Source organism: Micromonospora sp. WMMC250 (assembly GCF_027460215.1).
GTDB lineage: Bacteria > Actinomycetota > Actinomycetes > Mycobacteriales > Micromonosporaceae > Micromonospora > Micromonospora taraxaci.
This window is the reverse complement of the sequence record NZ_JAPZBJ010000002.1, coordinates 1314386-1370935: the sequence shown is the minus strand read 5'-3', so window position 1 is coordinate 1370935 and position 56550 is coordinate 1314386. Positions and strand designations below refer to the sequence as shown.

The 56550-nt window shown below is 71.3% G+C and carries 57 protein-coding genes, 1 tRNA gene and 1 riboswitch (1 of these 59 running past the window's edge); of the genes, 44 read left to right on the top strand and 14 right to left on the bottom strand.

Translation table 11 applies throughout. From position 1 onward, the window contains the following. Positions 1 to 1262: the 5' portion of a Na+/H+ antiporter NhaA gene (nhaA, locus tag O3438_RS05870; protein WP_269678952.1), read on the bottom strand. It extends 91 nt beyond the left edge of the window; 1262 of the gene's 1353 nt are visible here — the first part of the coding sequence; the start codon lies at positions 1260 to 1262; the stop codon falls past the left edge of the window. Between the two features lie 334 nt (positions 1263 to 1596). Between nhaA and O3438_RS05865 the strand changes: the two genes are divergently transcribed. Then, positions 1597 to 3060: a polysaccharide biosynthesis tyrosine autokinase gene (locus tag O3438_RS05865; protein ID WP_269678951.1), complete on the top strand. Its 1464-nt coding sequence runs from the start codon at positions 1597 to 1599 to the stop codon at positions 3058 to 3060. Here the strand turns inward: O3438_RS05865 and O3438_RS05860 are convergent. Further along, a complete protein-coding gene (locus O3438_RS05860) occupies positions 3041 to 3595 on the bottom strand; it encodes an arsenate reductase/protein-tyrosine-phosphatase family protein (RefSeq protein WP_269678950.1) in 555 nt (184 codons plus the stop codon). The two genes, O3438_RS05865 and O3438_RS05860, sit on opposite strands and share 20 nt — an antisense overlap. Positions 3596 to 3763: 168 nt before the next feature. On the opposite strand from O3438_RS05860, the gene O3438_RS05855 reads away from it, so the two are divergent. The 4 genes from O3438_RS05855 (at position 3764) to O3438_RS05840 (ending at position 8915) form a co-directional block, all read left to right on the top strand. Then, on the top strand, positions 3764 to 5011 hold the full coding sequence (locus O3438_RS05855) for a glycosyltransferase family 4 protein (protein ID WP_269678949.1): 1248 nt from the start codon (positions 3764 to 3766) through the stop codon (positions 5009 to 5011). A gap of 97 nt (positions 5012 to 5108) precedes the next feature. After that, on the top strand, positions 5109 to 6893 hold the full coding sequence (locus O3438_RS05850; protein ID WP_269678948.1) for a DUF4012 domain-containing protein: 1785 nt from the start codon (positions 5109 to 5111) through the stop codon (positions 6891 to 6893). Positions 6894 to 6906: 13 nt separating this feature from the next. Further along, a complete protein-coding gene (locus O3438_RS05845) occupies positions 6907 to 7536 on the top strand; it encodes a hypothetical protein (protein ID WP_269678947.1) in 630 nt (209 codons plus the stop codon). Between the two features lie 812 nt (positions 7537 to 8348). Next, positions 8349 to 8915, top strand: a complete 567-nt coding sequence (locus O3438_RS05840) for a hypothetical protein (protein ID WP_269678946.1) — start codon at positions 8349 to 8351, stop codon at positions 8913 to 8915. Positions 8916 to 8981: 66 nt separating this feature from the next. Here the strand turns inward: O3438_RS05840 and O3438_RS05835 are convergent, their stop codons facing one another. Both O3438_RS05835 and O3438_RS05830 read right to left on the bottom strand, forming a co-directional pair. Then, positions 8982 to 10406, bottom strand: a complete 1425-nt coding sequence (locus O3438_RS05835) for an MFS transporter (protein WP_442929562.1) — start codon at positions 10404 to 10406, stop codon at positions 8982 to 8984. 85 nt (positions 10407 to 10491) lie between these two features. Further along, positions 10492 to 10728 carry a hypothetical protein gene (locus O3438_RS05830; RefSeq protein WP_030491902.1) on the bottom strand — a complete coding sequence of 79 codons (237 nt, stop codon included), beginning with the start codon at positions 10726 to 10728 and terminating at the stop codon, positions 10492 to 10494. 137 nt (positions 10729 to 10865) lie between these two features. Between O3438_RS05830 and O3438_RS05825 the strand changes: the two genes are divergently transcribed. Continuing rightward, on the top strand, positions 10866 to 12023 hold the full coding sequence (locus tag O3438_RS05825; RefSeq protein WP_269678944.1) for a geranylgeranyl reductase family protein: 1158 nt from the start codon (positions 10866 to 10868) through the stop codon (positions 12021 to 12023). Positions 12024 to 12102: 79 nt separating this feature from the next. Then, positions 12103 to 12276: a hypothetical protein gene (locus tag O3438_RS05820; protein WP_269678943.1), complete on the top strand. Its 174-nt coding sequence runs from the start codon at positions 12103 to 12105 to the stop codon at positions 12274 to 12276. A 54-nt stretch (positions 12277 to 12330) separates the two neighbouring features. On the opposite strand, the gene O3438_RS05815 is transcribed toward O3438_RS05820, so the two are convergent. Continuing rightward, the gene (locus tag O3438_RS05815; protein ID WP_269678942.1) at positions 12331 to 14121 is read right to left on the bottom strand and encodes a bifunctional metallophosphatase/5'-nucleotidase; all 1791 of its coding nucleotides are present in this window, start codon (positions 14119 to 14121) and stop codon (positions 12331 to 12333) included. A gap of 197 nt (positions 14122 to 14318) precedes the next feature. Between O3438_RS05815 and O3438_RS05810 the strand changes: the two genes are divergently transcribed. Next, positions 14319 to 15221: an SDR family oxidoreductase gene (locus O3438_RS05810; protein WP_269678941.1), complete on the top strand. Its 903-nt coding sequence runs from the start codon at positions 14319 to 14321 to the stop codon at positions 15219 to 15221. A gap of 70 nt (positions 15222 to 15291) precedes the next feature. Here the strand turns inward: O3438_RS05810 and O3438_RS05805 are convergent, their stop codons facing one another. Beyond that, on the bottom strand, positions 15292 to 15951 hold the full coding sequence (locus tag O3438_RS05805; protein WP_269678940.1) for a nucleotidyl transferase AbiEii/AbiGii toxin family protein: 660 nt from the start codon (positions 15949 to 15951) through the stop codon (positions 15292 to 15294). Continuing rightward, the gene (locus O3438_RS05800; RefSeq protein ID WP_269678939.1) at positions 15948 to 16289 is read right to left on the bottom strand and encodes a hypothetical protein; all 342 of its coding nucleotides are present in this window, start codon (positions 16287 to 16289) and stop codon (positions 15948 to 15950) included. Before O3438_RS05800 ends, O3438_RS05805 begins: the two co-directional genes overlap by 4 nt. 880 nt (positions 16290 to 17169) lie before the next feature. Here O3438_RS05800 and O3438_RS05795 point away from each other — a divergent pair. From O3438_RS05795 to O3438_RS05750, 10 genes are all read left to right on the top strand, one after another. Beyond that, positions 17170 to 17736 carry a hypothetical protein gene (locus O3438_RS05795; RefSeq protein WP_269678938.1) on the top strand — a complete coding sequence of 189 codons (567 nt, stop codon included), beginning with the start codon at positions 17170 to 17172 and terminating at the stop codon, positions 17734 to 17736. A gap of 534 nt (positions 17737 to 18270) precedes the next feature. Continuing rightward, positions 18271 to 21543: a formate dehydrogenase gene (gene fdh, locus O3438_RS05790; protein WP_269678937.1), complete on the top strand. Its 3273-nt coding sequence runs from the start codon at positions 18271 to 18273 to the stop codon at positions 21541 to 21543. Beyond that, positions 21533 to 22507, top strand: coding sequence for a 4Fe-4S dicluster domain-containing protein (locus O3438_RS05785; RefSeq protein ID WP_269678936.1), 975 nt, complete (start codon positions 21533 to 21535; stop codon positions 22505 to 22507). Before fdh ends, O3438_RS05785 begins: the two co-directional genes overlap by 11 nt. Then, positions 22504 to 23727 carry an NrfD/PsrC family molybdoenzyme membrane anchor subunit gene (gene nrfD / locus O3438_RS05780; protein ID WP_269678935.1) on the top strand — a complete coding sequence of 408 codons (1224 nt, stop codon included), beginning with the start codon at positions 22504 to 22506 and terminating at the stop codon, positions 23725 to 23727. Before O3438_RS05785 ends, nrfD begins: the two co-directional genes overlap by 4 nt. 38 nt (positions 23728 to 23765) lie before the next feature. Next, positions 23766 to 23861: transfer RNA gene (locus tag O3438_RS05775), tRNA-Sec, on the top strand. Positions 23862 to 23883: 22 nt separating this feature from the next. Next, entirely contained in the window at positions 23884 to 25188 is a 1305-nt protein-coding gene (gene selA, locus O3438_RS05770) for an L-seryl-tRNA(Sec) selenium transferase (RefSeq protein ID WP_269678934.1), read from the top strand. A gap of 2 nt (positions 25189 to 25190) precedes the next feature. Continuing rightward, positions 25191 to 26945, top strand: coding sequence for a selenocysteine-specific translation elongation factor (gene selB, locus O3438_RS05765; RefSeq protein ID WP_269678933.1), 1755 nt, complete (start codon positions 25191 to 25193; stop codon positions 26943 to 26945). Positions 26946 to 26988: 43 nt separating this feature from the next. Beyond that, entirely contained in the window at positions 26989 to 27186 is a 198-nt protein-coding gene (locus O3438_RS05760) for a hypothetical protein (RefSeq protein ID WP_088989536.1), read from the top strand. 79 nt (positions 27187 to 27265) lie between these two features. Next, positions 27266 to 28543, top strand: coding sequence for a hemolysin family protein (locus tag O3438_RS05755; protein WP_269678932.1), 1278 nt, complete (start codon positions 27266 to 27268; stop codon positions 28541 to 28543). Positions 28544 to 28615: 72 nt separating this feature from the next. Next, the gene (locus O3438_RS05750; protein WP_036410487.1) at positions 28616 to 28801 is read left to right on the top strand and encodes a hypothetical protein; all 186 of its coding nucleotides are present in this window, start codon (positions 28616 to 28618) and stop codon (positions 28799 to 28801) included. A 4-nt stretch (positions 28802 to 28805) separates the two neighbouring features. Here the strand turns inward: O3438_RS05750 and O3438_RS05745 are convergent, their stop codons facing one another. Continuing rightward, positions 28806 to 29456 (bottom strand): hypothetical protein, encoded by a 651-nt coding sequence (locus O3438_RS05745; protein WP_269678931.1) that lies wholly within the window; start codon positions 29454 to 29456, stop codon positions 28806 to 28808. A gap of 136 nt (positions 29457 to 29592) precedes the next feature. On the opposite strand from O3438_RS05745, the gene O3438_RS05740 reads away from it, so the two are divergent. Continuing rightward, the gene (locus O3438_RS05740; protein ID WP_088989539.1) at positions 29593 to 29796 is read left to right on the top strand and encodes a hypothetical protein; all 204 of its coding nucleotides are present in this window, start codon (positions 29593 to 29595) and stop codon (positions 29794 to 29796) included. Here the strand turns inward: O3438_RS05740 and O3438_RS05735 are convergent, their stop codons facing one another. The 3 genes from O3438_RS05735 to O3438_RS05725 form a co-directional block, all read right to left on the bottom strand. Continuing rightward, positions 29797 to 30273, bottom strand: coding sequence for a hypothetical protein (locus tag O3438_RS05735; RefSeq protein ID WP_269678930.1), 477 nt, complete (start codon positions 30271 to 30273; stop codon positions 29797 to 29799). Beyond that, positions 30270 to 30482, bottom strand: coding sequence for a phosphatidylethanolamine-binding protein (locus tag O3438_RS05730; RefSeq protein WP_088989541.1), 213 nt, complete (start codon positions 30480 to 30482; stop codon positions 30270 to 30272). The genes O3438_RS05735 and O3438_RS05730 overlap by 4 nt, the downstream gene beginning before the upstream one ends. 72 nt (positions 30483 to 30554) lie before the next feature. After that, positions 30555 to 31436: a universal stress protein gene (locus O3438_RS05725; RefSeq protein WP_269678929.1), complete on the bottom strand. Its 882-nt coding sequence runs from the start codon at positions 31434 to 31436 to the stop codon at positions 30555 to 30557. Positions 31437 to 31553: 117 nt separating this feature from the next. Between O3438_RS05725 and O3438_RS05720 the strand changes: the two genes are divergently transcribed. The 15 genes from O3438_RS05720 (at position 31554) to O3438_RS05650 (ending at position 43135) form a co-directional block, all read left to right on the top strand. Then, entirely contained in the window at positions 31554 to 32300 is a 747-nt protein-coding gene (locus tag O3438_RS05720; RefSeq protein WP_269678928.1) for an SAM-dependent methyltransferase, read from the top strand. Positions 32301 to 32371: 71 nt separating this feature from the next. Continuing rightward, the gene (locus O3438_RS05715; RefSeq protein ID WP_269678927.1) at positions 32372 to 33544 is read left to right on the top strand and encodes a PP2C family protein-serine/threonine phosphatase; all 1173 of its coding nucleotides are present in this window, start codon (positions 32372 to 32374) and stop codon (positions 33542 to 33544) included. A gap of 53 nt (positions 33545 to 33597) precedes the next feature. Continuing rightward, positions 33598 to 34062 (top strand): MarR family winged helix-turn-helix transcriptional regulator, encoded by a 465-nt coding sequence (locus O3438_RS05710; protein WP_269678926.1) that lies wholly within the window; start codon positions 33598 to 33600, stop codon positions 34060 to 34062. 292 nt (positions 34063 to 34354) lie between these two features. Further along, entirely contained in the window at positions 34355 to 34987 is a 633-nt protein-coding gene (locus O3438_RS05705) for a CDP-alcohol phosphatidyltransferase family protein (protein WP_269678925.1), read from the top strand. Beyond that, complete coding sequence (locus O3438_RS05700; protein ID WP_269678924.1) at positions 34984 to 35928, top strand: DUF881 domain-containing protein; 945 nt, start codon at positions 34984 to 34986, stop codon at positions 35926 to 35928. Before O3438_RS05705 ends, O3438_RS05700 begins: the two co-directional genes overlap by 4 nt. Beyond that, positions 35925 to 36257, top strand: a complete 333-nt coding sequence (locus O3438_RS05695; protein ID WP_088989548.1) for a small basic family protein — start codon at positions 35925 to 35927, stop codon at positions 36255 to 36257. Before O3438_RS05700 ends, O3438_RS05695 begins: the two co-directional genes overlap by 4 nt. Positions 36258 to 36267: 10 nt before the next feature. Continuing rightward, positions 36268 to 37296 (top strand): DUF881 domain-containing protein, encoded by a 1029-nt coding sequence (locus tag O3438_RS05690; protein ID WP_269678923.1) that lies wholly within the window; start codon positions 36268 to 36270, stop codon positions 37294 to 37296. Between the two features lie 60 nt (positions 37297 to 37356). Further along, positions 37357 to 37737 carry a glycine cleavage system protein GcvH gene (gene gcvH / locus O3438_RS05685; RefSeq protein WP_088989550.1) on the top strand — a complete coding sequence of 127 codons (381 nt, stop codon included), beginning with the start codon at positions 37357 to 37359 and terminating at the stop codon, positions 37735 to 37737. 215 nt (positions 37738 to 37952) lie between these two features. Continuing rightward, complete coding sequence (gene odhI / locus O3438_RS05680; RefSeq protein ID WP_007071101.1) at positions 37953 to 38405, top strand: oxoglutarate dehydrogenase inhibitor Odhl; 453 nt, start codon at positions 37953 to 37955, stop codon at positions 38403 to 38405. Positions 38406 to 38455: 50 nt separating this feature from the next. Then, positions 38456 to 39154 (top strand): transcriptional regulator FtsR, encoded by a 699-nt coding sequence (gene ftsR / locus O3438_RS05675; RefSeq protein WP_269683577.1) that lies wholly within the window; start codon positions 38456 to 38458, stop codon positions 39152 to 39154. 185 nt (positions 39155 to 39339) lie between these two features. After that, positions 39340 to 39804, top strand: coding sequence for a bifunctional nuclease family protein (locus tag O3438_RS05670; protein ID WP_088989552.1), 465 nt, complete (start codon positions 39340 to 39342; stop codon positions 39802 to 39804). Between the two features lie 196 nt (positions 39805 to 40000). Then, complete coding sequence (locus O3438_RS05665; RefSeq protein WP_269678922.1) at positions 40001 to 40597, top strand: MerR family transcriptional regulator; 597 nt, start codon at positions 40001 to 40003, stop codon at positions 40595 to 40597. Between the two features lie 260 nt (positions 40598 to 40857). Further along, complete coding sequence (locus O3438_RS05660; protein ID WP_269678921.1) at positions 40858 to 41256, top strand: group I truncated hemoglobin; 399 nt, start codon at positions 40858 to 40860, stop codon at positions 41254 to 41256. A 2-nt stretch (positions 41257 to 41258) separates the two neighbouring features. Beyond that, positions 41259 to 42440: a globin domain-containing protein gene (locus O3438_RS05655; RefSeq protein ID WP_269678920.1), complete on the top strand. Its 1182-nt coding sequence runs from the start codon at positions 41259 to 41261 to the stop codon at positions 42438 to 42440. Further along, positions 42437 to 43135 carry a DivIVA domain-containing protein gene (locus O3438_RS05650; RefSeq protein WP_269678919.1) on the top strand — a complete coding sequence of 233 codons (699 nt, stop codon included), beginning with the start codon at positions 42437 to 42439 and terminating at the stop codon, positions 43133 to 43135. Before O3438_RS05655 ends, O3438_RS05650 begins: the two co-directional genes overlap by 4 nt. Positions 43136 to 43209: 74 nt before the next feature. Here the strand turns inward: O3438_RS05650 and O3438_RS05645 are convergent, their stop codons facing one another. After that, positions 43210 to 43866, bottom strand: a complete 657-nt coding sequence (locus O3438_RS05645) for an NAD(P)H-binding protein (protein WP_269678918.1) — start codon at positions 43864 to 43866, stop codon at positions 43210 to 43212. A gap of 132 nt (positions 43867 to 43998) precedes the next feature. Here O3438_RS05645 and O3438_RS05640 point away from each other — a divergent pair, with 132 nt between their 5' ends. From O3438_RS05640 to gcvP, 3 genes are all read left to right on the top strand, one after another. After that, entirely contained in the window at positions 43999 to 45066 is a 1068-nt protein-coding gene (locus O3438_RS05640) for a MerR family transcriptional regulator (protein ID WP_269678917.1), read from the top strand. Between the two features lie 82 nt (positions 45067 to 45148). Beyond that, positions 45149 to 45994 carry an NAD-dependent protein deacetylase gene (locus tag O3438_RS05635; RefSeq protein WP_269678916.1) on the top strand — a complete coding sequence of 282 codons (846 nt, stop codon included), beginning with the start codon at positions 45149 to 45151 and terminating at the stop codon, positions 45992 to 45994. Positions 45995 to 46075: 81 nt separating this feature from the next. Further along, a riboswitch (glycine riboswitch) is annotated at positions 46076 to 46174 on the top strand. Positions 46175 to 46248: 74 nt separating this feature from the next. Further along, positions 46249 to 49071, top strand: coding sequence for an aminomethyl-transferring glycine dehydrogenase (gene gcvP / locus O3438_RS05630; protein ID WP_269678915.1), 2823 nt, complete (start codon positions 46249 to 46251; stop codon positions 49069 to 49071). Positions 49072 to 49205: 134 nt separating this feature from the next. On the opposite strand, the gene O3438_RS05625 is transcribed toward gcvP, so the two are convergent. Continuing rightward, positions 49206 to 49406 carry a DUF5999 family protein gene (locus O3438_RS05625; RefSeq protein WP_007460326.1) on the bottom strand — a complete coding sequence of 67 codons (201 nt, stop codon included), beginning with the start codon at positions 49404 to 49406 and terminating at the stop codon, positions 49206 to 49208. Positions 49407 to 49502: 96 nt separating this feature from the next. On the opposite strand from O3438_RS05625, the gene O3438_RS05620 reads away from it, so the two are divergent. The 5 genes from O3438_RS05620 to O3438_RS05600 all read left to right on the top strand — a co-directional run bounded on the left by O3438_RS05620 (position 49503) and on the right by O3438_RS05600 (position 53782). Beyond that, positions 49503 to 50786: a chorismate-binding protein gene (locus tag O3438_RS05620; RefSeq protein ID WP_269683576.1), complete on the top strand. Its 1284-nt coding sequence runs from the start codon at positions 49503 to 49505 to the stop codon at positions 50784 to 50786. Positions 50787 to 50817: 31 nt separating this feature from the next. Then, entirely contained in the window at positions 50818 to 51327 is a 510-nt protein-coding gene (def, locus tag O3438_RS05615; RefSeq protein WP_269678914.1) for a peptide deformylase, read from the top strand. Between the two features lie 201 nt (positions 51328 to 51528). After that, the gene (locus O3438_RS05610) at positions 51529 to 51867 is read left to right on the top strand and encodes an ArsR/SmtB family transcription factor (protein WP_269678913.1); all 339 of its coding nucleotides are present in this window, start codon (positions 51529 to 51531) and stop codon (positions 51865 to 51867) included. 3 nt (positions 51868 to 51870) lie between these two features. Next, a complete protein-coding gene (locus O3438_RS05605; RefSeq protein WP_269678912.1) occupies positions 51871 to 52146 on the top strand; it encodes a hypothetical protein in 276 nt (91 codons plus the stop codon). 28 nt (positions 52147 to 52174) lie between these two features. Then, entirely contained in the window at positions 52175 to 53782 is a 1608-nt protein-coding gene (locus O3438_RS05600; protein WP_269678911.1) for a serine hydrolase domain-containing protein, read from the top strand. 21 nt (positions 53783 to 53803) lie between these two features. On the opposite strand, the gene O3438_RS05595 is transcribed toward O3438_RS05600, so the two are convergent. Next, positions 53804 to 54577, bottom strand: a complete 774-nt coding sequence (locus O3438_RS05595; RefSeq protein WP_269678910.1) for a sulfite exporter TauE/SafE family protein — start codon at positions 54575 to 54577, stop codon at positions 53804 to 53806. A gap of 183 nt (positions 54578 to 54760) precedes the next feature. On the opposite strand from O3438_RS05595, the gene O3438_RS05590 reads away from it, so the two are divergent. Then, positions 54761 to 55540 carry an endonuclease/exonuclease/phosphatase family protein gene (locus O3438_RS05590; RefSeq protein WP_269678909.1) on the top strand — a complete coding sequence of 260 codons (780 nt, stop codon included), beginning with the start codon at positions 54761 to 54763 and terminating at the stop codon, positions 55538 to 55540. 98 nt (positions 55541 to 55638) lie between these two features. Further along, positions 55639 to 56439 carry an alpha/beta hydrolase gene (locus O3438_RS05585; protein WP_269678908.1) on the top strand — a complete coding sequence of 267 codons (801 nt, stop codon included), beginning with the start codon at positions 55639 to 55641 and terminating at the stop codon, positions 56437 to 56439. The last annotated feature ends 111 nt before the right edge of the window (positions 56440 to 56550 follow it).

Here is a 56550-nt window from a genome sequence, read left to right as displayed (position 1 = left end):
TTGCGCCGGACGAGCACCGCCGCGGCCAGCCCGGCGGAGATCACCGAACCGATAAGCACGGCCGCCTTGACCCGGCCGTCGGTGGTGTCGTCGACGCCGAAGGCCAGGTCACCGATGAGCAGCGACACCGTGAAGCCGATGCCGCCGAGCATCGCGATACCGAGCAGGTCGGCCCAGGTGACGTCCTCGTCCAGTTCGGCCCGGGTGAACCGGGCCAGCAGGTACGTCGAGCCGAAGATACCGACGCTCTTGCCGAGCACCAGAGCGGCGACGACGGCGATCACCACCGGGTCGGTCAGCAGGGCCGTCAGGTCGCTGCCACGCAGTGTGACCCCGGCGGCGAACAGGGCGAAGACCGGTACGGCGAAGCCGGCCGACACCGGACGCCAGCGGTGCTCCAGGCGCGCGGCGAGCCCACCCTCGGCGTCGGCGGACGATCGGTCGGCGGCCGCCGACCGGGGACCGGCCAGCACCGGGACCGTGAAGCCGAGTAGGACGCCGGCCACGGTGGCGTGCACACCGGAGGCGTGCATCAGCGCCCAGGCGGTGACCGCCAGCGGGACGAGCGCCCACTGCCAGCCACCTCCGCGCCGTACCAGAATCGCGAAGATCCCGATCGACGCCAGTGCGGCGAACAGTGCGGCGGGCTGTAGGTCGGCGGTGTAGAAGACCGCGATGATGGTGATCGCGAACAGATCGTCGACCACGGCGAGGGTGAGCAGGAATGCGCGTAGGCCGTGGGGCAGATGTGTGCTGACCACCGCGAGAACGGCGAGCGCGAAGGCGATGTCGGTGGCGGTCGGAACTGCCCAACCGCGTAGTCCCTCTCCACCCGTGCTCAGGACGACCACCACGTAGATCAGCGCCGGCAGCAGCATTCCGCCGAGCGCGGCGACCACCGGCAGCGCGGCCCGGCGTGGGTCGCGCAGGTCCCCGGCGACGAACTCCCGCTTGAGTTCGAGGCCCACCACGAAGAAGAAGATGGCCAGCAGGCCGTCCGCCGCCCACGCGGCGACATCGAGGTCCAGGTGCCAGGACGCGCCGCCGGGCCAGGGGACCCAGTGGGCGAGCCGGGTGTACGAGTCGGACCAGGGGGAGTTGGCCCAGACGAGCGCGACAGCGGCGCCGAGTAGCAGCAGCGCGCCGCCCACGGTCTCGGTACGCAGCACGTCGGCCAGGTGTCGGGCCTGCGGCCAGGACGACCGGGTGAACAGCCGGATCTTCGGTGGGCGCCGGTCGGATGGCGGGGTGCGGGGGGTCATCTGCGGGGCCACCTCGGGCGTCAGGACGGCATGAATCCACTCGCCGACCAGGCTTCCCGGCACACCACTGCGGACACATCCGGCTTCGCGTCCGGCGGCGAACACTGGGCCGATCGGACGTTGCCTGACCGGCTTCGACTTTTTCCTCGTTGTCGCCGCTGCCGAATGGGTGGTTCTCGGGTTGGTCATCCGGATGCATGTCGCACTACGGAAAATACATAACTCCGGACATAAGCCGCATGAGCCGCTTTAATGGTTTCACGAGTTTAGAGACGACCTTGGGGGTTTTCGTGAAGTTCTTTGGCGTAACCGGACCGGCACGGAGGCACGCCTGATGGATCTGCTCCGCCATTTGCGTCACGTGCGTAGGCACTGGTGGGTTGCGCTGGTCACGGTCATGGTGGCCCTCGGCGTCTCGGCGTTCCTGACCGTGCGCGCCCAACCCCGGTACGTCGCCTCGGTGACGTTCTTCGTCACCACCCCCAACACGGGCGTCAGCGAGGCATACCAGGGTGGGCTCTTCCTCCAGCAGCGCGTCAAGTCGTACGCGGACCTGCTCACCAGCGACCGACTGGCACAGAGCGTCGTGGCCGAGACCCCGGTCGGCCTCACCGCGGACGAGGTGCAGCAACGGGTGAAGACCTCCACCCAGACCGGCACCGTCATGCTTCAGGCGTCGGTCACCGACACCGATCAGACCCGCGCGTTGCGGGTGACGGAGACCCTCGCCACCAAGTTCGTCGAACTCGTCCAGAAGGTCGAGACGACGCCGGAGGGCAAGGCGCCGATCAAGATCGAGGTGGTCAGCGGCCCCCGCGTGAGCGCCAACCCCGTCTCGCCGCAGCCGGTCCGGAACCTCACCCTTGGTGGTGTGATCGGTCTGATCCTCGGTATCGGTCTGGCGATCCTGCGCGGCGTCGCCGACGTCCGACTGCGCGACGCCGCCGGTCTGCAACGAGCCACCGGCAGCCCTCTGCTCGGCGAGATTCCGTTCGAGGGCAACGCCCGCAGCGCGCCGCTGATCGTGGGCGACGCTTCCACCTCGGCGCGTGCCGAGGCGGTCCGCAAGTTGCGTACCAATCTGCGGTTCGTGGATGTCCACGAGCCGGCTCGGGTCATCGCCGTGACCAGCGCGCTGCAGGGTGAGGGGAAGACCACGCTCTCCTGCAACCTGGCCATCGCGCTGGCCGAGGCGGGTTGGCGGGTGCTGCTGGTCGACGCGGACCTGCGTCGTCCGAAGGTCGACGACTACCTGGGCCTGGACGCTGGTGTCGGCCTCACCGACGTGCTGGTCGGCGACGTGCAGGTCGGCGACGTCGTGCAGCGCTGGGGGGACAAGTCGCTGTTGGTGCTGCCCAGCGGTTCCGCCCCGCCGAACCCGAGCGAGCTGCTCGGCTCCAAGGCGATGTCGGACCTGCTGCTGGCGCTCCGGGAGTCGGCGGACATCGTGATCATCGACACCGCGCCGCTGCTCGCGGTGACCGACGGCGTGGTCGTGGCCGTGCAGGCCGACGGCGCGCTGCTGGTGACCCAGCAGGGCCGTACCTCGCGAAGCCAGGTCGCCGCCGCCGCCCGCTCACTGCACTCGGTTTCGGTGCGTCTGCTCGGCTGCGTGCTCAACATGGCGAAGGTGGCCAAGGCCGAGGCGTACCAGTACGAGGCTTACCGGGTGGTCGCCTCGACGCCCACGACGTCGGTGCCGACCGAACGATCCGCAACCGGTCGGCATGTCGCGACCGCCGGTGGCCTCAACGGCGTCACCGACCACACCCAGGAACTCACCCGGCTGCCCCGATGAGCGCCGCGAGGGGTCGCAGCGACCGTTCGATCTCCTCGGCGCAGCGTCGGAAGTCGGCGGCGGTGCCGCCGATCGGGTCCTGGAGGTCGTCCGCGTCCGGAGCGGCGGGTTGCAGCCGTCCCCGGGCGAGGGCGGCGGCGGCGATCGCCGCCTGCAACGAGTCGTCGGCCGGCCCGGCGGGCGGTTCGGCCGCCGCGGCCAGCCGGCCGAACTGGCGCACCGTGAACGTCCGGTGCAGCGCCGCCGGCGCCAGCGCGGTGCAGACCGAGCGCTGGCGCCGGGTCGCGGTCAGCACGAGCGTCGCGTCGGCAAGGTACTCGGGGCGCAACGCCCGGGTCCGGAACGCCGCCGGGTCCGCGCCGCTGTCGGTCGCGACCTCCATGGCGTACGGGTGCATTCCCAGCCCGTCGATCGCGTCGGTGCCGGCACTGGCCACTGTGACGGGCCGGCCGGCCAGCAGTCGGCGGGCCAGGAACTCGGCCATCGGCGACCGGCACAGGTTGGCGTGGCAGACGAACAGCACACGATCGGCCATCGGAGCCCCTCTCATCGGTGCGGACACGGGTGTCCACACCGATGGGACGGTGCGTCGACGCCGGTGGTCGCGCGGGGAGGGGTTGTCGGCATCGTACGCGCGCGAGACGCCCGCCGGTCGTCGTGCCGCGCCGACCGACGCCAATCCATGCCGGACGGGGGCGGGTCAGTGAGGATCGGCATCCTGTCGTACCACTTTCCGCCCGAACCGGCGTTCATCCCCGGCAGCCTCGCGGAGGAGTTGGCCGCGCGTGGGCACGAGGTTCGGGTGCTCACCGGGTTCCCGGACTACCCGGGCGGGCACGTCTATCCCGGCTGGCGGCAGCGTTGGCACCACGAGACGCACAGCAGGCAGCTGACCGTCCGACGGGTGCCGCGCTACCCCGGGCGGGCCACGTCCACCAGGGGCCGCATGGCCAACTACCTCTCCTTCGCGGGCAGCGCGACATGGGTCGCCCGGCGGTACTTCGCCGATCTGGACGCGCTCTACGTCTTCCAACTACCGGCGACGACGTTCGCCACCGCCGGTGTGCTCCGGCTGCTCGGACAGGTGCCGGCGGTGCTGCACGTGCAGGACGTCTGGACCCGTGACGGCGCCGAGGAGGCCGGCGAGGACCGCTGGGCGGCGCGGATGGGCAGCACGATGACCCGGATCTTTCGGACCGCGGCGCGGATCGCGGTGGCCGCGCCGTCGATGCGGGATCTGGTGGTCGCCGCGGGGGCCGACCCGACCCGGGTCCGAGAGGTGCTCAACTGGACCGACGAGCGGATCTTCCACCCCGTGACGCCCGGCGTGGCGGCCCGCCAGCTGGTCCGTCGGGACGGTCGGTGCGTGGTGATGCACGCCGGGACCATCGGCGCGCGGCAGGGACTGGAGACCGCGGTCCGGGCGGCAGCGGCTCTGGACCGGACCATGGACCTGGTCCTCGTCGGTTCGGGCGCGGACGAGCGGCGGGTGCGGGGGCTCGCCGCCGAGCTGGGCGCGGACAATGTCCGCTTCGTGGAGCGACGGTCCCCTGTCGACATGCCCGAGCTGTACGCCGCCGCCGACTACCAGCTGATCATGCTGCGCGACCTTCCGGAGCTGCGCGGCACGGTGCCGGGCAAGCTCCAGGCCGCGCTCTCGTCTGCTGCCCCGGTGGTCGCATCGGCCGGCGGAGATACGGCCGAGCTGGTCGAACGGGCCAGGGCCGGTCTCTCCTGCCCGCCGGAGGACTGGGCGGCGCTGGCCGACCGGTTCTGGCTGGCCGCCACCATCCCGCCTCCCGCTCGGGTCGAGATGGGCCGCCGAGGGCGGTCGGCGTACCTGCGGGAGATGTCGCTGCCCGCCGGGGTGGACCGGATCGAGCGGCTGCTGCACGAGGCGGCCGGACGGGCCACCGCACCGGCCGCCGAGCTGCGAGGAAACCTCGCTTAAACGGCAATCGTTGCGATAACGACATGAAATTCCCAGACGCGTGCTAGAAACGTCAGGGAATCGACCATCTGTCCGATTCCCCGAATGGGAGTGTGGTGTGACGGAAAGCGAACGGCCGACCCGGCGGCGGAGCCGGTCCCGACGCCGTCGGCGTGCCCGACTGCGACGTGCCCTCCTCAGCGCCCTGGTGGTCGGCTCGCTTCTGCTGGCGGCCGGCGGTTGGGTCGGCTTTCGCGGCTGGCAGGCGCGTGCCCACCTGCTCAACGCCGCCGGCCTCGCCCGAGAGCTGAGCGCTCTCGTGGTCGGCGGGGACACCGACCGTGCTCAGCGGACCCTTGCCGCCCTTCAGGAGCAGTCCCGCGCGGCCCGTGCGGCGACCAGCGATCCGAGCTGGCGGCTTGGTCGGCATACCCCCATGGTGGGCGACAACCTGGATGCCGTTCAGCAGATCGCTGCCGCCATCGACGAGTTGGCACGGCAGGCGTTCCCGACCCTGCTCCGGATGGACCTGACCAGCCTCGTCCCGACCGGAGGTCGTCTGGACCTGGCCCGGCTCAGCGGCGTCTCCGCCGAACTGACCCGGGCCAACGAGTCCGTGCAGGGCACGCGCCGAGACCTCGCGACGGTGCCGGTCGACGGCCTGGTCGACCAGGTCCGGCAGGCGCTCGTCGACCTGCGCGGCGAGATCGACCGCCTGGCCGGCCTCACCACGGCTGCCGACCAGGGCGCCCGCCTGCTCCCGCCACTGCTCGGCGCGAACGGACCGCGGCGGTACCTGCTGGTCTCGCAGAACCCCGCCGAGCTGCGCGCCACCGGAGGCATGTTCGGCGCGTACGCGATAATCGAGGCGGCGAACGGCGCGGTGAAGATGGGCAAGCAGGGCAGTTCATCCTCGCTCGGCTTCTTCAAACCGGCGCTGAAGGTGCCCGCCGAGACCCGCGCGCTCTGGGCCGACCTCCCCGGCATCTATCCGGCCGACGTCAATCTGTCCCCGCACTTCCCGACCGCGGCGACGCTGTACCGCGAGATGTTCCGGCGTAAGACGGGCACCACCGTCGACGGCGTACTCGCCGTCGACCCGGTGGTGCTGTCCTACCTGCTCAAGGCGACGGGCCCGGTGCTGGTGCCCGGCGGTGTGCCGCTGGCCAGCGAGAAGGTGGTGCAGACGCTGCTCAACGACAGTTACCGACGGCTCGACGTCGAGCAGCAGGACGAGTTCTTCGCGGCGTCGGCGGCTGCCGTCTTTGACGCCTTCTTCAAGAAGAATGTCAACCCTAGGGTGTTGTTGTCCGCATTTGACCGTGCTATCACCGAACGGCGGATATTGTTCTGGAGTGCCCGACCTGAGGAACAGCGGACGTTCGGCGACAGCCGGATGGCCGGGACGCTTCCGGAACAGGACACCGTGCCGACTGTCGGCGTGTTCCTCAACGACGGCAGCGGCGCGAAGCTCGGCTACTACCTACGACAGACGGCGAACGTGACGGTCGGCGAATGCCGCTCGGACGGTCGCCGCGAACTCCGGCTGCGGGTGACCCTGCGCTCGACGGCGCCGAAGTCCGGACTCACCAAGTCCGTCCTCGGTCTCGGTATGGCTGGTGATCCGTACACCGTCCGCACGTTGGTGTCGATCTTCAGCCCTGCGGGCGGAGCGGTGCTCGAGGCCCGGCTCGACGGGGCCGAGACGGCCGTTGGTAGCGGCACCGAACGTCGCCGTCAGGTGGCGACCGCCAGCGTCGACGTCGCTCCTGGCGCCGAGAAGACGTTGGAGGCCACCGTGTTGACAGCCAAGACCGGCGTCGGGCAGGCCGAGCTGTGGCTGACCCCCACCGCCAGCCCCTGGACCACCCAAGTTCATTCCGCACCAAGCTGTGACCAGTAGGAGGGAACCAATCATGCGGCTATCCCGCATCATCATGGCGCTCACGGTCGGCCTGGCCGTGGTGGCCGTGCCGACGGCAGCGGGGGCGGCGCAGCCGCAGCCGGCGCCCAGCGCGACCACTGACCCGCCCCAACCGCCGCCGTACCCGCCGACAGCGGCATCGCTGACTGTCAACCGGCCGACGATCTTCATCGGCGAGACGGTCATCCTGACCGGCACCAACTTCGGCCCGAACGAGACCGTCGACATCTCGGTGACGGTCACCCCGCTGGCCGCTCCGGTCGGCGGTCAGGCTCCGGCTCGCCGCAGCGACGGCAGCACCGTAGCCATGGCCCCGGTGGCCTACCAGGCGAGCGCACCGCTGAACTTCACGGCGTACACCGACGCCCAGGGGCGCTTCACCAAGAGCTACAAGCCGTCCGTGACGGGTCTGCTGACCTTCACGGCCGTGGGTCGGGAGTCCGGCCGTACCGCCAGCACCGAGCTACGGGTGCTGCCCAAGAAGCAGCCGCTGCCCGTCACGGGTGACAGCCTCGGCACGCCCATGAAGCTCGGCGGTGGCCTGGTCGGCGCCGGCGCGATCATGTTGCTGCTGACCCTGGCCTGGCGTCGCCGCCAGCGCTTCGGCGGTGCCGCGCACTAACCCGCACTACCGGGCAGCGCCCGGACAGCACTGAGGCTGGCGCCCGTCGGAGCACTCCGATGGGCGCCAGCCTTGTGCTGGGTGCGCGGTCCTGACCGACCCGTCTTGATCGACTCGCTTTTCGTTGAAGTCGGGGTGTCAGACCGTCTCCGATGCCCCGGTTTTCACGAAGTCGAGTGGATCACGCGGTTTCGAGGTCCGTGCCCTACGTGGTGCCCTGTCCTGACGCTGCCTGGCCTGCATCCAGTCGTAACGCGAGTCCGGTCTGTCGGTATTGGCCCACCCGCACGCCTTGATCGACTCCGTTTCGGCGAAGTCGCGGTATCAAGCCCTCACGGATACCGCGACATCAGCGAACTCGTGTGGATCATGCGTGAGCTGGGGTGTTCTGCCCGCCGGCCTGGGCGGTTTGGGGTCTGAGGTCGGGTTGTCCTGTACGGTTTGTTCCGTTTGGGTGGTTTGGCGTGTGGTCGGGGCCACTTCGCGGCCGGAATCATGACCGGGTCGGGGTCGTTACACACCCTGACGATCGCAGGACCACGGCCTGTCGGCGCGATGGTCCACCCCCTGGAATGACCCCCGACCCCGGGTCGTTACACCTGGACCCCAGCCCGACCGGCACCCCCGCTCCACCCGGTGCCACGGAGCCGGAATGACCCCGGCCCTCGGGTCGTTACACAGGGACCCGGCGCCGCGAGCCCCCCGTTCGCAGGCCGCCGATGATCCCTCAAGGCTTTTGTTGCAGCGCCGGACGAGGTGCTCACACCTGCCGCAGTCAGGCGGGTGTCTTTACCCCCGAAGGAGCTTCCCCCATGAACACGATCATGCGTAAGAGTGTGCTGTCTGTTGCTGGTCTGGCCTTCGCCGGTGGTGTGTTCGCCGGTCCGGTCGCCGCCCACGCCGCCACCCCGACCGTGGACGCCAAGCCCGTTGCCGCCGCCGTGCAGTCGGTGGCGCCGAAGCCGCAGGGCGAGCAGTCGCACATCACCCTCAACGGTGAGCAGACCGCGAACGTGAAGGCGATCATCGCCGCGACGAAGAAGGCCGGTCTGCCGGAGCGGGCCGCGGTGATCTCGATCGCGACGAGTCTGCAGGAGTCGAAGTTGGAGAACCTGGGTCACCTCGGTGACGCCAACGACCATGACTCGTTGGGTCTGTTCCAGCAGCGCCCGTCCAGTGGTTGGGGCACGCCGGAGCAGATCACCGACCCGGCCTACTCGACCACCGCGTTCCTCAAGGGCCTCAAGCAGGTCGACGGGTGGCAGGACATGCCCCTGACGGATGCCGCGCAGACCGTGCAGGTCTCCGCTTACCCCGACGCGTACGCCCAGTGGGAGCAGCAGGCCACCGACCTGGTCGGCCAGCACTGGAACAGCTGACCCCACCAAGCACCGACCGCTGGCCGGCACCCCCACAACGGGGTGCCGGCCAGCGGCGTACCCGATTCAGTGGTTGTGGTTGCGGACGATGTCGACCAGGGCGCAGATCAGCGCGAGCCCGATGATGCCGGTGGCCAGTATGAGGGACCGCTCGAAGGCGGTGGTCCAGTCGCCACGGGTGTCGGCCAGCGACGAGAAGAACATCGAGCCGACGGCGGCGATGCCGGCCGCGGCACCGATCCGCTGGCCGGTCTGGAGCATGCCCGCGCCGCTGCCGGCCTGCGCCACCGGCACTTCGGAGAGGGTGATCGTCTGGTTGGGGGCGATGACGAGCCCGCTGCCGATGCCCGCGACGAGCAGTGGGCCGGCGGCGACCCAGGGGGCCGGGGCGTCCGGCGCGAGGCGCAGCGCGACCACCGTCGCGGCCAGCCCGACCACCACCGTGAGCAGGCCGATGGCTACCAGCGGTCGGCCGAGGCGGTTGACGATGCGGCCACCGAGGACGGCGGCGGCCGCCGAGCCGAGGGCGAACGGGGTGATGGCCAGGCCGGCGACGAGCGCGCTGTAGCCGAGACCCATCTGGAGGAACAGCGTGAAGATGAAGAAGATGGCGGTGAAGCCACCGAAGTAGACAAGCGCCAACAGCGAGCCCAGTGTGTACGACTGGAGGCTGAACAGCCGAAGGTCGAACAGGGGTTGGTGGTGGTGTTCGTACCGCCGCTCCCACAGCCCGAAGACGACCAGCACGGCCAGGCCGATCGGGATGAGCGCCCACTTCCAGGGTGTCTCCCACTGCTGTTCCTGCACGAGCGGGAGCAGGACCAGCACCACGCCCACCCCGAGGAGGAGAACACCGACGGGGTCGAGTTGACGCCAGCCGGGTTGACCTGCGGGGCGGCCGGGCAGCAGACGCCAGCCGAGGATCACCGCGAGGATGCCGACCGGCACGTTGACGAAGAAGACCCAGCGCCACCCGTGTTCCTCGCCGCCGATGGCGATGAGCAACCCACCGAGCAACGGCCCGACCGCTGTGGAGATGCCGATGGTGGCACCGAGCAGCCCGAAGGGGCGGGCCCGCTCCGGACCGCGGAACAGTTGCTGGATGAGCCCGATGACCTGCGGGTTGACGATGCCGGCGGCGGCGCCCTGGAGGAGCCGGGTGACGACCAGCCAGGTCGGTGAGGTGGCGAGGCCGGCGAGTGCGCTGGTGATCGTGAACAGGGCGATACCGAAGACGAACGCGTTGCGCCGGCCTCGGGCGTCGCCGAAGCGGCCGGCGGGGACCAGCGCCAGGCCGAAGGTGAGCGCGTACCCGGAGAGGACCCACTGCAGGTCGCTCGGGGAGGCGTGCAGCGCACGGTCGATGGACGGCACCGCGACGTTGACGATGCTGACGTCGAGCAGCGTCATGAACGCGGCGACCAGGCCGACGCCGACGGCCTGCCAACGCCGCCGGTTCTCGGCCGCCGTCACCGGCTGCGCCGTGCTCATCGTGCCCCCCGGTGACCGTTGGTCGCGCATCCCTGAGCGCTACCCGGGTCAGCGGGGGGCGAACCGTCTCGTGGGGTCCCGCCGGTCACGCCATCTGGCGGGCGCAGAACCGGGGGCCGAAGTCGAGACCGGCCATCGGTGAGTCCTCGCGGTGCAGCAGGCCCTTCTCGGTGAGCAGGTGCAGGGGGCTGCCGACCTGCTCCTCGGTCAACCCGGACTCCTCGGCGATCAGGTCCGGGTACGGCACCTGTCCGCGTGCCTCCAGGGTGGTGACCGCCTGGTACACCCGTTGCTCGGCCTCCGACAGTTGCACCTGCTGCATGGTTCCTCCTCCGTTCGTCCGCCATCGCGTGGCGGCTGCCGTGCGCCGGTTACCCCCTAGCTGACCGAAGATGCACACCCGATCGGGCGGTCGGCGGGTCCGGTGGTGGCGGACCGGCTGTGGCCTAGGCTGCTGTCGTGATCGTCTGGGACCTCGTCGTCGTCGGCGCCGGCCCCGCCGGGCTCTCCGCGGCACACGCCGCTGCCCGCGCCGGTGTCTCCACACTCGTTGTCGAGCGGGCCGTCCATCCGCGGTACAAGACCTGCGGCGGTGGCCTGATCGGCACCTCCCTGGCGGCCGTCGAGGGGCTGATCGAGGTGCCCGCGCACGACTGGGTGGACACTGTCACGTTCACCCGGGAGGGTCGCCGGGAGTTCACCCGCCAGCACGACAGCCCGGTGGTGACGATGGTGCGCCGGGAGGAGTTCGACGACCGGCTGCGCGCGGCGGCGGTCGCCGCCGGCGCGCACGTCCGGGAGCGGGTCGCGGTCCGCGGGATCGAGCAGGATCCCGAGGGGGTACGCCTGCGGCTGGCCGACGGTACGACGATCGCGGCCCGGACGGTGATCGGCGCCGACGGGTCGTCGGGGGTGACCGCCCGGCACGTCGGGGTCCGGTACCGGCAGGTGGACCTGGGGCTGGAGCTGGAGCTCCCGGTGCCCCCGGCGGAGCGGGAGCGGTGGCGGGGGTTGTTGCTGCTGGACTGGGGCGACATGCCGGGCTCGTACGCCTGGGTCTTCCCGAAGGGTGACCGCCTGACCGTCGGTGTGATCGCCGGTCGGGGAGCGGGGGAGGGGACGCGGGAGTACCTGCGGCGGTTCGTCGACCGGTTGGGGTTGACCGGGTTGCCCGCGGAGCACGATTCCGGTCACCTGACCCGGTGCCGTGCGGAGGATTCACCGTTGCGCAGCGGCCGGGTGCTGGTCGTGGGGGATGCGGCGGGGTTGTTGGAGCCGTGGAGCCGGGAGGGCATCAGCTTCGCGTTGCGGTCTGGCGGGTTGGCCGGCGCGGCGGTCGCCGACGGTGACCTGGCGGGGTACGAACGGGCGGTCGCCGCGCGGTTGGTGCCGGAGATGCGGGCGGGGTTCCGGCTGTTGGACGTGTTCACCCGCCGCCCGGACGTGTTCCACGCCCTGTTGGCGACTCCGCCGGGCTGGCGGATGTTCGTGCAGTTCTGCCAGGGGCGGGCGAGCTTCGACGAAATGCTGCGACGTCGCTCCATCCGGGCCGCCCTCGCCGTGCTGGACCGACTGCCAGAGCCGCGCCGGCCCACCGCCGTTCTCCCAGGATCCTAGGACGCCTTACGGAGTGTGTGCGGTGCTGGTCCTGAACGACCGGCTCGTTGGACAATGAACGGAGAAGCGGGAGGTGCCGATGGCCGAGCAGCCGTTCACCGATGACGAGTACGCGTTCCTGCGCCACATCCGGTTCGGGGAGTTGCCGCCCGCTGTGCGTCCCGACGAACGGGTGGCCCTGACCGAGACCGATCCCGGGCGGGACCGCCCGGAGGAGGCCGAGGACCCGGTCCGCTGGAACGTGCAGGGCTGACAACAGCAGACGGGCCGCGGGTGTCGCCACCCACGGCCCGTCTGTGCTGCCCGATCAGAAGACCGGCACGCCCTCGCGTACCAGCCGCCAGTTCGGCTGGAAGAAGTCGGCCGGGTCGATCGTCCCCTTGGCCTGCGCCCAGTCGATGAGCAGCTGACGGATCTCCTGCTGCGCGTTGTAGACCTGCGTCTTCACGATGCCGGGGAAGTTGCCGCCGCCGCTGCGCCGGTAGTTGTTGACCGCAACGACGAACTGCGCGTTGTCGGTGACCGGCGTGTCGGTGCCGGCGAGCACCAGCCGGGTGATGCGCTGCCCGACCGGCCGGGAGATGTCGACGTCGTAGTCGACGCCGGAGAAGACGTCGTAGTTGTAGTCCGGCACCGCCGGGTCGCTGATCTGCTCCGGGTCGACCGGGGCACCCGGCGCGACGGTCCGGAAGTACTTCGCGGAGTACTCCAGGTACGCGCGCACCTCGGCACCGCTGAGCACCACCGCTTCGAGGGTGTTGTCGTACACGTACAGGCCGGCCACGTCGCGGATCTTGACGTCGCCGGCGGGGAAGACCGCGGTACGGCTGAACGGCGCCGCGATCGACAGCACCGGCAGGTCCGCGTACGCGGTGCCGGCCAGCGCCGCGCCGACCACTTCGGTCTGTACGTGGTTGATGAAGTCCAGGATCGGCGTGTCCTTGTACCGCGACTCCGCCGCCGACAGCTCGACAGTGGACTGCGCGACCACCTGGTTGACGTACGCCACTGTCTTCTGGTGTTGGGCCCGCACGGCCGCGAGCACCTTCGGGTCCTCGACCACAGTGTTGGTGTTCAACATGGTGGCGGCCTTCTTGGTGATCGCCCACCGGCCACGCTCGCGCGTGAGGGTGAAGTCCATCCGGGTGAGCCGTTGGCCCCACTTGGACGGCTCGGAGAGCAGCACCTGCGTACCGGTGCGCTCGTTGGTGACGAACCGCTCGACCACCTCGTTGTGCGCGTGCCCGAACAGGATCGCGTCGATCCCCGGCACCTGCTGGGCGATCAACGCCACCGGGTTCTCGTTCGGCAGCTCCGGGCCGTAGCTGGAGGTGCCGCTGTCACCCCCGTGCGCCGAGATCAGCACGAGGTCCGCGCCTCGGGCCCGCATGACCGGCACCCACTTCGCGGCGGTCGCGACCATGTCGTCGAAACGCAGCCTGCCCTCGACGTTGCCCTTGTCCCAGATGGCCACGCCGGGGTTGGTCAGACCGAGGATACCGACCCGCAGGGTGGGCGCGCCGAGACCGAGGGAGACCTTCTTGATGACGTACGGCAGGAAGGCCGGCTTGCCGGTCTTCGCGTTGACGGCGTTCGCGGCAAGCGCGGGGAAGCCGAGCTGGCGGATCCACAGGTCCAGCAACGGCAGCCCGTAATTGAACTCGTGGTTGCCCAGCGTCACCGCGTCGTAGTCGATGACGTTCATCGCCCGGGCCATGGGGTGCTTCTCCCCGGTGGCGGTGATCGGTTCCTGCTTGGCGTAGTACGTCGCCAGCGGAGTGCCCTGGATGGTGTCGCCGGCGTCGAGCACCAGCGTCGCCTTGCCCCGCCGCTCCCGACGGATCTGGTTGATCAGGGTCGCCAGCTTCGCGACACCGATGTCGTTCTGCTTGCTGTCGTCGTACTCGGCGTCGCGGTAGTAGTCCCAGTTGTAGACGTTGCCGTGCGTGTCCGACGTGCCCAGGAGGGTGAGGTCCCAGGTGCGTGACCGGGCCGCGCCGGCCGCCTGCGCGGGCGCGGCGGCGATCAGCGGGGCGGTCGCCGCCGCCGCGGCGGCGACGAGCACCTGACGACGCGACGGGCCGGAGGGAGAGGTCATGACGTGCCTTTCCATGGGGGTGGACGCGCTTCGTGGGCGCCTCGCGCACCATAACCACCAGCCGACACTCCCGCCACGGCAGCCCCAACCGGTGCAGCGGTTTCCGCAGGCCGGCCCGGGGTAGGGCGATCGGGGACGGGATTTCGCGGGAGCGCCATCGCCTCCCGCGACGGCGCGAGGAGACATCGGAGACATCGGTGACTGAGGATCAGCACACCCAGCAGGACCCGACCAGCCAGTACGGCGGCCAGTCGGGTCAGCCCGCACAGCAGCAGTCCGCGCCCGGCTCGACCGCGCAGATGAACCCGAAGCCGGACCACGGGGAGGAGTCGTACCGGGGCAGTGGCAAGCTCGACGGCAAGCGCGCGCTGATCACCGGCGGTGACTCCGGGATCGGCCGGGCGGTCGCCATCGCCTTCGCCCGGGAGGGCGCCGACGTGCTCATCTCGTATCTCGACGAGGGGGAGGACGCCGACGCCCGGGAGACCATTCGTCTGGTCGAGGAGGCCGGCCGGCGGGGCGTCGCGGTACGCGGTGACATCACCGACGAGTCGCACTGTCAGGAGCTGGTCGATCGGGCGGTACGCGACCTGGGCGGCCTGGACATCCTGGTCAACAACGCGGCTTACCAGATGTCGCAGGACAAGGGGATCCTCGGGATCACCACCGAGCAGTTCGACCGGGTGCTCAAGACCAACCTGTACGCGATGTTCTGGCTCTGCAAGGCGGCCATCCCCCACCTCAGCGAGGGCGCGGCGATCATCAACACGGCGTCGATCCAGGCGTTCGACCCGTCGCCGCAACTGCTGGACTACGCGACCACCAAGGCGGGCATCGCCAACTTCACCAAGGCGCTCGCCGCCGACCTGGCCGAGCAGGGCATCCGGGTCAACGCCGTCGCACCCGGCCCGGTGTGGACGCCGCTGATCCCGGCCACCATGCCGGAAGAGAAGGTGAAGCAGTTCGGCACCGACACCCCGGAGGGTCGCCCCGGGCAGCCCGCGGAGCTCGCACCCGCGTACGTCTTCTTCGCCTCGCAGGAGTCCAGCTACGTGACCGGCGAGATCCTGGGCGTCACGGGCGGTCGACCGACGAAGTGATCCACCACCGGGGGCGGGTGCTGCTTCGGTACCCCACCCCCGGTGCGGCTCGTTCCGTGCGCGTCGGCGGTCAGCGCGGCCAGGTGGCAAACCGGCGCCGGACGTGATCGACGTCGGCGGCGCTCAGACCGTAACGACCGAACCGCTGCTCCGACAGCCGGTCCAGGTAACGCCCGGCGGCACGTACGTCCGCCGGATCCAGGGCCGGGTCGACCTGCCGTGCCAGCATCAACAGTTCGGTCACGTCGTAGTGCTCCAACGCCGCCGCCACGTCGATGAAGTCCCGGACCTCCCGCCGGTTGACCAACGCCGCGACCTTGTTGGCCACCAGGTCGCGTACGTCCATCACCGGGCCGAGGTCCATCACCACCGGGCTCTGCTGGCGGTCCAACCGGGCGAGGCTCAACCGGATCTGCCGGCCGTCGCGGCTCACCACGAAGTCCTTCATGTCCTGCTCATACCCGTCGAACAGCTCAGCGAGATCCCCGTCTGGGTCGGCGTCGCTGACCAGGAAGCCGGCCCGCTCCAGCGCCACCCGTACACCTGTGGACGCCGCCGCGGCGGCCCCCTCCACGTCCGCGAAGAGGTCGACGTCCTCCGTCGGGCGGGCCACCAACCCGTGCGCCGCCCAGGCGACCCCGCCCCCCAACACGAACCGGTACGGCCCGGCGGCGGTGAGCGCCACCCGGGCGACCTCCCGGTAGAACTCGTGCAGATGCGGCTCGGTCACGCCGCGCGCAGGCCGCGGTGGCGGCTCTCCCACGCCTGGCGTACGCCACGGGGCAGGTTGAGCAGTCGCCACACCCGCCGAAGCGTGCGACCGTTGATGAGGACGCGAAGGTCCTCGGCGCGCGTGGTCTCGCGGAGCACGTTCTCGTACATCCAGAGCAGTTGGTCCGGGTCGGCGAGATCGAAGGTGCGCTCGGCGTTCCACATCAACCGCACCGGCAACTCGACCACCCCGCGCGTCGGGCCGGCCAACTCGGCAAGCGTCCTCGCCACCACGGCAGGACGACCGGGCCGGGCCAGGAAGGCCACGCCGGTCGCAGTGGGGGAGACGGCCTGCATGGTGTCAGGGTAACGCCCACCGAAGCCGGTGTCGCTCAGGACGATCCCTACACGCTCCAGGGCCAGGCGGGGGAGCCGCCCGCTGGGCACTGCCCGGCCGCGTTGCAGCGGCGCTGTTCATGGCTTGCGTCGTCTGTGGGCTGGGTTGTCCGGTGGGCTGGGCTGTCCGCTGGCTGCGTTGTCTGTAGGCGGCGGTATCCAGTGGGCCGTGCTGTGCGGGTGGGCCGTGCTGTGCGGGTGGGCTGCGCTGTGCGGGTGGGGTGGGCTGCGCTGTGCGTGGGCTGCGCTGTGCTGAGCGGGTGGGCGGCGTTGTGCGTGCGTCCCTTGGCGGGCGGTGGCCTCAGCCCCGCGCGTGGTGCCTCTGTCCTAGCGGCGACTGCCGGTCTGCATCTGACCGTTACTCAAGTCCCGATTTGTCGGCATTGGCCTGCCCGCGTTCGTTGATCGACTCCGTTTCGGCGAAGTCGCGGTATCAACCCCTCACGGATACCGCGACATCGGCGAAGTCGTGTGGATCATGCGTGAGCGGAGGTGTTCTGCCCGCCAGCCTGGGTGGTTTGGCGCCCGAGGTCGGGTTGACCTGCGCGACGTGTCCCTTTTGAGTGGTATCGGCGTGTGGCCGGGGGCACGTGCCGGCCGGAATGATGGCCGGGTCGGGGTCGTTACACACCCTGACGATCGCAGGACCACGGCCTGTCGGCGCGGTGGTCCGCCCCTGGGAATGACCCCCGGCCCCGGGTCGTTACACAGGGACCCGGCGCCGCGAGCCCCCGCTCGCAGGCCGCCGAAGATCCCCCCTCAAGACTTTTTGCAGCGCCGGACGAGGTGCTCACGCCCGCGCCCCTGGGCGGGTGTCTTTACCCCCGAAGGAGCTTCCCCCATGAACACGATCATGCGTAAGAGTGTGCTGTCTGTTGCTGGTCTGGCGTTCGCCGGTGGTGTGTTCGCCGGTCCGGTCGCCGCCCACGCCGCCACCCCGACCGTGGACGCCAAGCCTGCCGCTGTTGCGGTGCAGTCGGTGGCGCCGAAGCCGCAGGGCGAGCAGTCGCACATCACCCTCAACGGTGAGCAGACCGCGAACGTGAAGGCGATCATCGCCGCGACGAAGAAGGCCGGTCTCCCGGAGCGGGCCGCGGTGATCTCGATCGCGACGAGTCTGCAGGAGTCGAAGTTGGAGAACCTGGGTCACCTCGGTGACGCCAACGACCATGACTCGTTGGGTCTGTTCCAGCAGCGCCCGTCCAGTGGTTGGGGCACGCCGGAGCAGATCACCGACCCGGCCTACTCGACCACCGCGTTCCTCAAGGGCCTCAAGCAGGTCGACGGGTGGCAGGACATGCCGCTGACGGATGCCGCGCAGACCGTGCAGGTCTCCGCTTACCCGGACGCGTACGCCCAGTGGGAGCAGCAGGCCACCGACCTGGTCGCCCAGCACTGGAACAGCTGACCCACCGCAACACCCGAACAACCCGACCGCTGGCCGGCACCCCCAGAACGGGGTGCCGGCCAGCGGCATATCCACCACCACGACCGCCACGACCGCCGCGCCGCGCCGCGAAGGCGGTTGCGGACCCTTTCGCCACCGTCCGCCCCACCTGGGAGCCCGCCCTGAGAACGGAAACTGTCCAAGATCTCGTGATGCGGTGGTGTGGCAGCGCGCTTCGGGATGGTGTGAGGTAGCGCGGCCCTGGACGTTGCGGCGGGAAGCGGGACGCCGGGAACAAGGTCGGGGGTGGGCTGGTTGTGGAGGGTGTCGGTGTGACTCAGTGTCCCCGGGCCTCACCTATATTGCCCTCGCGGAATACCGTTCGGCTGGAGCCGCGTCGTGCCACTCGCCGAGAGGCGACCTGCACACCGACACCAGCGCCGCCCCCGGCCCACAAGGCCGGGGGCGGCGCTGTCGTGCAGGGGCCCTAACTCGCGAAGATGTCTCGACTGGCCTATGTTCATGTGGTCGCTCGCGTGGGAGGGGGTGTCGGGTATGGGGCTGCGGACCTTCATCGAGGGTTGGCCGGTCTACCGGCAGCTCACCGGCACCGATCCGCTGGGCCGGGGCGCGGCGGCGAAGTCGGCCGGATCCCGTGCGCTCACCGCTCGTACCGAGGACGCCGACAGTGTGGCTCGTTCGATCTGTCCGTACTGCGCTGTGGGTTGTGGGCAGCGGGTGTTCGTCAAGGACGGGCAGGTCAGCCAGATCGAGGGCGACCCGGACAGCCCGATCTCGCGGGGTCGGCTCTGCCCGAAGGGTTCGGCCAGTAAGAGTCTGGTGACCAGCCCGTTGCGGCAGACGACGGTCCGCTACCGCCGTCCGTACTCGACGCAGTGGGAGGATCTGGAGCTCGACACCGCGCTCGACATGATCGCCGACCGGATGCTCGCGGCCCGCGAGCAGACCTGGGAGGACGTCGACACGCAGGGCCGGCCGCTCAACCGGACGCTGGGTTTCTCCAGTCTGGGTGGGGCGACGCTGGACAACGAGGAGAACTACCTCATCAAGAAGTTGTTCACCGCGATGGGGGCGCTCCAGATCGAGAACCAGGCCCGTATTTGACACTCCGCCACCGTCCCCGGTCTGGGGGCCAGCTTCGGTCGTGGCGGTGCGACGGATTTCCAGCAGGACATCGCCAACGCTGACGTCATCGTCATCCAGGGTTCGAACATGGCCGAGGCGCATCCGGTGGGTTTCCAGTGGGTGATGGAGGCCAAGCGTCGGGGCGCGAAGGTGTTCCACGTCGACCCGCGCTTCACCCGGACCAGCGCTGTCGCTGACGCGTACCTGCCGATCCGGGCGGGCACTGACATCGCGCTGCTCGGCGGGGTGGTGCGGTACATCCTGGACAACGAGTTGGACTTCCGGGAGTACGTGCTGTCGTACACCAACGCCGCGACGATCGTCAGTGAGGAGTTCGTCGACACCGAGGACGGCGACGGCTTCTTCTCCGGCTTCGACCCGGAGACCGGCACCTACGTGCAGGACAGCTGGCAGTACGAGGGGCACGAGGATTCGTCGGGCAGTGGGCACACCGCCCAGGAACGGGACAGCGCCTCGGGGCTGACGCACGAGTCGCACGGCGCGCCGGTTGGCGGGCAGACCCGGCGGGACGAGACGTTGCAGCACCCGCGGTGCGTCTACCAGATCCTCAAGCGCCACTTCGCCCGCTACACCCCGGAGATGGTGGAGCGGGTTTGCGGCATCCCGCAGGAGCAGTTCCTGGAGTTGGCGCGGGCGTGGACGGCGAACTCCGGCCGGGAGCGCACCGGCATGCTGATCTACTCGGTGGGGTGGACGCAGCACAGTGTGGGTGTGCAGTACATCCGCACGGGCGCGATCATCCAGCTGTTGCTGGGCAACATGGGTCGCCCGGGTGGCGGGGTGATGGCGTTGCGGGGGCACGCCAGCATCCAGGGCTCCACCGACATCCCGACGTTGTTCAACCTGCTGCCCGGTTACCTGCCGATGCCGCACCACGCCGACCACCCGACCTTCGACGAGTGGGTGGACAGCATCCGGCACCCGGGGCAGAAGGGTTTCTGGGGCAACGCGCGGTCGTTCGCGGCCAGCCTGTTGAAGGCGTACTGGGGTGACGCGGCGACGCCGGAGAACGATTTCTGCTACGGCTACCTGCCTCGGTTGACCGGGGACCACGGCACGTACCAGCAGGTGCTCAACATGATCGACGGGAAGGTCAAGGGGTACTTCCTGCTCGGTCAGAACCCCGCGGTCGGCTCGGCGCACGGTCGCGCCCAGCGGCTCGGCATGGCCAACCTGGACTGGTTGGTCGTCCGGGACCTGTTCATGATCGAGAGCGCCACGTTCTGGCAGAACGGCCCCGAGGTGGCCACCGGTGAGATCGTGCCGGAGGAGTGCCGCACGGAGGTGTTCTTCCTGCCCGCCGCCTCGCACGTGGAGAAGGAGGGCACGTTCACCCAGACGCAGCGGTTGTTGCAGTGGCGGGAGAAGGCCGTCGAGCCACCGGGCGACGCCCGCTCCGAGCTGTGGTTCTTCTACCACCTTGGCCTCAAGCTGCGGGAGAAGTTGGCCCACTCACCGCTGCCGCGCGACCGGGCCCTGCTCGACCTCACCTGGGACTACCCGACGCACGGTCCGCACGCGGAGCCGAGCGCCGAGGCGGTGCTGCGCGAGATCAACGGGTACGACGTGGCCACCGGCCGTCCACTGTCCAGCTTCGCGGAGGCCCGCGCGGACGGCTCCACAGCCGTCGGCTGCTGGATCTACACCGGGGTGTACGCGGACGGCGTCAACCAGGCGGCCCGGCGCAAGTCCCGACACGAACAGGACTGGGTGGCCGCCGAGTGGGGTTGGGCGTGGCCGGCGAACCGGCGCATTCTCTACAACCGTGCCTCGGCCGACCCGGACGGCAACCCGTGGTCTGAGCGCAAGCGCTACGTGTGGTGGGACGCGGAGAAGGGCGAGTGGACCGGCTACGACGTGCCGGACTTCGAGAAGGCCAAACCGCCGTCGTACCGGCCGCCTGCCGGCGCGTCCGGGCCTGAGGGCATCGCCGGTGACGACCCGTTCGTCATGCAGGGCGACGGCAAGGGCTGGCTGTACGCGCCGAGCGGTGTCCTGGACGGGCCGATGCCCACGCACTACGAGCCGGTGGAGTCGCCGGTGCGTAATCCGCTCTACGGGCAGCAGGCAAACCCGACCCGCAAGATGTACGCGCATCCGGTGAACTCGGTGAACCCGAGCCCACCGCAGGAGCACGACCAGGTGTTCCCGTACGTGTTCACGGTCAGCCGGCTCACCGAGCACCACACCGCTGGCGCGATGAGCCGGATGGTGTCGCCGCTGGCGGAGTTGCAGCCGGAGATGTTCGTCGAGGTGTCCCCGGCCCTCGCCACCGAGGCCGGTCTGACGCATCTGGGCTGGGCGCACCTGGTGAGCGGGCGGGCGGTGATCGAGGCGAGGGTGTTGGTGACCGACCGGCTCACCCCGTTGCGGGTGGACGACCGGATCATCCACCAGGTGTGGTTGCCGTACCACTTCGGTTTCGAGGGTCTGGTGACGGGCGACTCGGCCAACGACCTGTTCGGCATCAGCCTGGACCCGAACGTGCTGATCCAGGAGAGCAAGGTCGGCACCTGCGACGTGCGGCCCGGCCGTCGTCCGACCGGCCCGGCGTTGCTGGACCTGGTCGCCGACTACCAGCGGCGTGCCGGGATGACTCCGGGCCAGAATGCTCCGGCGATCACCACCGACAGCGAGGGGGAGCAGCGCGATGCTTCCTGACCCGAACAGCCTCTACGGCCCGCTGGACCCGGCGCCCGACGCGGGCTACGAGAACGCTCCGCCCCGGATGGGGTTCTTCACCGACACGAGTGTCTGCATCGGGTGCAAGGCGTGTGAGGTGGCCTGCAAGGAGTGGAACGGTGTGCCGGAGAGTGGCCTGGACCTGCTGGGCATGTCGTACGACAACACGGGTGCGTTGACCGCGAACTCGTGGCGGCACGTGGCGTTCGTCGAGCAGCCCCGCCCGGCCGGGCATGGCGTCTCGGCGGCGGACGTGCTCGGTGAGCCGGTGAACGTCGGCGGGCAGCTGTCGGTCGGCGCGGGCGCGGGGCCGCAGTTCCTGGGGATGCCGGGGGCACAGCCGCCGGGCCGGGGCACGGGCGTCGAGGAACGCACGGATTTCCGGTGGTTGATGATGTCGGACGTGTGCAAGCACTGCACTCATGCGGCGTGTCTGGATGTGTGTCCGACGGGGTCGTTGTTCCGGACGGAGTTCGGGACGGTGGTGGTGCAGGAGGACATCTGCAACGGGTGTGGGTACTGCATCTCGGCGTGTCCCTACGGCGTCATCGATCAACGCAAGGACGATGGTCGGGCGTGGAAGTGCACGCTGTGCTACGACCGGTTGGGTGCGGGCATGACCCCGGCGTGCGCGCAGGCGTGTCCGACCGAGTCAATCCAGTACGGACCCCTCGATGAGCTGCGGGAGCGGGCTGCCGCACGGGTGAGCACCCTGCACGAACGGGGTGTGCCGGAGGCCCGGTTGTACGGGCACGACCCGAACGACGGCGTCGGCGGTGACGGGGCGTTCTTCCTGCTGCTCGACGAGCCGGAGGTGTACGGGCTGCCACCGGACCCGGTCGTGACCACCCGGGACCTGCCGAAGATGTGGAAACGCGCCGGTCTCGCGGCGCTGGCCATGGCGGCGGCCACCGTCGCCGCGTTCGTCGGAGGTTCCTCGTGAGTCCGCAGCGCCCCGAGGTGGGTGACCTGTTCCATCGCTTCCGCGACCGGCTGGCCGCCGGGGGTGCCGACCGGCCGGGCGTCTCGGCGCGGCCGGAGGCCGGGGCCGACGGCGTGCCGACGGGTGCCGACGACCACCGTCCGCACGCGACCACCCCGCCGCAGGAGATCGCCGCGCGGCACCGGGATTCCCGACCGCAGGGGACCTCCGCCGACCAGCCCGGTCGACGCACGGGCCGCCGACGCGGCGGGCGCGGCGGCGAGGAGCTGCGGGTACCGGAGGCCGAGTTCACGTCGTACTACGGTCGGCCCATCCTCAAGGGTCCGGTCTGGAAGTGGGACATCGCCGCGTACCTGTTCACCGGCGGGCTGGCGGCCGGATCGTCGCTGCTCGCGGCCGGTGGGCAGCTCACCGGCCGGCCGGCGCTGCGGCGTGCCGGTCGAGTCACCGCGCTGGCCGCCGTCAGCGCTAGCGCCGTGTTCCTCGTCAAGGACCTGGGCCGCCCGGCGCGGTTCCACCACATGCTGCGGGTGGCGAAGCCGACCTCGCCGATGTCGATGGGCACCTGGATCCTCACCGCCTACGGGCCGGCCGCCGGTGTCGCCGCTATCGCCGAGGCCGCCGGTGTGCTGCCGCGCCACGGCCTGCTCGGGCTGGCCGGTCGGGCGTTGCCGTCGGTCGGGCACGCCGCCGGGCTGCTCGCCGCCGGTGCCGCGCCCGCGCTGGCCACGTACACCGGGGTGTTGCTGGCCGACACGGCGGTTCCGTCGTGGCACGAGGCGTACCCCGAGTTGCCGGTCATCTTCGCGGGCAGCGCGCTGGCCAGCGGCGCGGGTGTGGGTCTGCTCGCCGCGCCGCCGGTCCAGGCCGGGCCGGCCCGGCGGATGGCGGTGGCCGGCGCGGCCCTGGAGTTGTACGGCGCGCACCGGGTGGAGACCCGCCTCGGTCTGCTCAGCGAGCCCTACCGGCTGGGCCTCCCCGGTCGGCTGCTGCGCGCCGGTCGGCTGCTGACCGCCTCCGGGGTCGCCGGGGCGCTGCTCGGCCGGCGCAGTCGGGTGGTCAGCGGACTGTCCGGTGTGGCGTTGCTGGCCGCGTCGGTGGCGACCCGGTTCGGCATCTTCTACGGCGGTGTCGCCTCGGCCCGTGACCCCCGGTACACGGTGGTGCCGCAACGCGAGCGGGTGGAAGCGCGGCGAAGCGGTGGCGGAACTTCCACCTGACCGGGCGGTCGCGCCCGCGCTGTGATCGAATGTCCGGTGGAGGCGTTCAGGCGGCTGGTGCCCCTCCCGGTCTTCAAAACCGGTGTGGTCCGGGACCCGGGCCAGGCGGGTTCGATTCCCGTCCGTCTCCGCCAAACCAGCGCAGGAGATGACGTCATGGGCGACGGGCCGACGGACCCGCGACGGCGGGTGCCCCGCACCGACACGCTGCTCGCCGATCCTCGGCTGGCCGCCGCCAGCGCGACGTTCGGCCGGGACCGGGTCAAGGCGGTCGTCGCCCGCGCCCAGGAGCGAGTCCGCCGTGGTGAGTTGCGCCCCGACGAGGCACGCGACGCGGCGGTCGCCGCGCTGCCCGCGGCCGGGCCTCGCGTGGTGCTCAACGCGACGGGGGTCGTCCTGCACACCAACCTTGGCCGGGCCCCGCTGTCCGCCGCCGCGGTCGCCGCGGTGGTCGCCGCAGCCGGGCACACCGACGTGGAGCTGGACCTGACCACCGGCCGGCGGGCCCGTCGTGGCCGCGACGCCCTCGACGCGCTGGCGGCCGCCGTGCCCGACGCGGGCGCCGTGCACGTGGTCAACAACGGGGCTGCCGCGTTGGTGCTGGCCGCCACCGCGTTGGCCGCCGGCCGGGAGATCGTCGTCAGCCGGGGTGAGCTGGTCGAGATCGGCGACGGTTTCCGGCTGCCCGACCTGCTGGAGAGCACCGGGGCGCGGCTGCGGGAGGTGGGCACCACCAACCGCACCACACTCGCCGACTACGCCGCGGTGATCGGCCCGCAGACCGGCTTCGTGCTCAAGGTGCACCCGTCGAACTTCCAGGTCACCGGCTTCACCTCGGCGACCCCGGTGCGACAACTGGCCACCCTCGGCGTGCCGGTGGTGGCCGACATCGGCTCCGGTCTGCTCACCGCGGATCCGCTGCTGCCCGACGAACCGGACGCGGCCACCACCCTGCGCGCCGGCGCCGCGCTGGTCACGGCCAGCGGCGACAAGCTGCTCGGCGGTCCGCAGGCGGGCCTGCTGCTCGGTGACGTCGAGCTGGTCGAGAAGCTGCGCCGGCACCCGCTGGCCCGGGCGTTGCGGGTGGACAAGCTCACCCTGGCCGCGCTGGCCGCGACACTGCACCAGCCGGACACGCCGACCCGGGCCGCGCTGCACGCCGACCCGGGTGCGCTGCGCAACCGGGTGGAGCGGCTCCGCGACCGGCTCGGCGCGGACGGCCGCAAGGCGGAGGTGGTGCCGGCCGTCGCGGTCGTCGGTGGCGGCGGAGCACCGGGTGTCGAGCTGGACTCGTGGGCGCTGAGCCTGCCCGAACGGTACGCGGGGCCGCTGCGCACCGGCGAGCAGCCGGTGCTCGGGCGGGTGGTCCGGGGTCGGCTCCTGCTCGACCTGCGGTGCGTGCCGGCCGAGGCCGACGAGGCGGTCCGGGCGGCAGTGCTGCGCGTACCCGGGGACGACTGACAGTGTTCGTCGTCGCCACCGCCGGACACGTCGACCACGGCAAGTCGACACTGGTCCGGGCGTTGACCGGGATGGAACCCGACCGGTGGGCCGAGGAACGCCGCCGGGGGATGACCATCGACCTGGGCTTCGCGTGGACGACGCTGCCGTCCGGCGGCACTGTCGCCTTCGTCGACGTACCCGGGCACGAGCGGTTCGTGCCGAACATGCTCGCCGGCGTCGGCCCGGTGCCGGCGGCGCTGATCGTGGTGGCCGCCGACGAGGGGTGGATGCCGCAGTCCGCCGAGCACCTGGCCGCGCTCGACGCGCTCGGTGTCGCGTACGGCCTGCTGGCGGTGACCCGCGCGGACCTCGCCGACCCGGGGCCGGCCACGGCCCGCGCCCGGGCCGAGATCGCGGCCACCAGCCTCGGCGCGGTGCCGGCGGTGGCCGTCAGCGGCCTGACCGGCGCGGGCCTGCCGGAGCTGCGGACCGCGCTGGACGGCCTCGCCGCCCGGGTGCCCGCCCCCGCGGTGGACGACCCGGTGCGTCTCTGGGTGGACCGAAGCTTCACCGTGCGGGGCAGCGGCACCGTGGTCACCGGCACCCTCGGCGGTGGCCGGCTGCGGGTGGGCGACGAGTTGGAGGTGGCCGGGGCCGACGAACCGGTCCGGGTCCGCGGCCTGCACTCCCTGGGGGAGGCCCGACCGGAGGTGCCGGCGGTGGCCCGGGTGGCGGTCAACCTGCGCGGTACGCCCCGTGACCGACTCGGCCGTGGCGACGCGCTGCTGACCCCGGGCCGGTTCCACCGCACCGACCTCGTCGACGTGCGACTCAACGGCGACCCCGCGGCCGACCTGCCGGCCACCCTCACCCTGCACGTCGGATCGGCGGCGGTGCCGGTACGGGTCCGTCCGCTCGGCCTGGACACCGTACGGCTGCGGTTGGCCCGCCCGTTGCCGCTGCTGGTGGGCGACCGGGCGCTGCTGCGCGACCCGGGCCGCCACCACGTCACAGGTGGGGTACGGGTGCTGGACGTGGCGCCGCCACCGCTGGCCCGCCGAGGTGCCGCCGCCGCCCGCGCGCAGGTTCTGGCGGAGCTGGACGGTCGTCCGGACCTGGCCGGGGAGTTGCGCCGCCGTCGGCTGGTCCGGGCCGGCACGTTGATCCGGATGGGTGTGCCGGTGCACACCGCGCCGGTGGCCGGCGACTGGTTGGCCGACCCGGCCCACTGGCAGCGCCTCGGCGAGCAGGTGACCGAGGAGGTCGCCCGCTACGCCCGGGACCACCCGTTGGAGCCGGGGATGCCGCTGGACGCGCTGCGTCAGCGTCTCGCCCTGCCCGACCGGGTGCTGGTCGAGGCGCTGGTCCGGCCGCCACTGCGGATCCACGCCGGGCGGGTCGGGACGGCGAGCGTCGACGCGTTGCCGGAGCCGGTGGCCCGGGCCGTGCGGCGGGTCCGCGCCGAGTACGGCGACCGGCCGTTCCGGGCCCCCGAGGCGGACCGCCTCGTCGACCTGGGTCTGGGCCCCCGGGAGATCGGCGCCGCGGTACGGGCCGGCGCCCTGCTGCGACTGGCCGACAACGTGGTGCTGCTGCCCGACGCGCTCGACGGCGCGGTCCGGGTGCTGGCGGGGCTGCCGCAGCCGTTCACGCTCTCCGCCGCCCGGCAGGCGTTGGACACCACCCGTCGGGTGGCCGTGCCCCTGCTGGAGCTGCTGGACCGTCGCGGCGCGACCCGACGACTGCCCGACGACGTCCGGATCGTCGTCACCTGAGCAACCCGCCCCCGGGTCCGCGCCGGTCGCCTACGGTGACGCCATGGACCCTTCCGCGGTCTGGCGGGACCGGCAGCACCAGTGGCGGATCGAGGCGTACCGCGCGCCGGACCTGCGCTTCGCCATCTACGCCACGAACGGGCCCACGGAGTCCGTGCCGCTGTGGCTGTTCGGGATGTCGGCGCTGGCCCGGTGGCTGATGACCCACTCCATCTCGCTGGACGACCTGGAGGTCGACTGAGCGGGGGCGCGGTCGCAAACCGGCCCGCGCCGCGCCTCGCTGCGGTTGAGTGACAGCAGGCGGCGGACGGGGGTGCGCGATGGGTGGCCAGCTCGGGCAGTTGGCGCTGGTGGCCGTCCTCGTGCTGGTCAACGCCGCGCTCTCCGGCAGCGAGATGGCGCTGGTGACGTTGCGCGAGGGGCAGTTGCGACGGTTGGGTCGGCGCAGCCGTTCCGGCGACCGGTTGGTGCAGCTGTCCCGTGACCCGAACCGCTACCTGGCCACCATCCAGCTCGGTATCACCCTGGCGGGCTTCCTCGCGTCGGCGGCGGCCGCGGTGTCGCTGTCCGAGCCGCTGGTCGGCCTGCTCGGGTTCCTCGGCGGCGCGGCCCGTCCCGCCGCGGTGCTGCTGGTGACGGTGCTGTTGACGTTCGTCACGCTGGTGCTCGGCGAGCTGGCCCCGAAGCGGCTGGCCATGCAGCGGGCGGAACGGTGGGCGCTGTTGAGCGCCGGTCCGCTGGATCTGCTCGCCCGCGTTTCCCGGCCGGCGGTGTGGCTGCTCAGCCGGGCCACCGACGCTGTCGTCCGGCTGGCCGGGGGCGACCCGCGGGCCAACCGGGAGGAGATGACCGAGGAGGAGTTGCGGGAGATGCTGGCCAGCCAGCGCGGGCTGTCCGCCCAGCAGCGGGAGATCCTGACCGGGGCGTTCGACATCGCCGGTCGCACGCTGCGGGAGATCCTGGTGGCTCGGCGGGAGGTGACGACGTTGCCGGCCGACCTTGGCGCGGACGAGGGGGTTCGTCGGCTCGCCGCCGCCGGGCGGTCCCGCGCCCCGGTCACCGGTCCCGGAGGGTTGGACGAGGTGCTCGGCGTCGTGCACATCCGTGACCTGGTGCAGGCCGGCGCCGCCTCGGTCGGCGAGCGGGTCCGGTCGCCGCTGCTGCTTCCGGTGACCCTGCCGGTCGCCGACGCGCTGCGGCAGCTCCGGCAGCAGCACCAGCAACTGGCCCTGGTGGTCGACGAACACGGCGGCATCGACGGCATGGTCACCATGGAGGACCTGCTGGCCGAGGTGGTCGGCGAGTTGTACGACGAGACCGACCGGGACGTGCACGGCGTCGTCCGGGAGCCGGACGGGTCGCTGCTGGTGCCCGGTGACTTCCCCCTGCACGACCTGCCGGACCTGGGGGTGCGGCTGAGTTTCCCGTTGTCCCGCGACTACACGACGGTGGCGGGGTTGGTGCTGGCCCGGCTGCGGCACCTGCCCGGCGAGGCGGGGGAGACGGTGCGCCTGCCCGGGTTGACCCTGGAGGTCGTGGAGGTCGCCGACCGGGCCGTCCGTCGGGTGCGGTTGCGCGGGTTCGTCAGTGACCGGTGACCGTCACCCGAGCAGGGGACAAAACCCTCGAATACGGATGAAAGCCGAATGAGCCCGGTTACGGTGCGATACGTGAAGGACCGAGGGTTGCGTACGTTCGTCACGGTGCTGGCCGGCCTCGCGGTGATCTACTTCGGTAGCGCCGGCCGCAGCCCCGAGGAGGGCCGTGGCATCTCCGGCGGGGTGGTGGTCCTGGCACTGCTCGCCGCCCTGCTGGTGTGGCACCTGACCCGTCCGGGAGACAAGACGGTGAAGTGAGTGCTCAACGGGCGGCGACGCGGGCGACCTCGCCGGCCGACTCCTCGCCGAGCGCCACCCGTACCAGCGCCGAGGCGAGACGGCCGAAGTCCGGTTCGTCGACGAGCCCGGCCAGCCGGTCCGGGGAACCCGGCAGACCCAACCGCTTCGCCCCGGCCAGGGCCCGCCGGTCGGCGTACGGGCGCACGTCCGACCAGACCGCCTGGGCTTCGCGCAGGTAGATGTCCGCGCCGGTGGGACCGATGCCGGGGAACTCCGTGAGCCGCCGGCGCAGGCCGACCGGGTCACCCTTGGCCTCGCGGTGCAGCCGTCGCAGGTCACCGTGCCAGCGGTCCAGGCACAACCGGGCCCCGGTGCCGAGCATGGTCGCGGTGCGCTCGTCGTAGCGGCGGTAGTGACCCCGACCCAGCGCGTCGACGCGCTGCTGCCAACTGGCCGCCTCCATCGCCTGGGGCGTGCGGTAGCCCGCCGCGAACAGCTCCCGCGCGGCGTCCACCGCCACACACGCCCGGATCCGGGTGCTCAGCAGGGTGGTCAGCACCAGCAGCTGGTACAGCGGTCCCGGTCGGTCGGAGAGCCGAATTCCGGCCTCCTCCGCGTACGTGCGGCCGCGCCGGTCCAGCAGGACCCGCACCACGGTTCGGTCGTTGCCCACACCGCCCTGATACCCGGTTTGGAACCGGGTAGCCGTCCCGCCGACGCCTCCGGGCCGGAATGCCCCCGGGGCGGGCGGGTATGCCGGCGGTGGAGGCGGTCGATGCCGCCTGCCGTACCCGGAAGGGAGACACCCCGTGACGAACCCGCAGCAGCAGGAGCTCCGCCGCAACGCGCTGGGCGCGACCAGCCAGGACAACAAGGGCCCCGCGCCGGGCGGGCACCCGGCCAACCGTGGCACGTCGCGCGGCGACGCCGGTCGCCCGGTGCCCAGGGGGCAGGTGTCACCGTACGGCCCGGCCGGTGAGCCGGTGGCCGAGGACGACAGCGACACCCGCTGATCAGCGACCGCGACCGGACGGCCGCCGCAACCTGTTCCAGGTGGCGGCGGCCGTCAGTCCGTACGCGAGGTGCGGAACGATGTCGGAGAGCCAGTCGGAGCGCCGCCAGGTGCGCGGGTCGCTGAGCCCCAGGGCGGTGATGGACCCGTCCGTCATGGTCATCACACCGGCGCCGAGCAGGCCGGTGGCCACCGGCAGTGGTTGACGCCGATCACCGGCGTAGAGCGCGAACGCGACACCCGCGGCGATACCCAGCCCGTAACCGATCAGGGGCCCGAGACCGGAGCGGCGGTTGGCCCTCCGGTCCCCGGACCCCAGATCCAGGTGGGCGTATCCGGCCAGCTTGTCGACGGTCTCCTGCGGGACATCGCTCTCCGGTCGCCCCCGAAGTGCCATGTCGAGGTAGCTCACCACGTTCAACGCGGTGCTCCCGACGGCGCCAGCGATGGCGCCGTCGGCCACGTCGACCCTTCTCACTTCGGGTCGCCCGGTTCGCGCTCACTCTTCGGCCCGTACGTGCGGTCGCCTCGTACCACCCCTCGTTGGCCGCGATCCTCCTGCAGGATCCGGTTCGCGACCTGGTTGGCCTTGCCGTCGGGAACCCGGCGTCCGGAGTCGTCGATCGCGTTGCGCAACCGCGCCCGCTGCTTGTCGTACGCGTTACTGCCCGGCCGTGGTCCTGGCATTTGCTGCCTCCTTCGTCGGCGGTCTGGGCGTACCGCGGCCGTCTACCCGTCTGCCGGCGCGCCAACCCCGCGTCAGTGGGGCGCGCGGACCACGGCCACCGGGCACTGCGCGTGGTGCAGCAGGGACTGGCTCACCGACCCCAGCAGCAACCCGGTCACCTCGCCGCGCCCCTGCCCACCCACCACCACCAGTTGGGCGGAGCGGGACGCGTCGGCGAGCACGCTGCCCGTTCGTCCGCGTACCGCCCGGCAGGTCAGCCGCACCGTCGGGTGGCGCTCGGTCGCCCCGGTCAGCCAGCCGGCGAGCATCCGCTCCTGTTCGCCGTGCAGCTTCGCCTCGTCGTACACCAGGGGTTGCATGTCGCCGGGGCCGCTGCTGCCCGGATGCCGGTAGGCGTGCATCGCCACCAGTGGCACACCGCGGGACACGGCGGTCTCCGCGGCGAAGTCGGCCGCGACGCGGGAGGCTTCCGAGCCGTCCACCGCGGCCAGCACCGGCTCGTCGGGCCGTTGCGCGCCGCGGGCCACCAGCACCGGACAGTCGGCGTACGCGGCGACCTGCACGGCGACCGAGCCGACCACCAGCGCCGAGAAGCCGCCCAGGCCACGGTCGCCGAGCACGATGAGCGCGGCGGTGGTGGACTCACCCACCAGCACGGCGGCCGCCTCGCCGTCGATGATCTCACCGGAGATCGTCAGCCCGGGCGCTGTCGCCTCGGCCTCGGCCACCGCTGCCGTGACCAGTTCCTCGGCCCGGTGGCGTAGCCCACCCCCGGGCGGCGCCCCCGGGGCGGGGGACACCGGCACGTGCAGTAGCGGCCAGATGAACCCGTGCACGACCCGCAGCGGTCGGTGCCGTCGCGCGGCCTCGGCGGCGGCGAGGCGTACGGCCCGCAGCGCCGGCTCCGAACCGTCCACGCCGACCACGACCGCAGCGTTGTTCGCCGAGTTCACCGCCCACCTCCCGCCCGCGGTCAGTATCGCGGGCTCAGAGGCCTCCGCGTCGCGATACCGCGGAGCGCGTCGGGGTCGGTACGCTGGCGACGACCGGCCGGGGAGGGGGCGTCGTCGATGGGTGAACCGGACCAGCCGAGCACCGCGCGGATGATCGACTTTTGGCTCGGTGGGGAGCACCACTTCCCGGTCGACGTGGCCGCCGCGAGTGCGTTCGAGCAGGCGTACGGGCCGTGCGCTCCGGTGTTCCGGGAGCTGCGGGCGTTCCTGGGCCGGGCGGTGCGGGCGATGGCCGAGCAGGGGGTGGACGGTTTCCTGGTGTTCGGCGCCGGGGTGCCCACGCGGGGCAACGTGCACGAGGTCGTCACCGACGCGACGGTGCTCTACACCGACGTCGACCCGGTCACCATCCGGCTGGGGCAGAGCATCCTCGCCGGCAGCGACCGGGCCGGCTACGGCTTCGGTGACGCTACCGACATCGGCACGATCGACCCGGCGCAGTTGCACCGGTTCGTGCCCGGCTGGGGTCGACGGCCCGTCGGGGTGGTCTTCCTGGGCCTCGCCGCGTTCCTCGACGACGAGACGTTGACCCGTACGCTCGACGAGTTGTACGCCGCCGCGGCGCCGGGCAGCCTGCTCGCCGTGGACTTCGACACCGAGGAACTGGCGGGTTACCCGCAGGCCCTGGCGATGATGGGCCCGCAGTTCCGGATGCGTCCACCGGAGGCGTTCGCGCCCCTGCTGGGTCGGTGGGCGCCGACGGCGGACGGAATCGTGCCCGTCACCGACTGGCGGCCGGAGGGTCCGCCGGCCCAGGTGCCCGACGCGTTCCACGGCGTGCTCGCGGCCCGGGGCGGCGACTGACCGCGCCGATGTGGCGTCCGGGGGCGTCCGTATGATGCTTGCCCTGTAGCAAGCTTCTCGAGAGGACGACCATGGCGGACGTGCCGGACGTGGTGTCGCGCGCGCTGCGCGACGCCCCGCCCGACCAACTGGCGGAGGCGGCGGACCGGGTGATCCGGTCGACGATGGGTGCGCTGCGCACCGACGTGTTCGTCGCCGACTACCGGATCAGCGGGCTGTGGCCGCTGCTGGATCCGGACCTGCCGGCGGCGGGTTTCCTGGCCTGTCACACCGTGGCACAGCGCTGTTTCAGCAGCCAGCAGCCGGTGCGCGACGGCGAGGGTCCCTGCCGGCTGTACCTGCCGCTCACGGTGTGGGGGGAGCGGCTGGGTGTGCTGTTGATCGAGCTTCCCGACGTGCCCGGTCCGGCGGTCACCGGCCGCGCCACGGACGTCGCCGGCGCCCTCGCGGTGGCGATGCGCGCGGCCGACCGGGAGACCGACCGTTACCGGCGGGCACGCCGTCGCGAGCGACTCACGATGGCCGCCGAGATGCAGTGGGACCTGCTGCCCGGTCGCAGCGTGGCGCACCAGGCGTTCGACCTGGCCGGCCAGCTGGAGCCGGCGTACACCGTGGGAGGTGACCACTTCGACTGGTCCCTGGACGGTGACCGTCTCACGCTGACGGTGCTCAACGGCGAGGGCAACGGTCTGGCCGCGTCGATGCTGACCTCGGTCACCGTCAACGCGATGCGCAACGCGCGACGGTCCGGCGGTGGCCTGGTGGAGCAGGCCGAGTTGGCCTCGGACACGGTCTTTTACCAGCACCGGGGTCAGCGGTACGTGGCCACTCTGCTGCTTGAGGTGGACACCCGCACCGGGCAGGTACGGGCGGTCGACGCCGGTTCCCCGCACCTGCTGCGGATGCGGGGGTCCGTGGTGGAGCAGATCAAGCTGGACCAGCAGTTGCCGTTGGGGATGTTCGCGGAGACCCGCTACGAGTTGCAGGAGTTGCGCCTCGAACCGGGTGATCGTCTCTTCGTGGTCAGCGACGGGGTGTGGGCCGCCGAGCCGCCGGGTCAGGAGCCGTACGGGCAGCGCGTGATGGCGCGTTCCCTGCGCGCCACGCGGTTGCAGCCGGCGGCCGAGGCGGTTGGTACGGTGATGCGCGAGCTGCACGCCTACCACGCGGAGTCCGATCTGCGGGACGATGCCGTCGTGGTCTGTCTGGACTGGCGGGGTCCACGTGAGCGGGGCAGCGGGTGAGGGCCGCCGCTGCGCCGGGTGGCCAGCAGCGTGACGACGGCAGGGGACATCGGGTGGAGCGACCTGCGGATCTCGCCGCGGCGATCAACGCCGCTGCCGAGACGCTGATCGCCGTCCTCGATTCGGCAGCGTCGCGACACCAGTTGCCGCCCACCCAGTTGCGGGTGCTGATGCTGATCAGCAGCCGGCAGGAGACCAACGTCAACGGGTTGGCTGAGCTGCTGGACGTGGTGCCCTCGTCGGCGAGCCGTCTCTGCGACCGGTTGGAGGCGACCGGGTTGTTGCGCCGGGTGGCCGATCCACGGGACCGTCGCGAGGTGCGGCTGCTGCCGACCTCGGCCGCGCTGACCCTGCTGGAGGAGTTGGCGGAGCGGCGGCGGCGTGCGGTGCAGACCGTGTTGGATCGGATGCCGACGCGGATGCAGCACGATCTGTTGTTGGCGTTGGTCGGGTTCGCCCGGGCGGCGACGCAGCCGGTGCCCGAGCAGCAGAACGATCCCGCGGCGCAGACCGCATGAGCGGGGCCCAGTCTCCACTAGTATCCTAGGACGCTCTACGCGTGGTGATCCACACCACAGTGCGGCAATGCCGCACCGGATGCCGCGCGGCAGCACCCCAGGGGCCAGGCGGAAGCCCGATATAGTGACAGCGCACTTAGCCGGCCCGCGATCATCGAGATCGCGGGCCGCGTCAGGGGAGGGGCCCCGCCCGGGGCCGCAGGGGGAGCCGGCGGTGGCCGGCCCGACAACGCGTACGCCCCTCAGCCACGCCCGCCGTCGGCTGGGGGTCACGTGCCGTCAAGGAGGATCGGTGTCGCGTCGGCCGGCTCGGGCAGAGCAACCGCCGGACACCGGTGACCAGACTCCCGGCAACCAGGTGCTCACCCTGCCCAACCTGATCAGCTTCGGGCGGTTGCTGGGCGTACCGCTCTTCCTCTACCTCTTCCTGGTCAGCCGGGCCGACGTGGCGGCGATCGTCGTGCTCGCCATCGGCGGCACCACCGACTGGGTCGACGGTTGGATAGCCCGCCGCCTACGCCAGGTGAGCCGGCTCGGCGAGCTGCTCGACCCCCTCGCCGACCGGCTCTACATCCTCGCCACCCTGATCGCCTTCACCGCGCGCGAGGTGGTGCCGTGGCAGTTCACCGCGGCGCTGCTGGCCCGCGAGGTGCTCCTGCTCGGCTCCCTGGCGGTGCTGCGTCGCTACGGGTACGGGCCGCCGCCGGTGCACTACGTGGGTAAGACAGCGACGTTCCTGCTCCTCGCGGCCTTCCCGGTGCTGCTGCTGGCGACCGAGTGGAGCGCGGCGGCGACGGCGACCGCCGCGATCGGTTGGGGGCTGGCCTGGTGGGGGCTGGTGCTCTACTGGGTGGCCGGCGCGATGTACGTCGTACAGGCGGCCCGGTTGGTGCGCGCGGCCCGCGGCCCGGGGGCGGCGGCGTGAGCGCGCCGCGGCTCGGGAAGCCCGGTCAGGACCGGGTGTACGCGCCGGACTTCCTCACCGAGCTGTTCCGCAACCCGTTGGATCCGGGGTACGCGGACGCGGCGGCCGCCCGTCGGCGGTCGGCGGAGTCCGGGCCGGTGCGGGGTTGGCGGGCGCGGTCGTCGCGGACGGTCAGCCTCGTCGTGGTGGTGATGCTCGGCTTCCTGTTCGCGGTCGCGTACCGGCAGACGATGGCGGACGAGCCGGGGCGCAGCCAGGCCCGTTCCGGTCTGGTGACGCAGATCAAGGAGCGGGAGAGCCAGACCGACCGGCTGTCGACGCGGGCCGACCAGTTGCGCGAGGAGGTCAGCCGGCAGCGGGACGCGGCGTTGAGCGGGTCGGCGGCGGCTCGGCTGCGCAACCTGGAGGCGAGTACGGGCCTGGGTCGGGTGCGCGGCGACGGTGTGGTGGTGCGGTTGGCGGACGCGCCGGACAACGCGGATGCGGTGACCGGCGCCGGTGCCGGTCCGCCGCGGGTGCTGTACAGCGACCTGCAGGGGGTGGCCAACGCGTTGTGGAGTGCCGGCGCGGAGGCGATCGCTATCAACGGGCAGCGGTTGACGTCGACGTCGACGATCAGGTCGGCGGGTGAGGCGATGTTGGTGGACTTCCGGCCGGTGACCGGGCCGTACGAGGTGTCGGCGATCGGTCCGGGTTCGATGCGGCGCAAGTTCGAGGCGAGTCGGAACGCGGCGCTGATGCGGGAGGTCGCGCAGAAGACCGGTTTGTCGTTCGGTGTGCGGGAGTCGGACGACCTCACCCTGCCGGCGGCTGCGGAGCCGCAGCTACGCTACGCCAAGCCGTCGGTCAGTCCGAGCCCTTCCGCGTCGGGTGTCCGGTCCGGCAGTCCTGGGTCGTCCGGTCCGACGACGACAGTTAGCCCCTCCGGAGGTGGCCGATGATCGCGGTGCTGGCGTTGCTCGCCGGTGTGGTGCTCGGTGTGGTGCTTGATCCCGCGGTGCCGGCGGCGTTGCAGCCGTACCTGCCGATCGCGGTGGTGGCCGCGTTGGACGCGGTGTTCGGTGGTGTGCGGGCGCGGTTGGACCGCATCTTCGACGACAAGCAGTTCGTGGTGTCGTTCATCTCGAACGTGCTGGTCGCCGGTCTGATCGTGTATCTGGGTGACCAGTTGGGGGTGGGCGGGCAGTTGTCCACCGGTGTGGTCGTCGTGTTGGGTGTGCGTATCTTCGGCAACGTGGCGGCGATCCGCCGGCACCTGTTCCGGGCGTAGGTTGGTTGCGATGAGTGACGAGCAGACCGACACGGGGACGGGGTGGCCGCAGCCGGCGGGTCCGGCGCGGCCGGGTGGGCCGGCGGGTGAGCCTGATCCGCGGCCGGACGCGCCGGATCCGGACGAGTTGAGCCCGTTGGCGCCGCAGGGTGAGCCCGCGGAGCCGGAGTCGGGTGATGAGCCTGCGGTGGAGCCGGTCGACGACGGTGCGACGGTGGACCTGAGGGCCGTGTCGCGGTCGGGGGAGCCGGCGGAGCGTTCCGACGGGTCGACCGACGCGGTGGGGAGCTCTGACGGGCTGGCGGAGCCGGTGGGGGAGTCGACGCCGGTGGTGGGTGGTCGGTCCCGGTTGAGTGCTGCCGGGGTGATGATCGTGGCGTTGTTGGTGTTGCTGGGTTTCACGTTGGTCGTGCAGTTGAAGACGACGTCGAAGGACCCGACGTTGGCGGCGACGCGGCAGGAGGACCTGGTCCGGATCCTGTCGGACCTGGATGCGCGGGAGAGTCGTCTTCAGCAGGACATCCGTGCTCTGGAGGACAGCCAGCGGCAGTTGCAGTCGGGTGAGCAGGGTCGTCAGGCGGCGTTGGACGAGGCGACGCGGCGGGCCGACGAGTTGGGGATCCTGGCGGGTACGTTGCCGGCGGTGGGCCCGGGTCTGACTGTTCAGTTCGATTCCGGTGTCAAGCCGATCACGGCGAACCGGGTGTTGGACGCGGTGCAGGAGCTGCGGGGTGCGGGTGCCGAGGCGATGCAGATCTCCGGTGGTGACCGGGCGACGGTGCGGATCATCGCGTCGACGTATTTCCTCGACGGGGACAACGGGTCGTTGGTGGTGGAGGGGCGTCGGTTGACGGGGCCGTACACGATCACGGTGATCGGTGATCCGGCGACGATGCGTACGGCGTTGAACATTCCTGGTGGGGTGGTGGCGTCGGTTCGGGGTGGCGGCGGTAACGTGACGTTTGGGGAGCGTGAGGTTGCCGAGGTTTCGGCGCTGCACGTGCCGATCAAGTTGGAACACGCCCGTCCGGTCTCCTGACCGGCGCGGCCGCGCCGGACCCGGGTGGTCCGGGGCACCGATGGATGAAGGACACGTCTGGTGATTCCTGAGGATCTGCGATACACCGCCGAGCATGAGTGGGTGGCGGGTGACGGCACGGGTGTGATCCGGGTCGGCATCACGCACTTCGCGCAGGACGCGCTGGGTGACATCGTGTACGTGCAGTTGCCCGAGGCGGGTTCGGTGGTCGCGGCCGGTGACTCGTTGGGTGAGATCGAGTCGACCAAGAGCGTGTCGGAGATCTACGCGCCGGTCGCGGGTACGGTTGCGGCCCGTAACGAGGCGTTGGGTGACACGCCTGAGCTGATCAACACTGATCCGTACGGTGAGGGTTGGTTGGTGGAGATCACGCCGAATGATCCGACGGCGACGGATGGGTTGCTGACGGCGGGCGCGTATCAGAAGATCACCGAAGGCTGAGTGAGCTTGTTCCGGTGCGTGGGCTGTGTGCGCGCGTCCGGTTGCCCTGCATTTCGGCGCTGGCTAGGCTCGCCCAGTCGACCGAGAACCCAAATAGTTGAGCGTTGCGGAATTGCCTTCCCGGGCACGGGGAGCCAGCCGCCGGGTGTGCATGTGCCCGGCGGCCAGACCCGCCATTACCCGACGCCGACCGAACAGATCCGTGAGGTGGTCCCATGACGCGGCCAGACGACGAGTTCCCCCCGCTCGACGTCACTTCGACGCTCAATCTCGGTTCGCTCGACGAAGTGCTGGAGGGGCCGGACACCGATGTGGTGCCGAGCCGGATGTCCGGTTCGTTGCCGCCCGGTATGGCGCTGCTGGTGGTTCGTCGAGGTCCGAATGCGGGTGCCCGGTTCTTGTTGGACCACGATGTGACGACCAGTGGCCGGCATCCGGACAGTGACATCTTCCTCGATGACGTGACGGTGTCGCGTCGGCACGCGGAGTTCCACCGTGACGGTGGCACTTTCACGGTGCGGGACGTGGGCAGCTTGAATGGCACGTACGTGAATCGTGAGCGCGTCGAGGCGGCCACGTTGAGCAATGGTGACGAGGTTCAGATCGGTAAGTTCCGAGTGGTGTTCATCGCCGGTCCGCGCCCGGAGGAGGAGGCCGGCCGGGGGTGAACGAGCCTGCGGCCTCCACGTCACCCGGTGCGGCCCGGTCTCAGCCGCTGATGAGCATCGGTGAGGTGCTCGGGCAGTTGCGGGTGGATTTCCCGGACACCACGATTTCGAAGTTGCGGTTTCTCGAGGCCGAAGGGCTGGTGGAGCCGCAGCGGACGGCGGCGGGTTACCGGAAGTACAGCTGGGACGATGTGGCGCGGTTGCGGTTCGTGTTGACCGCGCAGCGGGACCGGTATCTGCCGTTGCGGGTGATCCGTGAGCAGTTGGCGCAGTGGGATTCGTCCGGTGAGCAGCCGGAGAGGTCGCGGCCGGCGTTGGTGGCGGTTGGTCCTGATGGTGAGGTGCCGGGTCGTGAGTCGGAGCCGGCCGAGTCGTCGCAGGTGCGGCTCGGCCGGGCGGACCTGGTGGCGCGTAGTGGGATCGACGAGTCGACGTTGGTGGAGTTGGAGCGGCTCGGTGTGCTGGTGTCGGATCCGCCGGGTTGGTATGACGGGGATGCTCTGATCATCGCGTCGGCGGTGGCGGGGTTGGCGTCGTACGGGTTGGAGCCGCGGCATCTGCGGGGTTATCGGACTGCGGCGGACCGTGAGGTTGGTTTGTTCGCGCAGTTGGTGGCGCCGTTGGCGCGGCAGAGTGATCCGGCGGCGCGGGCGCGGGCTGCGGAGACGGCGCGGGAGTTGGTGGCGTTGTCGGAGCAGTTGCACGCGGCGTTGGTGCGGGTGGGTCTGCGGTCGACGTTGGGTCGTTGATGGTGCCCGGTGGGCGGTGGCTGAGCGGAAAGATCTCTTCCGGGAAGCGTGCCGTAGGCTTGCCGGGGTAACCCCTTTCTGGCGCGGGCGTGGTGCTGTAGCGCATGGGACGGCCGTGTCGCGGTCCGTGTACCGTGCAGGGAAGGGCGCGGTGCGGCGTAGGTGACAACGACACGGAGGCGGCGGTGCGCGAGCTGAGCGTGGTCGGAGTTCGGGTGGAGTTGCCTAGCAACCAGCCGATCGTCCTGCTCAGGGAGGTCGAGGGGGACCGCTATCTGCCGATCTGGATCGGTGCGGTCGAGGCGACGGCTATCGCTTACGAGCAGCAGGGGGTCAAGCCGGCCCGGCCGTTGACCCATGATCTTCTGCGGGATGTGTTGGCGGCGTTGAAGGCGCCCTTGCAGGCGGTGGAGATCACCGAGCTCAAGGAGAACGTGTTCTACGCGGATCTGTTGATCGGTGATGGGGTGCGGGTGTCGGCGCGGCCGAGCGATTCGATCGCGTTGGCGTTGCGTGTCGGTGCGCCGATTCGTTGTTCGGAGCAGGTCCTCAGCGAGGCGGGGATCGTTATCCCTGATGAGCAGGAGGACGAGGTGGAGAAGTTCCGCGAGTTCCTGGACCAGGTGCGTCCGGAGGATTTCGCGGGCTGAGGTGTTTCTGGGCTCTGCGCCTGGGGTGTGACGGTCGGTGATGCCCTGGTGCGGTTGGTGATCTTTCCTGGTGACTGCGCGGCGTGTCGCGTCGGTTCCTCCGTGGTAACCCCTGAAGGTGGCTATAGGGTTGCCGTGTCGAGGGGTGCGCGTCCCGGAAACGACGCGTCACCGCACTGACGGGGAGGTTGTCCGGATGCACGAGCCGCAGGATTCCGATCCGGGTCGAGAGTGGGTTGAGCCGGGTGTCTCGTCGCCGCAGGTGGCGGTCGAGGGTGAGGGTTCGGTTGGCTACCGGGGTGTGACGGCCTGCCACGCGGTGGGCATCAGTTACCGGCAGTTGGATTACTGGGCGCGGACGACGCTTGTGGTGCCGAGCGTTCGCGACGCTTCGGGTTCGGGGACGCAGCGGTTGTATTCGTTCCGGGACCTGGTGGTGTTGAAGGTCGTGAAGCGGTTGTTGGATGCGGGGGTGTCTCTGCAGAACATCCGTAAGGCGATCGAGGCGTTGCGGTCGCGTGGTGTGGAGGATCTGGCCGGGATCACGCTGATCTCCGATGGGACGACGGTGTATGAGTGCCGGTCTCCGGAGGAGGTGGTCGACCTGTTGCAGGGGGGCCAGGGCGTTTTCGGGATCGCGATCGGTGGGGCTTTCAAGGAGATCCAGGGGTCGTTGTCGCATCTGCCGGCGGAGCCGGCGACGAGTGGCCCGGTGGAGTCTGCGGTGGCGTCTGATGCGGATCCGGTCGGTGACGAGTTGGCGGCGCGGCGAGCGCGGCGGCGGGCCGGCTGAGCGTTCCCATTTCCCGGGCTTTTTCCGGTTGGTTTTCTCGCGACCCTCGGTGACGGTGGTGGGTGCCGTCGAGTCGGTGCGGTCCATTGTGGATACGCTGGGTGTCGTTGCGGTGGCCGATTGTGGATCTACCTGTCGGTAGTGGTGACGCAGCGTGTGTGTCGATTGTCGGGAACCCGATACGGGGGCGCTGACCGGAGGCGTTTGACACGCTATGGTCCCTGACGGTTCTGGACCCTTCACCCCCGGAAGGAACGACCGTGACGGTTACGGAAGAGACCGCTCCCGCTTCGCACTACGACCGCATTGGTGGTGCCAGTTCGGTCAAGGCGGCGGTTGAGCTGTTCTACGACAAGGTGCTCGTGGACCCCGAGTTGGCGGGTTACTTCTCCGATGTGGACATGGTGGGTCAGCGGCGGCATCTGACGTTGATGTTGACCACGGTCCTGGGTGGCCCCAACGAGTACACCGGGCGTGGGTTGGCCGAGGCGCATCAGCCGTTGAACATTCCGGTGGAGCACTACGCGAAGGTGGGTGAGCACCTGACGGTGACGCTGACCGAGTTGGGTGTTCCGTCGGACATCCTGGCTGATGTGCAGACGGTGCTGGGACAGGTGCAGGACCAGGTGGTGGCCCGCGAGAACCGGTCGGGCGCCTGAGCGTGGACGCGGCCCGACTCAAGCAGAGCTGGTCGTTGGTCGCCGCGCACGGTGACCAGGTGCCGCTCTACTTCTACTCGACGTTGTTCCTGTCTCATCCCGAGACGCGGCAGATGTTCCCCACGAACATGGCCGGGCAGCGGGACCGCCTGGTGACCGCGTTGGGTCACATCGTGTCCAACGTGGACCAGGTGGATGACCTGGTGGGTTTCCTTCAGGACCTCGGCGCGGATCACCGTAAGTTCGCGGTCCGTGCGGAGCACTACCCGGCGGTCGGTGAGGCGCTGGTGGCGACGTTGCAGCATTTCCTCGCCGAGCAGTGGACCGATGAGTTGGCGGCGGACTGGACGGCCGCGTACGGGTTGGTCGCGCAGGTGATGACGGAGGCGGCGCAGGCCGCCGAGGCGGTGAACCCGCCGTGGTGGGTGGCGGAGATCGTGGCGCACGAGCGGCGGGCGTTCGACGTGGCGGTGTTGACGGTGCGTCCGCAGTACCTGTTGCCGTTCACTCCCGGTCAGTCGGTGGGGGTGTCGCATCCGTCGGTGCGGTCGTGGCGGTACTACTCGCCGGCGAACGCGCCCCGGGCGGATGGCACGTTGGAGTTCCACGTGCGGGCCGCGCCGGGTGGGGCGGTGTCGTCGCGGTTGGTGTACGGGTCGGCGGTGGGTGATCGGATCCACCTGGCGGCGCCGGTGGGGGAGCGGCTGGCGTTGTGGTCGGCGGGTTCGAGTGACCTGCTGTTGTTGGTGGCGGGCACGGGCTGGGCGCCGGTGAAGGCGTTGGTGGAGCAGGTGGCGGCGGAGGGTTCCCGCCGGCGGGTGGACCTGTACGTGGCGGCTCGTTCCCGCAGTGAGCTCTACGACAGCGAGGCGATCGACAAGTTGGCGTCGTCGCACTCGTGGTTGACGGTGACGTACGTGGTGGGTGCCGATGTGCACCGGCCGGGGGAGTTCGTGCACGCGGTGGATCGGGCGTTGGCCGACGGTGACTGGCGTTCCCGGCACGTGTTCGTGTGTGGGTCGGACGAGATGGTTTCACACGCGGTGCAGACGTTGGTCCAGGCGGGTTTCCATCCGGGTCAGGTGCATCACGAGGGCCTGGGTTCGCAGTGGTACGGCTCGGCCTGGCGGACGGCGGTGCAGGGCACCACCGCCGGTGACACTTCGGGAGGCGGGAACAGGTGAGCGCGACCCCGATCAGTCGGTATGACGGGATACAGGTTTCCGGCGGTGTGCAGGTGCGGATGACCGCCGATCGGGTCCGGCGGTGGGAGTTCGGGTCCGCGTCGTTCGCCCGGCGTGGTTACGACAACACGGACGTGGACCGGTTCCGGGTGCAGGTGGCCGACGAGTTGGACCTGTTGGCGACGCAGATCGCGACGTTGCGGGCGGAGAACGAGCGGCTGAACGACCGGGTGGAGTTGCACCGGCACGGGGTGATCCCGAGTACGGGTGCGGCGGCGAAGGTCCCGGCGGCGCGGGAGGTGAATCTGCTGTCCGCGGCGCAGCGTGAGGCGGAGCAGATCATCGCGCAGGCGCACGACTATGCGCGGCGGGTGGCCGAGTACGCCCGGGTGCAGTACGAGAGCTACCTGCATGCGGCGGAGGCCGAGGCGAAGCAGGAGGCGGAGCGGGCGGTGGCGGAGTACCGCAGCGCGGCGGGGCCGAGCTTCGACGACACGGTGGCCACCCGGGAGGCGTTGCGGATCTTCGGCGAGATGATGGTGTCGCACATGCAGGCGGCGGCGCGGCATCTCGACGACGGCAGTGAGCATCTGGCGCGCACGATGGACCGGATCGCGGCGGAGACGCCGGGGGCGCCGTTCGCTGCTGGTGCTGCGGCGGGCCGGTCGGCGTTGCCCCGGCACCAGCAGCGCTGACCTGGCTGGCACCGCTCACGTGCTGGTGCGGCCGGCACGTCGGTGGCCTGGCCGGGGCGCGCCGTCGGCCCCGCTCAGGTGGCGGCGGCGCGGACGGCGTCGGTGATCGGGGTGGGGCCGGCGACGAGTTCCAGGGTCGCGCCGGTGGTGCGGGGTTCGTCGAGGAGCGCGGCGAGGACGTGGGCGACGTCGGCGCGGCTGATGGCGCCGTGTCCGGCGTGCCGGGTGAGGGTGACGGCCGCGGTGGGTGGGTCGTCGGTGAGACGTCCGGGTCGCAGGACCGTCCAGTCCAGGTCGCGGTCGCGGAGGTCGTCCTCGGCGGCGCGTTTGGCGCGTAGGTACGCCGCCCACACGTCGTCGGTGCCGGCGGCGGGTGGGTCGTCCACGCCCATCGAGGAGACGAGCAGGTAGCGGCGGACGCCGGCGCGGGTGGCGGCGTCGGCGAGGAGCGCCGCGGCGGCCCGGTCGACGGTGTCCTTGCGGGCGGCGCCGCTGCCGGGGCCGGCGCCCGCCGCGAAGATCGCCGCGTCGGCGTCGGTGAGGTGCGTGGCGAGGTCGGCGACAGCGGTGTGTTCCAGGTCGCAGACGACGGGTGTGGCACCGGCGGCGCGTACGGTCTGGGCCTGTGCGGGGTTGCGGATCAGCCCGAGCGGGGTGTCGCCGCGTTCGGTGAGGCGGCGGTGCAGCAGCAGGGCGATCTTGCCGTGGCCTCCGGCGATGACGACGCGCATGCGCCCAACCTACCGGCGGTGTGGGAGCCCTCGCAGCGGACGAGCGGACCGCGTGGGCTTGACCTTGACCTTTGGGGAAGGCCCACCCTGGGGTGTGCCGGTCGACGTGGCCGGCACGAGGAGGGTGTCGACGTGGGGCTCATGACCATCGGGGTGTTCGCGCAGGCGGCGGGGCTGACGCCGAAGGCGCTGCGCCTGTACGACCAGGTGGGGCTTGTGCCGCCGGCCGCGGTGGACGCGGAGTCCGGCTATCGGCTCTACGACCCGGCGCAGGTGCCGTCGGCCCGGTTGGTCGCCCAGCTGCGGGGCATCGGTATGCCGTTGGCGACGATCCGCGTCGTGTGCGGGTTGGATCCGGCGGCGGCGGCCGAGGCGGTCACCGCGTACTGGCGGCGGGTCACCGCCGACACGGCGGCCCGCGCGCGGCTGGCGACCATCCTCGTGGACCACCTGTCCGAAGGGGGCGCCACCATGTCCGACCCGAGTACGACCATCGCTGTGCGCTACGCCGCCCGTTGTGACACGGGGTTGGTGCGCGACAGCAACGAGGACGCCGCGTACGCCAGCGACCGGTTGCTGGTCGTCGCCGACGGCATGCGGGGGCCCGGCGGTGCTGCCGCCAGCGCCGCCGCGGTTGACGCTCTCACCCCGTTGGCGCTGGTGGACGCGCCGGCCGTCGACCTGGTGACGATGCTCGCCGCCGCGGTCGCGGACGCCGACCGGAGTGTGCGGGCGTTGGCGACCGACGACCACCAGCCGGGCACCACGGTGACCGCGGTGCTGCGCAGCGGTTCCCAGCTGGCCCTCGCGCACGTCGGTGACACCCGCGCCTACCTGCTGCGCGATGGTGAGTTGTCGCTGCTCACACGGGATCACACCTGGGTGCAGGCGCAGGTGGACCAGGGCCGGCTCGACGGTGACGCGGCCGCCGCGCATCCGCAGCGCGCGTTGTTGGTCCGCGCCCTCGGCGCCGGGACGCAGGTCGAGGTGGACCTGGCGCTGCGTACCGCCCGGCCGGGTGACCGGTATCTGCTGTGCTCGGACGGGTTGTCGGCGGTCGTCGACCGGGCGGCGGTGTGGTCGGCGGTGGCCGCGCCGACTGGCCCGGCGCAGACGGTACGGGCGTTGGTCGAGTTGGCGCTGGCGCAGGGGGCGCCGGACAACATCGCCTGTGTCGTCGCCGACGTCGTCGCGGTGTAGACGTCGCCCGCCGTGCGCCGCCGGGCCCCTCCCGGTGCGGGGTTCGGCGGCGGGTGGTGGGTTGAGGCAGCATGGAGGGGTGATGGAGAGCCTCGACGCGTTGACCTCGCTGGTGGCCGGGGGTGGGGTGGTGGTGCTCAGCGGCGCCGGCCTGTCCACCGAGTCGGGCATCCCGGACTACCGGGGCCCGAGTGGGGTGGCGCGGCGGCACACGCCGATGACGTACCAGGCGTTCACCCGGGATCCGGTGGCCCGGCGGCGTTACTGGGCGCGTAGCCACCTGGGGTGGCGGTTGATCGCCGGTGCGGCGCCGAACGGCGGGCACCGGGCGGTGGCGGGGTTGCAACGGGCCGGTCTGGTCGACGCGGTGATCACCCAGAACGTCGACGGTCTGCACGGTGCGGCCGGCAGCACGTCGGTGATCGAGTTGCACGGTCGCCTCGACGAGGTGACCTGCCTGGACTGCGGCAACCTGACCTCCCGGGAGGAACTGGACCGGCGGTTGCGGGAGGCGAACCCGGACTTCTCGGCCCGGGTCGCCGCGGTGAACCCGGACGGTGATGTGGATCTCCCCGACGAGCAGGTGGAGGCGTTCCGGACGGTGGACTGCGGGATCTGCGGCACCGGCATGTTGAAGCCGGACGTGGTGTTCTTCGGCGAGACGGTCCCGCCGCAGCGGGTGGCGCGGTGCTTCGAGGCCGTGGGCCGGGCCCGGTCGTTGCTGGTGCTGGGGTCGTCGTTGACGGTGATGTCCGGGCGACGTTTCGTGATTCGGGCGGCGAAACAGGGCATCCCGGTGGCGATCGTGAACCAAGGGCCGACCCGTGGTGACGGGCACGCCAGTGTGTGCGTCGACGCGCCGTTGGGTGCGGTGTTGCCGGAGCTGGCCGCGCGGGTGAGCGGCAGCGCGGCCACCGTCGGCGTGTGACCGGCGGGCAGGTGACCGGCGCCGGCCGGGGGTAGGACATCTGGCGGTAACACCATCGCTGGTAGCGTTGGCGGTGCCGGTAACACCCACGTGGGAGAGACCGCCCGACAGCACGCGGGGCGGCGCCGAAGGGGCAAATCCTCCCCGGAACCTCTCAGGCAAAAGGACCTCGTGGGCAGGCACTGTGGAGCGCCGCACGTGGGTGTGACAGAGGGGGAGGCCGACACGTCGACCTCGCCCCGGGAGCGCCACCCATGACCGTAGAGCAGTTCGCCACCCGTCACATCGGTCCCGGCCCCGACGACGAGCGTCGGATGCTGGAGGTCGTCGGGCACGACTCGATCGACGAGTTGATGGACGCCGCGATCCCCGAGGTGATCCGCTGGCACGGCACCCTCGACCTGCCGGACCCGGCCACCGAGGCCGAGACGATCGCCGAGCTGCGGGCCCTGGCGGCCCGCAACACAGTGGCCGTCTCCATGATCGGTCTGGGGTACCACGGCACGCACACCCCGGCGGTGATCCGCCGCAACGTCCTCGAAGACCCGGCCTGGTACACGGCGTACACGCCGTACCAGCCGGAGATCAGCCAGGGCCGCCTGGAGGCGCTGCTGAACTTCCAGACGATGGTCACCGACCTGACCGGCCTGGCCACCGCGAACGCCTCCATGCTCGACGAGGGCACCGCGGCGGCGGAGGCGATGACCCTGGCCCGGCGGGCCTCCAAGAGCAAGAGCGGCGTGTACGTGGTCGACGCCGACGCGTTGCCGCAGACCATCGCTGTCATCACCAGCCGGGCGCAGCCGCTCGGCATCGACGTGCGGGTCGTCGACGTCGACCGTGACGAGTTGCCGGCGGAGTTCTTCGGGCTGCACCTGCAGTACCCGGGGGCGTCCGGTGCGGTCCGCGACCACGCGGGCCTCGTCGAGGCGGCGCACGCCGTGGGTGCCCTGGTCACCGTCGCCGCGGACCTGTTGGCGTTGACGCTGCTGCGGACGCCGGGGCAGATCGGGGCGGACATCGCCGCCGGCACCACCCAGCGGTTCGGCGTACCCATGGGATTCGGTGGGCCGCACGCCGGTTACCTGGCGGTGCGCTCGGGCCTGGAGCGGATGCTGCCCGGGCGTCTCGTCGGGGTGTCGCGCGACGCGGACGGCAACCCGGCCTACCGGTTGGCGTTGCAGACCCGCGAGCAGCACATCCGGCGGGAGAAGGCGACCAGCAACATCTGCACCGCGCAGGTGCTCCTCGCGGTGATGGCCGGCATGTACGCCGTCTACCACGGGCCCGACGGGCTGCGGGACATCGCGTCGCGTACCCATGACATGGCGGCGCGGCTCGCGGCCGGGCTGCGCGCCGGTGGCGTCGACGTCGCGGACGTCGCGTTCTTCGACACCGTCACCGCCCGGGTGCCGGGCGGCGCGGCGGCTGTCGTCGCGGCGGCCGCGCAGCGGGGCGTGAACCTGCGGCTGGTCGACGCCGACCGGGTGGGCGTGTCCTGCGACGAGACGACGACCCTCGCGCACCTGGCGCGGGTGTGGGAGGCGTTCGGTGTGGCCGCGTTCGACGGTCACGTGGACGCGGGTCTGCCGGAGGAGTTCCGTCGCACCACCGACTACCTGACCCACCCGGTGTTCCGCAGCCACCACTCGGAGACGGCGATGCTGCGCTACCTGCGGCGGCTGTCGGACTTCGACTACGCACTGGACCGGGGCATGATCCCGCTCGGGTCGTGCACGATGAAGCTGAACGCGACCACCGAGATGGAGCCGGTCAGCTGGGCGGAGTTCGCCCACATCCACCCGTTCGCGCCCGACGACCAGACCGTCGGGTACCGGGAGATGATCGGCCAACTGGAGTCGTGGCTGGCCGAGGTGACCGGCTACGACGCGGTCAGCGTGCAGCCCAACGCCGGGTCGCAGGGTGAGCTGGCCGGGTTGCTGGCGATCCGCTCCTACCACGCGTCGCGCGGTGAGTCGCACCGCGACGTGTGCCTGATCCCGTCGTCGGCGCACGGCACGAACGCGGCGTCGGCGGTGATGGCCGGCATGCGGGTCGTCGTGGTGGCCTGCGACGACGACGGCAACGTCGACCTGGTCGACCTGGACGCGAAGATCGACAAGCACCGGGACGCGCTCGCCGCGATCATGGTGACGTACCCGTCGACGCACGGCGTGTACGAGACCGGCATCGCGTCGCTGTGCGCGAAGGTCCACGACGCCGGCGGGCAGGTGTACGTCGACGGGGCGAACCTCAACGCCCTGGTCGGGTTCGCGAAGCCGGGCAGGTTCGGGGCGGACGTGTCGCACCTGAACCTGCACAAGACGTTCTGCATCCCGCACGGTGGCGGTGGCCCCGGTGTGGGTCCGGTGGCGGTGCGCGCGCACCTGGCGCCGTTCCTGCCCGGTGACCCGTTGGGCGCGCACGCGGACGCGACGCCGGCGATCTCGGCGGCGAAGTACGGGTCGGCGGGGATCCTGCCGATCCCGTGGGCGTACCTGCGGATGATGGGCGCCGAGGGGTTGACCCGGGCGACGGGTGTGGCGGTCCTCGCGGCGAACTACGTGGCGGCGCGCCTGCGGGGGCACTTCCCGGTGCTGTACGCCGGCAACAAGGGCCTGGTGGCGCACGAGTGCATCCTCGACCTGCGGCCGTTGACGAAGGCGACCGGCGTGACGGTGGACGACGTGGCGAAGCGGCTGATCGACTACGGCTTCCACGCGCCGACGATGTCGTTCCCCGTCGCGGGGACGCTGATGGTGGAGCCGACCGAGAGCGAGGACCTGGCCGAGCTGGACCGGTTCTGCGACGCGATGATCGCGATCCGCGCGGAGATCGAGCAGGTCGCTTCGGGGCAGTGGCCGGCGGGGGACAACCCCCTGGCGAACGCGCCGCACACCGCGGCGATGGTCAGCGGTGACGAGTGGCCGCACGCGTACCCGCGGTCGGTGGGCGCGTACCCGGCCGGGGTGGACCGGGCCGGGAAGTACTGGCCTCCGGTGCGGCGCATCGACGGCGCGTACGGCGACCGGAACCTGGTCTGCTCGTGCCCGTCGCCGGAGGCGTTCGAAGACTGAGATCGGCGACGGGCGTGCCGGGGCGGGCGGTTGCGAGCCGCCCCGGCAGCCGCTGCGACCTGGGCGTGGCGTCCCTTTACCGGGGGACTGTGCGTGGGTCGAATGGCGGCTAGTCGGTGACGCTGAGTGGTCGGTCAGGCCACGAGGGCGTGGCGGGCAGGGCCGCGGTGCGGTGCGATGCTGCTGCCGTCGGGGAGCAGCTCGCCGGTGTCCTCGAAGACGATGACACCATTGCAGAGCAGGCTCCAGCCCTGCTCACGGAAGCAAGCGAGGACTCGCGCGGCTTCCCGGTCGGTGGCTTCAGCGGAGGGGCAGGTCGGTTGGTGCTGGCACATCGGGTTCTCCGGACTGTGGGGGCACTGTGTCATGGTTCACATGACCAGTGACGCACAGTACCAAGGGAAAGTGTCCGGCATCGAGCAGGTGTCCGTCTGTCGCGCCGGAAATCCACTGAACGGATGAGGAAGGTCGAACCGTACGGCGTGGAAACGCTCCCACAGGTGTACTCCTCGGATCGCGGACCGGCTGCGGTGACCGCCGCCCACAACGGTCCGGCTGCGTCGATCGATGTGCCGGGGGCCCCGGCCGCGTGTCGAGGTGCGCTCACCGAACGTGCCCGCCTTCAGTGGCACCTGCGCGACGGAGGTGACCCTGCCGCCCTCGCCGAGGGGTTCCTGGCCGCACACGGCCTGGCCCTGCACGACCTGAGCCGGCCCGCCACGGCCCACCACGACGGCGCCGGGGTCTGCGGGGCGGCGCTCTACCTGTCCGCCGCCGCCGGCGCGTACCTGGCGGGGGCGCCCGCCACCGCGCCCGAGCCCGCGCCGACGCTGCCCGACCTCACCGTCGTCGTCTACGGCCACCATCCGACCCCGGCCGCCCCGGCGGGCCGGCCCGCCTCGGTGTGGTGGCTCGGTGAGTGGGCCGAGAGCTGGACCCGTCGCCAGCACGCGGACGCCGTCACGAGCGTGCGCGCCGCGATCGGCCGCGGGGACGTCTACCAGACCAACCTCGTCGGGCACGCCGCCGCCCCCTACGCCGGCGACCCGCTGCCCGCTTTGCGCCGCCTCGGTGCGCTGCCCGGCGCCCGCTACGGCGGTGTGCTCACCGGCGAGGGCTGGGCCATCGGCTGTGCCTCCCCGGAAACCCTCATCGAGGTCACCGACGGGCAGTTGATCACCCGACCCATCAAGGGCACCCGCCCGGCCACCGCCGCCGGCCGCGTCGAGCTGCTCGCCAGCGCGAAGGAGCGCGCCGAACATGTCATGATCGTCGACCTGGAACGCAACGACCTCGCCCGCATCGCCCGCACCGGCACCGTGACCGTCGACGAGCTGTTCACCGTCCGCCGCTGGTGCGACCTGTGGCAGGCCGAGTCGACGGTGCGGGCGGCTGCCGCCGACGGGCTCGGCCTGGCCGACCTGCTGCGCGCCACCTGCCCCGGCGGTTCCGTCACCGGCGCGCCGAAACGCGCCGCCCTGACCCAGATCAACGCCCTCGAACCGGTCGGGCGGGGCGCCAGCATGGGGGCGCTGGGCTGGGTCGCCCCCGGCCGCGTCGACCTCGGCCTGACCATCCGCACCGCCGCCGCCGACGGGCGCCGCCTGCACACCTGGGCCGGCGGCGGGATCACCTGGGACAGCGACCCCGCCGCCGAGGTCGCCGAGGCCGCGGCGAAGACCGCGCCGATCCGCGCCACCCTGGCCGGACGCTGAACCCGCCGCGACCGGCGATAAGCTGCCGTCCATGACCTTGCGGCCCATCCGGATCATCGGCGACCCCGTCCTGCGCACCGAATGTGAGCCGGTCACCACCTTCGACGCCGAACTGCGCGCCCTCGTCACCGACCTGATGGACACCCTGCTCGGCGAGCCCGGCCGCGCCGGCGTCGCCGCACCGCAGATCGGCGTCAGCGCCCAGGTGTTCGTCTACGACGCCGACGGGCACCGCGGCCACCTGATCAACCCCACCCTCGAACTGTCCGACGAACTCCAGGACGACGAGGAGGGCTGCCTGTCCATCCCCGGGCTGTACTTCCCGACCGTGCGGGCCCTGCACGCCACCGCCCACGGCGTCGACCAGAACGGCGAGCCGTTGACGATCTCCGGCAGCGGGTTCCTCGCCCGCGCCCTGCAGCACGAGACCGACCACCTGCGCGGCACCCTGTACGTCGACACGCTGCGCGGCGACATCCGCCGGCGGGCCCTGCGCGAGATCCGCGCGGGTCGCTTCGACTCACCGAGCCGCCGCCGCTGATCCGCCAGTACTGATCTGCCCCTGACGCGCCAGCCGACCACGGCTGGCGCGTCAGTTGCCGTCCGCGGTGCCGAATCGGCCTGTCGGCTGCGCGTTTCCCAGCACCTCGTCGGGCGTTGACACCTCCGACCACCCCTGTCAGACTTTTGTGACGCCCGATGTCAGGGAAACCTGACAGGGGTGTCGAGGAGGGAATCCACGATGAGCGGCACCTTCCCGACAGGTGACGACCTGGTGTCACTGCTGGCCGCGCTGGCCAGCCCGCACCGGCTGCGGATCCTCGCCGCCCTGGCCCAGCAACGCACATACGTCAGCGAGCTGGCACGGCAGCTGCACATGAACCGACCACTGCTCTACATGCACCTACAGAAACTCGAAGCGGCCGGCCTGGTCACCGGCGAACTGGTGACAGCACCCGACGGCAGCTCGGTGAAGTACGTCCAGGCCGTGCCGTTCACGGTGCCCCTGGACCTCCACACGATCGTGCGGGCCGCGCAGAACCTGACCGGCCCCGAGTCGGCCGCACCACAGAAGGAGTGAGCGATGACCCATCAGGTGGCGTTGGACGTGGCGCAGACCTCCACCATCGCCGTGACGGCGATCGTGCTGGCGGTGATCACCGTCGCCGGTCTCATCGGGACCGGCATCTACCGCACCCGATACGCCGCGGCCCGGGAGGAGGGCTACCGGGTGCTGGCCGAACGTGGTGCCGACAGCGCCCGGAGCACCGCGAGCGAACTCAAGGGCGTCCGCGAGGAACTCGGCGAGGTCCGGCAACGACTGGCCGCCCTCGAGAAGCTGCTCAGCCAGATCGGCTGACGAACGCACCCGGGGGAGGACCTTCGACGTGAACACAGTGACCCGACTGCTGACCCGGACCCGTCGCCTCGCCGGCGCAGCCGTCTGCCTGGCCCTGCTCGCCACGACGCCGACCCCGGTCGCCGCCAGCCCCGCGTCCGCCGACGACCTGGCCGCCGCCGAACGCTACCTGCGCGACTACCTGCAGCAGACCCGGGCACCCGGCCTCGCGTACGCGGTGATCCGCGGCGACGAGACCCTGCGACACGGCGCCTGGGGCGTCGACGGCGACGGACGACCGATGACCGTCCACACACCGTTCCTCCTCGGGTCCACCAGCAAGTCGTTCACCGCACTCGCGGTGACCCAACTGGTCGAGTCCGGCCGGGTCCACCTCGACACCCCGGTCTCCACGTACGTGCCGTGGCTGCGCCTGGGCGCCGCCGACACCGCCCGGACGGTCACCGTCCGCCAGTTGTTGACCCACACCAGCGGACTACCGCAGGTCTGGAGCACCGACCTGACCGACCGGTACGACAACCGCCCCGGCGCACTGACCCGGTCCGTGCGGGACCTGGCCACCGTGCGACCCATCGCGCCCGTCGGACAAACCTACGAGTACAGCGACGCCAACTACATGATCCTCGGCGCGCTCGTCGAGAGCGTCACCGGTGACACCTTCGGCGCTCACCTGCGCCGTCACGTGCTCGACCCGCTGCGGATGACACACTCCGCGGCCACCGCCGACGAGGCCCGTGCCGTCGGCATCCCCGCCGGGCACCGGTACTACCTCGGCCGGCCGCAACGCTTCACCGCACCCTTCGACACCGCCGGAGTGCCCTACGGGTTCCTCGCCGCCAGCCTCGACGACCTGTCCCACTACGCCGCAGCTCAACTGGGCGGCGGGCGCTTCGGCGACACCCGGATCCTCAGCCCGCAGGGCACGGAACAAATGCACACCGGCACCGCGGACACCGGTCACGGCACCTACGGGTTCGGCTGGAAGAACAGCACCCTCGACGGCGTCGGCACCCGCATCGTCTGGCACGCCGGCGCGACCCCCGACTACTTCACCCACCTCGTGCTGGTCCCCGACGCGAACCTCGCCGTGATCGTCATGACCAACATCTACGGCCTGCCGATGGACGCGCCACTGAGCGCCGGAGCGTTCAACGTGGCCCGCATCCTGCACGGTGGCACACCGGCCGCCGCCACCGCGGAGCCGATCCACACCTGGGCACTGGGCGGGCTGCTCACCGTCGCCGCAGCACTGCTCGTCATGCTCGGCTGGTCGGTGACCCGCATCCTGCGTACCCGGCGACACCGCACCACCCTGCCGCCCCGGTCCCGTACCCGGACGATCGCCACCACCGCCTGCTGGGTCGCCGGATGCGCCGCCGTCGCCGCCACCGCCACGTGGCTGGTGCCCTCCTTCTGGAAGGGCGCCGGGCTGGCCAAGCTCCAGCTGTGGGCGCCAGACGTCGGTCACGCCATCCGCACCGTGGTCGTCCTGTCGGCCGCGCTCGCGCTGACCCGAACCGGCATCAGCGTGTACGACACGCTGCGCGCCCGCCGACCCGCCGCGCCCGCGCCGACGGCAGCCCCACCCGGCGCGCCCACCCGACACACCGCGACCCAGCCGTCCGCGCCCCGCTGACCCAACCGGGTCAGCGCACCCTCACCGGGCCACCCACTCGTCGTGGCCGAGCTTCACGACCAACGCCACCACGACCACCAGCAGCACCACCCGCACGAACCCCGAGCCACGGCGCAACGCCATCCGCGCCCCCAGCACCGCGCCGGCGATGTTGCACACCGCCATCCCCGCGCCCAACAGCCACCACACGTGCCCGGTCACCCCGAACACCACCAACGCGCCCAGGTTCGTGCCCGCGTTGACGACCTTCGCCATCGCCGAACCGTGCACGAAGTCCGCGCCGACAAGCGCGGTGAACGCCAACACCAGGAACGTCCCGGTCCCCGGACCGATCAACCCGTCGTACAGGGCGATGCCCACCCCGGCCACCGCGACCACCACGCCCACCCGCACCAGGGTCCGCCTCGCCGGCACCGCCACCACCCCCATCCGGGGACGCACCAGCACGAACACCGCCACCGCCACCAGCACCACCAGCACCACCGGCCGGTACGCCGACGCCGGCACCGCCCCGGCCAACGCCGCGCCCACACCCGCGCTGAGCACCGCCAACCCCGCAGCCGGCCCCGCCACCCGCCAGTCCACCTTCGTACGCCGGGCGTACGTCGCCGCCGCCGTGGACGTACCGAAGATCGCGGCCAGCTTGTTCGTGCCCAACGCGGTCGCCACCGGCAACCCCGGGGCAGCCACCAACAACGCCGGCAGCAGCAACAACCCACCACCACCGACGACGGCGTCGACCCACCCGGCCATCGCGGCGGCGGCCAGCAGCGTACTGAGCGTCACGGCGTCCATGGGCGGCAATTCTCCCCACCCGATCCGCCCGAGCAGCCCTCCGAGTGGGAGAACTCACCGGTCAGCGGCCCCGCGTACGCCGCAACCACACCCCCAACGCCCCCACCGCCACGAACACCACCATCGAACACAGCAACACCTTCACCACCGGGCAACCATGCCACGGGCACGTATGGTGCAGAAGTGCGCCTGGCCACCTTCAACATGCTGCACGGACGATCCCTCATCGACGGGCTCGTCGACTCCGACCGGCTCACCGCCGCCATCGGCGCCCTCGACGCCGACGTGCTCGCCCTGCAGGAGGTCGACCGCGACCAACACCGCAGCGGCAACCTCGACCTCACCGCCATCGCCGCCCGCGCCCTGCACGCACCGCACCACCGCTTCGCCGCCGCCGTCGTCGGCACCCCCGGCGAACACTTCCGCCCCCTGCGCCACGACGACGACGGCCACGGTGAACCCTGCTACGGCATCGGCCTCATCAGCCGACACCCCGTCCGCAGCTGGCACGTCACCAGACTCAAACCCGCCCCCGTCCGCTCACCGGTCTACGTCCCCGGCCCCCGCGGCGGGCTCATCCTGCTGCACGACGAACCCCGCGTCGTCATCGCCGCCGTCCTGGACACCCCACATGGCCCGCTCACCGTCGCCGCGACCCACCTGTCGTTCGTGCCCGGCTGGAACGCCCGCCAACTCCGCCAGACCGTCCGCGCGCTACGCGCGTTACCCGCCCCCCGCGTCCTGCTCGGCGACCTCAACCTGCCCGCCGGCGCCGCCCGACTCGTCTCCGGCTGGCACCCCCTGGGCCGCCGCCCCACCTACCCCGCCGGGCAACCCCGCGTCCAACTCGACCACATCCTCGCCGACCGGCACGCCCTCCAACAGCTCCCACCGGTACGCGCCGTCACCACCCCACCGTCCACCATCTCCGACCACCGCCCCCTGCTGGTCGACCTCGGCTGACAAACGTCGCGAAAAACCCGCCATCGCGAGGCACGAATGTCTAGGGTGAGCTGACCGCCGCTGCGCCATCGCCACCCCGCGACCTCCACGGAGCTGACATGAGCGGTACGCCGGACACGATCGTCCTCATCCACGGGTTCTGGGTCACCCCCCGCAGCTGGGAAGACTGGGCCACCCACTACCGGGCCAAGGGCTTCCGGGTGCTCACCCCCGCGTACCCCGGGCTGGAAGGAGAGGTCGAAGCCATCAACGCCGACCCCAGCCCCCTGGAGACGCTGACCGCCCCGCAGATCATCGACCACCTGTCCGCGGTGCTCGACGCCCTACCCACGCCGCCGATCCTCATCGGTCACTCCGCCGGCGGGGCGTTCACCCAGGTGCTGCTCGACCGGGGATACGGCGCCAGCGCCGTCGCCCTCAACTCGGCACCCACCGAAGGCGTCAAGAACATCCCCTTCTCCCAGCTGCGCTCCACCTTCCCGGTGCTGAAGAACCCGGCCAACCGGCACCGGGCCGTCGGGTTCACCTTCGAACAGTGGAACTACGCGTTCACCAACACCTTCGACGAACCCACCGCCCGCGCCCTCTACCAGCGTTACGCCATCCCCGCCGCCGGCGGCATCCTCTGGGACAGCGTCCTGGCCAACCTGCTGCCCGGCCCACAGGACATCGCCGTCGACTACCACAACGACCAACGCGCGCCGCTGCTGTTCATCTCCGGCTCCGAAGACCACATCATGCCGCCCAGCGTGCAACGCTCCAACGCCGCGCACTACAAGGGCGACACCATCACCGAGGTCAAGCTCTACCACGGGTACGCCCACCTCCTGACCGCGCAGCAGGGCTGGCGGCAGATCGCCGACGACGCCCTCGACTGGGCCCTACGGCACGCACGATGAGCACCGCCCCGCCACTGTGGATCACCCACATCGGCGGCCCCACCACCCGCATCGAGGTCGGCGGGTGGCGCCTGCTCACCGACCCCACGTTCGGCTGACGCCGGGTCAACC

What these genes read in the sequence shown, in the direction of transcription:
- O3438_RS05625 (WP_007460326.1), bottom strand. Translation starts at nt 49,406, where the DNA reads ATGTGCCAGCACCAACCGACCTGCCCCTCCGCTGAAGCCACCGACCGG.
- gcvP (WP_269678915.1), top strand. Translation starts at nt 46,249, where the DNA reads ATGACCGTAGAGCAGTTCGCCACCCGTCACATCGGTCCCGGCCCCGAC.
- O3438_RS05595 (WP_269678910.1), bottom strand. Translation starts at nt 54,577, where the DNA reads ATGGACGCCGTGACGCTCAGTACGCTGCTGGCCGCCGCCGCGATGGCC.
- O3438_RS05820 (WP_269678943.1), top strand. Translation starts at nt 12,103, where the DNA reads ATGGCCGAGCAGCCGTTCACCGATGACGAGTACGCGTTCCTGCGCCAC.
- O3438_RS05730 (WP_088989541.1), bottom strand. Translation starts at nt 30,482, where the DNA reads ATGCCAGGACCACGGCCGGGCAGTAACGCGTACGACAAGCAGCGGGCG.
- def (WP_269678914.1), top strand. Translation starts at nt 50,818, where the DNA reads ATGACCTTGCGGCCCATCCGGATCATCGGCGACCCCGTCCTGCGCACC.
- O3438_RS05860 (WP_269678950.1), bottom strand. Translation starts at nt 3,595, where the DNA reads ATGGCCGATCGTGTGCTGTTCGTCTGCCACGCCAACCTGTGCCGGTCG.
- O3438_RS05785 (WP_269678936.1), top strand. Translation starts at nt 21,533, where the DNA reads ATGCTTCCTGACCCGAACAGCCTCTACGGCCCGCTGGACCCGGCGCCC.
- O3438_RS05795 (WP_269678938.1), top strand. Translation starts at nt 17,170, where the DNA reads ATGAACACGATCATGCGTAAGAGTGTGCTGTCTGTTGCTGGTCTGGCG.
- O3438_RS05645 (WP_269678918.1), bottom strand. Translation starts at nt 43,866, where the DNA reads ATGCGCGTCGTCATCGCCGGAGGCCACGGCAAGATCGCCCTGCTGCTG.
- O3438_RS05840 (WP_269678946.1), top strand. Translation starts at nt 8,349, where the DNA reads ATGAACACGATCATGCGTAAGAGTGTGCTGTCTGTTGCTGGTCTGGCC.
- O3438_RS05830 (WP_030491902.1), bottom strand. Translation starts at nt 10,728, where the DNA reads ATGCAGCAGGTGCAACTGTCGGAGGCCGAGCAACGGGTGTACCAGGCG.
- O3438_RS05690 (WP_269678923.1), top strand. Translation starts at nt 36,268, where the DNA reads ATGAGTGACGAGCAGACCGACACGGGGACGGGGTGGCCGCAGCCGGCG.
- ftsR (WP_269683577.1), top strand. Translation starts at nt 38,456, where the DNA reads ATGAGCATCGGTGAGGTGCTCGGGCAGTTGCGGGTGGATTTCCCGGAC.
- O3438_RS05760 (WP_088989536.1), top strand. Translation starts at nt 26,989, where the DNA reads ATGGACCCTTCCGCGGTCTGGCGGGACCGGCAGCACCAGTGGCGGATC.
- O3438_RS05605 (WP_269678912.1), top strand. Translation starts at nt 51,871, where the DNA reads ATGACCCATCAGGTGGCGTTGGACGTGGCGCAGACCTCCACCATCGCC.
- O3438_RS05720 (WP_269678928.1), top strand. Translation starts at nt 31,554, where the DNA reads ATGGGTGAACCGGACCAGCCGAGCACCGCGCGGATGATCGACTTTTGG.
- O3438_RS05815 (WP_269678942.1), bottom strand. Translation starts at nt 14,121, where the DNA reads ATGACCTCTCCCTCCGGCCCGTCGCGTCGTCAGGTGCTCGTCGCCGCC.
- O3438_RS05695 (WP_088989548.1), top strand. Translation starts at nt 35,925, where the DNA reads ATGATCGCGGTGCTGGCGTTGCTCGCCGGTGTGGTGCTCGGTGTGGTG.
- O3438_RS05845 (WP_269678947.1), top strand. Translation starts at nt 6,907, where the DNA reads ATGCGGCTATCCCGCATCATCATGGCGCTCACGGTCGGCCTGGCCGTG.
- selA (WP_269678934.1), top strand. Translation starts at nt 23,884, where the DNA reads ATGGGCGACGGGCCGACGGACCCGCGACGGCGGGTGCCCCGCACCGAC.
- odhI (WP_007071101.1), top strand. Translation starts at nt 37,953, where the DNA reads ATGACGCGGCCAGACGACGAGTTCCCCCCGCTCGACGTCACTTCGACG.
- O3438_RS05800 (WP_269678939.1), bottom strand. Translation starts at nt 16,289, where the DNA reads ATGCAGGCCGTCTCCCCCACTGCGACCGGCGTGGCCTTCCTGGCCCGG.
- O3438_RS05635 (WP_269678916.1), top strand. Translation starts at nt 45,149, where the DNA reads ATGGAGAGCCTCGACGCGTTGACCTCGCTGGTGGCCGGGGGTGGGGTG.
- O3438_RS05715 (WP_269678927.1), top strand. Translation starts at nt 32,372, where the DNA reads ATGGCGGACGTGCCGGACGTGGTGTCGCGCGCGCTGCGCGACGCCCCG.
- O3438_RS05755 (WP_269678932.1), top strand. Translation starts at nt 27,266, where the DNA reads ATGGGTGGCCAGCTCGGGCAGTTGGCGCTGGTGGCCGTCCTCGTGCTG.
- O3438_RS05585 (WP_269678908.1), top strand. Translation starts at nt 55,639, where the DNA reads ATGAGCGGTACGCCGGACACGATCGTCCTCATCCACGGGTTCTGGGTC.
- O3438_RS05610 (WP_269678913.1), top strand. Translation starts at nt 51,529, where the DNA reads ATGAGCGGCACCTTCCCGACAGGTGACGACCTGGTGTCACTGCTGGCC.
- O3438_RS05665 (WP_269678922.1), top strand. Translation starts at nt 40,001, where the DNA reads ATGCACGAGCCGCAGGATTCCGATCCGGGTCGAGAGTGGGTTGAGCCG.
- O3438_RS05835 (WP_442929562.1), bottom strand. Translation starts at nt 10,406, where the DNA reads ATGAGCACGGCGCAGCCGGTGACGGCGGCCGAGAACCGGCGGCGTTGG.
- O3438_RS05865 (WP_269678951.1), top strand. Translation starts at nt 1,597, where the DNA reads ATGGATCTGCTCCGCCATTTGCGTCACGTGCGTAGGCACTGGTGGGTT.